Here is a 57,671-nt window from a genome sequence, read left to right on the forward strand (position 1 = left end):
AAGGTCGGCGTCCTCGCCCTCGCACCCGAAGAAGGCCTCGGCGTCCGCGACCACGAGATGCGCGCCACGCACCTCGACGCCATCAACCGATTCCGGAACATCTGAAGTCCGCAGAGGATCGCCTGAGATGACAGAGCGCCAGAAGGACAGGCCGTGGCTCATGCGGACGTACGCCGGCCACTCCACGGCCGAGGCGTCCAACGAGCTGTACCGCCGCAACCTCGCCAAGGGGCAGACCGGCCTGTCGGTCGCGTTCGACCTGCCGACGCAGACCGGCTACGACCCGGACCACGTCCTCGCCCGCGGCGAGGTGGGCCGGGTCGGGGTCCCGGTCTCCCATCTGGGCGACATGCGGCGGCTGTTCCAGGACATCCCCCTGGAACAGATGAACACCTCGATGACGATCAACGCCACCGCCATGTGGCTGCTGGCGCTCTATCAGGTGGCCGCCGAGGAGCAGGGCGCGGACATCGCGCAGCTCCAGGGCACCACCCAGAACGACATCGTCAAGGAGTACCTCTCGCGCGGGACGCACGTCTTCCCGCCCGGGCCGTCCCTCCGCCTGACGACGGACATGATCGCCTACACGGTCAGCCACATCCCCAAGTGGAACCCGATCAACATCTGCTCGTACCACCTCCAGGAGGCCGGGGCCACCCCGGTCCAGGAGATCTCGTACGCGATGTCGACCGCGATCGCCGTGCTGGACTCGGTGCGCGACTCGGGCCAGGTCCCGGAGGAGCGCTTCGGCGAGGTGGTCGCCCGCATCTCCTTCTTCGTGAACGCGGGCGTCCGCTTCATCGAGGAGATGTGCAAGATGCGCGCCTTCGGCCGCATCTGGGACCGGGTCACCCGTGAGCGCTACGGCATCGAGAACGACAAGCAGCGCCGCTTCCGGTACGGGGTCCAGGTCAACTCCCTGGGCCTGACCGAGGCGCAGCCGGAGAACAACGTCCAGCGCATCGTGCTGGAGATGCTGGCGGTCACCCTCTCCAAGGACGCCCGCGCCCGCGCCGTGCAGCTGCCCGCCTGGAACGAGGCGCTGGGCCTGCCCCGGCCCTGGGACCAGCAGTGGTCGCTGCGCATCCAGCAGGTGCTGGCGCACGAGAGCGATCTGCTGGAGTACGAGGACATCTTCGCGGGCTCGCACGTCATCGAGGCCAAGGTCGAGTCCCTGGTGGCCGAGTGCCTGGCCGAGATCGACCGGATCCAGGAGATGGGCGGCGCGATGGCGGCCGTCGAGTCCGGCTACCTGAAGTCGCAGCTGGTCTCCTCGCACGCCGAGCGCCGGGCCCGGATCGAGGCCGGCGAGGACAAGATCGTCGGCGTCAACTGCTACCAGCAGACCGAGGAGAACCCGCTCACCGCCGACCTGGACGGCGCCATCATGACGGTCGACGGGGCCGTGGAGGCCCTGACCGTCGAGCGGATCCAGCGGTGGCGGGCGGAGCGGCAGGAGTCCTCGGAGCGGCAGGGGAACGGCGACCCGTTCGTCTTCCCCACCGTGATGCAGGCCCTGGACCGGCTGAAGGAGGCCGCGGCCGGGACCGAGAACCTGATGGAGGCCACGCTGGAGTGCGCCCGGGCGGGTGTCACGACCGGTGAGTGGGCGGGCGCCCTGCGCGAGGTGTTCGGCGAGTTCCGTGCCCCGACCGGGGTCTCCTCGGCCCCGGTGGCGGTCACCGCGGAGGAGGGCACCCCGATGGCCCTGGTCCGCGCGAAGGTCGCCCGTACGGCCGACGACCTCGGCTCCGGCCGGCTCCGGCTGCTCGTCGGCAAGCCCGGCCTGGACGGGCACTCCAACGGCGCCGAGCAGATCGCCGTCCGGGCCCGCGACGCCGGCTTCGAGGTGGTCTACCAGGGCATCCGGCTGACGCCCGAGGAGATCTCCTCGGCGGCGCTGGCCGAGGACGTGCACTGCGTGGGACTGTCCATCCTGTCCGGTTCGCACAGCGCGCTCGTCCCCGACGTGCTGGAACGCCTGCGTCTGGCGGGGGCGGGCGACATCCCCGTCATCGTGGGCGGCATCATTCCCAATGCCGACGCGGTGACACTCAAGGCGGCCGGGGTGGCCGCCGTGTTCACCCCCAAGGACTTCGGCATCACGGAGATCATCGGCCGTATCGTCGACGAGATCCGCAAGGCCAACAAGCTCGATCCCATCAACAGCGCCGACAACGCTGACGTCGTTGAAAGCACGGAGGTTCCCGCATGACCACGCCCTCTTCCCCGGTCAACCGGCTCCGGCCGCGCCGCTCCTGCCTCGCGGTGCCGGGCTCCAATCCCCGGTTCCTGGAGAAGGCGCAGGGCCTGCCGGCCGACCAGGTCTTCCTGGACCTGGAGGACGCCTGCGCCCCGCTCGCCAAGGAAGGCGCCCGCCACACCATCGTGGACGCGCTGAACAACGGCGACTGGACGGGCAAGACCCGGGTCGTGCGCGTCAACGACTGGACCACCCACTGGACGTACCGCGACGTGATCACGGTCGTCGAGGGGGCCGGCCAGAACCTCGACTGCATCATGCTGCCGAAGGTCCAGGACGCCCAGCAGGTGGTGGCCCTCGACCTGCTCCTGACCCAGATCGAGAAGACCATGGGCTTCGAGGTCGGCAAGATCGGCATCGAGGCGCAGATCGAGAACGCCAAGGGCCTGGTGAACGTCGACGAGATCGCCGGCGCCTCCTCGCGGCTGGAGACCATCATCTTCGGCCCGGCCGACTTCATGGCCTCCATCAACATGAAGTCCCTGGTCGTGGGCATGCAGCCGCCCGGCTACGGCGCGGACGCCTACCACTACATCCTGATGCGGATCCTGATGGCGGCCCGTATGCACGACCTCCAGGCGATCGACGGACCCTTCCTCCAGATCAAGAACGTGGACGGCTACCGCGAGGTGGCGGGGCGCGCCGCCGCCCTCGGCTTCGACGGCAAGTGGGTGCTCCACCCCGGTCAGGTCGACGCGGCGAACGAGGTCTTCTCCCCCTCGCAGGAGGACTACGACCACGCCGAGCTGATCCTGGACGCGTACGACTGGTGCACCTCCGAGGCCGGCGGCAAGAAGGGCTCGGCGATGCTCGGCGACGAGATGATCGACGAGGCCAGCCGAAAGATGGCCCTGGTCATCTCCGGCAAGGGCCGCGCCGCGGGCATGCAGCGCACCACCAAGTTCGAACACCCCTCGATCGAGAAGACGGCGGAGGCGTAGGGCCATGCAGTTCGGACGCACGTACGAAGAGTTCGAGGTCGGGGCGGTCTACAAGCACTGGCCCGGAAAGACGGTCACCGAGTACGACGACCATCTCTTCTGTCTGCTGACCATGAATCACCACCCGCTCCACATGGACAGCAACTACGCCGAGAACACGACCGATTTCGGCAAGAACGTGGTCGTGGGCAACTACATCTACTCCCTGCTGCTGGGCATGTCGGTCCCCGACGTCTCCGGGAAGGCCATCGCCAACCTGGAGATCGAGTCCCTGCGGCACGTGGCGCCGACCTTCCACGGCGACACGATCTACGGAGAGACCACGGTCCTCGACAAGACCCCGTCGAAGTCGAAGAACGACCGCGGCATCGTCTACGTGGAGACCAAGGGCTACAAGCAGGACGGCACCCTCGTCTGCGTCTTCCGGCGCAAGGTGATGGTCCCGACCGAGACGTACATCAAGGAGCGCGGCGGCGAGCAGCCCGGCCGCCCCACGCTGAAGGAACAGGGGAAGTAGCCATGGCCCGACTCGCCCAGACCGCCGGGCTGAACGACGTTCAGCGGGAGATCCTCAAGACCGTCCGGGAGTTCGTCGACAAGGAGATCATCCCGGTCGCGACCGAGCTGGAGCACCGCGACGAGTACCCGCAGCAGATCGTCGACGGCCTCAAGGAGCTCGGCCTCTTCGGCCTGATGATCCCCGAGGAGTACGGCGGTCTGGGTGAGTCGCTGCTCACCTACGCGCTGTGCGTCGAGGAGATAGCGCGCGGCTGGATGTCCGTCTCGGGCATCATCAACACCCACTTCATCGTGGCGTACATGCTCAAGCAGCACGGCACGCAGGAGCAGAAGGACTACTTCCTCCCGCGGATGGCGCTGGGCGAGGTGCGCGGCGCGTTCTCGATGTCCGAGCCGGGGCTGGGCTCGGATGTGTCGGCGATCACGTCGAAGGCGGTGAAGGACGGTGACGAGTACGTCCTGAACGGCCAGAAGATGTGGCTGACGAACGGCGGCACGTCGACCCTGGTGGCCGTTCTGGTCCGGAGTGACGAAGGACACGCCGAGGGCACGGCGCCCCACAAGTCGATGACCACCTTCTTGATCGAGAAGGAGCCGGGCTTCGGTGAGGTCCGTCCGGGCCTGACCATCCCTGGCAAGATCGACAAGATGGGCTACAAGGGCGTCGACACGACCGAGCTCATCATGGACGGACTGCGCATTCCGGCCAATCGGGTCCTCGGGGGCCAGACCGGCCGAGGGTTTTACCAAATGATGGACGGGGTCGAGGTCGGCCGCGTCAACGTGGCGGCACGTGGCTGCGGCGTCGCTCAGCGTGCATTCGAGCTGGGTGTCTCGTATGCCCAGCAACGTCACACTTTCGGCAAGGCGATCGCGGAACACCAGGCCATCCAGTTCAAGCTGGCCGAGATGGCTACCAAGGTCGAAGCCGCCCATGCGATGATGGTCAATGCAGCACGCAAAAAGGACTCCGGGGAACGAAACGACCTCGAAGCAGGGATGGCGAAGTACCTCGCCTCCGAGTACTGCAAGGAGGTGGTGGAGGACGCGTTCCGTATCCACGGCGGATACGGCTTCTCGAAGGAGTACGAAATCGAGCGCCTCTACCGGGAGGCACCGATGCTGCTGATCGGTGAAGGTACCGCCGAGATCCAGAAAATGATCATTGGGCGACGCCTGCTCGAGGAGTACCGACTCCAGGGCTGATAGTCCCTTTTGCGGGGAATCATCCGAAGATTTCTCGCCGAAGAGTCACTACCAGTCACTGGCCGACGGCCACCGACTCGGCTTCTGGCTTGCCCAGTTGTTGCGCGCAACCGATAGCATTCCAGTAAAGCCGCCGTCCCGTCCCCCCGTTTGCGGCGCGGCAATCACCCGCTACGAAGGTCATCCATGCCCCACAGCCAAACCTCTGCACCTCGCGTCGGCCTCCTCGGTGGACGTCTCGCGCGCGGAGCATCGCCGTGGCTTCTGCCGACCGTCGCCACCGCGGCGCTCAGCCTCACCCGGGCGCGCAAGTCCGGGCGCTGGGCCGCGGTGGCCGTGCCCGCCACCGCGCTCGCCGCGGGCATGCTGTGGTTCTTCCGCGACCCCGAGCGTGAGATCACGCAGGGCCGCGTCATCTCGCCCGCCGACGGTGTGGTGCAGAGCATCATGCCGTGGAAGGACGGGCGTACCCGCGTCGCGATCTTCATGAGCCCGCTGAACGTCCACGTCAACCGCGCGCCCCTGGCGGGCACGGTGACGTCCGTGGAGCACATCCCCGGCGGGTTCGTCCCGGCGTTCAACAAGGAGAGCGAGAACAACGAGCGCGTTGTCTGGCACTTCGACACCGAGCTCGGCGACATCGAGATGGTGCAGATCGCCGGTGCCGTCGCGCGTCGCATCGTCCCGTACCTGCCGGCCGGCACCAAGGTGGAGCAGGGCGAACGCATCGGTCTGATCCGCTTCGGCTCCCGCGTCGACATCTACCTCCCCGAGGGCGTCGAGGTCGCGGTCGAGGTCGGTCAGGCCACCACCGCGGGGGTGACCCGAATTGACCGTGACTGACCCTGAGACTCCTGCCACAGGCTGGGTGCCCGAGGCCAAGGAGGAGGACGCGGACGCGGAAGACATGCCGCTCTCCCTGCGGCTGTCGATAGCGGACACCCTCACCCTCGGCAACGCCACCTGCGGATTCATGGCGGTGTACTTCACCACCACCGGGATCCTCATCCCGCACCTCACCGGCAGCGGTGAGTCGGGCATGGCCCGGCACAGCGCCGCGACGGCAGTGATACTCATGCTGCTCGCCGCGGTCTTCGACCTCTTCGACGGGATCGTGGCCCGCAAGCTGCGCAGCTCGCCGATGGGCGCCGAGCTGGACAACCTGTCCGACCTGATCAGCTTCGGGCTGGCGCCGGCCTATTTCGTGCTCGTCTACGGCATGGTCGCCGACGACGCGCACCAGAAGATGTCGGCCCTGGCCGCGATCGTGGTGCTGCTGGCCGTGGTGCTGCGCCTGGCGAGATTCAGCTGCGTGACGATGAAGGACGGCATGTTCCAGGGCATGCCGAGCCCCTTCGGCGCGCTGACGGTCGTCTCGATCGTGCTGCTGGAGCTGCCGTTCGTCCCGACGCTGCTGGCGATCATCGGGGTGGCCTGGCTGATGGTGAGCCGGGTCGAGTACCCCAAGCCGCGAGGAGTCCTCGCGGTGGCGATGCTGAGCTGGATCGTCGGGGCGATGGGGCTGCTGGCGGCCTGGGCGTTCGACGCCCCGGGCGGTCAGCTCCTGCTCCAGACCGGCTGCGCCCTGCAGATCGCCCTGGCCGCGACCATCCCGCTGTTCGCGACGACCCGTCGCGCGAACACGTTCCGCCACAACCGGCGCGAGGCCCGGGCCGCACAGACCCCGTAGCCCCGCCCGCACCTCCGAAAGGCCCCCGGATGCCTCACCAGGCACCCGGGGGCCTTTCGCGTGCCCGGGGGCTGGGGGCCGGGGGCTGGGCGGGGGGGGTGGCGTGCCCGGCGCGCCGGGGGGCTGGGAGGTCCCGGGGTGCCCGGGGGCTCGGCGGGCGTCACCGGGGTCCGGGCGGCACCCGGGAGCGGCTCGGCGAGACCCCGCGGCGGCTACGCTTGATGTCGGAAAACCGCCAGCCCCGGCGGATCCGGCCCGGGATCCTGGAGCCATGTACACCGACACCGACCGCTGCGTCAGGGCCGTGCAGTCGAAGGACGCCCGCTTCGACGGCTGGTTCTTCACGGCCGTGCTCACCACCCGGATCTACTGCCGGCCCAGCTGTCCCGCGGTGCCGCCCAAGGTCCGGAACATGACCTTCCTGCCCAGCGCGGCCGCCTGCCAGCAGGCCGGGTTCCGGGCCTGCAAGCGGTGCCGGCCCGACACCTCCCCGGGGTCCCCCGAGTGGAACGCCCGCGCCGACGCCGTCGCCCGCGCCATGCGGCTCATCCAGGACGGGGTCGTGGACCGGGAGGGCGTGCCCGGGCTGGCCTCCCGTCTCGGGTACTCCACCCGGCAGGTGGAACGGCAGCTCAACGCCGAGCTCGGGGCCGGGCCGCTGGCCCTGGCCCGGGCCCAGCGCGCGCAGACCGCCCGGCTGCTGATCGAGACCTCCGCCCTGCCGATGGGCGACGTGGCCTTCGCCGCCGGGTTCTCCTCGATCCGTACCTTCAACGACACCGTGCGCGAGGTCTTCGCCCTGTCCCCCAGTGAGCTGCGGACACGCGGCGAGAAGGCGGCCGGCCGCGACAAGCCCCGGATCCCGGGGACGATCAGCCTGCGGCTGCCGTACCGGGCCCCGCTCAACCCCGACAACCTCTTCGGCCACCTCGCCGCGACCGCCGTCCCAGGCGTCGAGGAGTGGCGGGCGGGCGCCTACCGCCGCACCCTGCGCCTTCCGTACGGCACCGGCGTCGTCGCGCTCACCCCGGGGCCCGACCACATCGGCTGCCAGCTGGCCCTGACCGACCTGCGCGACCTCACCATCGCCATCAGCCGCTGCCGCTGGATGCTCGACCTCGACGCCGACCCGGAGGCGATCGACGAGCAGCTGCGGTCCGACCCCCTGCTGGCCCCGCTGGTGGACAAGGCTCCCGGGCGCCGGGTTCCCCGTACCGTCGACGCGGCGGAGTTCGCCGTACGGGCGGTCCTCGGGCAGCAGGTGTCCACCGCGGCCGCGCGCACGCACGCCGCCCGCCTGGTCCGCGCGCACGGCGAGCCGGTCGCCGACCCCGATCCCGAGGGCGGGCTCACCCACCTGTTCCCGTCGCCGCAGGCGCTGGCCGGGCTGGACCCGGAGTCCCTGGCCCTGCCGCGCAGCCGCCGCGACACGCTGACCACCCTCGTCACCGCGCTGGCCGACGGCTCGCTGCCGCTCGGCATCGACAGCGACTGGGAGGCCGCGCGGGCTCAGCTGGGCGCGCTGCCCGGGTTCGGCCCGTGGACCACCGAGGTCATCGCGATGCGGGCGCTGGGCGACCCCGACGCGTTCCTGCCGTCGGACCTGGGGGTCCGGCGGGCCGCGCAGGGGCTGGGGCTGCCGTCCACGCCCGCGGCGCTGACCGCCCGGGCGGCCGGCTGGCGGCCCTGGCGCGCGTACGCCGTGCAGTACCTGTGGGCCACCGAGGACCACGCCATCAACCACCTGCCCGTCTGAGGAGTACGACCGCCATGAACAGCAAGCAGCACACCGTCGTCGACAGCCCCTACGGCCCGCTCACCCTCGTCGCCACCGAAGGCGTCCTCAGCGGTCTGTACATGACCGACCAGAGGCACCGGCCGGCCGAGGAGTCCTTCGGGGAACGCGTCGCGGCCACCGAGGAACCCTTCCCGGAAGTGGTCCGGCAGCTGGGCGCGTACTTCGCCGGGGAGATCAGGGAGTTCACCGTCCCGCTCCGGCTGGAGGGCACCGCGTTCCAGCGCAGCGTGTGGGAGCAGCTGGTGCGCATCCCCTACGGCGAGACCTGGTCGTACGGACAGCTCGCGGACAAGCTCGGCAAGCCGGGCGCCTCCCGGGCGGTGGGCCTGGCGAACGGGAAGAACCCGGTCGGCATCATCGTCCCGTGCCACCGCGTCATCGGAGCCTCGGGCAGCATGACGGGCTACGGCGGCGGGGTCGACCGCAAGGTCCGGCTGCTGGCCTTCGAGTCCGGCCGGCAGCTCTAAGGGGTGCCCTGCCGTTCAGGGGGTGTCCTGCCGGCCGGGCCGGGCCCGGCCCGACCGGCAGGACACCTCTAGATCACGACCAGCGGGACCAGCAGGGCGAAGCCCGCGCCCGCCTCCACCGCGTAGGCGTACAGCGAGGGGTGCTGGACGGGTGCGGCGAGCAGGACCACGCTCTGCTGCTCGGCGGCGGCCGCCACCCATTCGCCGTCGGCGCCGAGCTTGCCCTGGTACCAGCCCTCGCAGCTGCCGGGGCCGGTCACGGCGAGGAGGTCGTCCTCGCGGCGGTAGAAGGCCTGCCAGCCCTCGGCGGGGACGGACCAGCCCTCGAAATCGCTGAACTCGGCCCATCCGCCGTCGCGGATCGCGCCGTCGAACAACCAGACCGGGGTCCCCTCCGGGGTGACCTCGCCGCTGGACTGCTGGTCGGTGGTGAAGTGGACCATGGGGAGGGCGTCGGGCCCGTCGGCCGTGCTGGGCCAGGCGTACATCGTGATCATTGCTGAATTCTGTCCTGCTCGAAGTAGGCCTGCTGTAACGGTGCTACGCGTCCGCCGGGCGGCGGCCGTTCTCCAGCTCGGCGGTGCTCTCGCCCGACTCCAGGACGCGGTAGGCCTCTTGGGTGCGCCGGCCGAGGGATCCGAGGAGGTACGAGGTCAGTTCGGCGGGCCCGACCAGCTTCCAGGAGACCAGCTCCGACTCCTGGAGCCGGATCGCGGCCAACTGCTGCGCGTCCAGCACGCCGCCGTCGTAGAGGTACGCGACGAGCGGCGGACGGCCCTCGCCCACGCTCCAGTCGACGGCGAGCAGCCTGCCGAGCGGCAGGTCCAGCCCGATCTCCTCGGCGCTTTCGCGGCGGGCGGCCGTGCGCGGGGACTCGCCCGTGTCCGATTCGACGGTGCCGCCCGGGAGCGCCCAGCCCTCCCGGTAGTTCGGCTCGACGAGGAGCACCCGCCCCTCGGCGTCGCGGTAGAGCGCGGCGGCGCCGGCCAGCACCCGGGGCAGGCTCGCGATGTAGGTGGCGTAGTCATCGGTGGTGGTCACGCCGCAACCCTACCCAGCCGCCCCGGGGTCCGTGGATCACGTCCGGGGGCCACCGCCGCCGCCGTCCTCGCGGTCTCGCGCCTTGGACTCCGCGACGCGCCGCAGCCGGTGGTGGCGGGCCGGGCCCTGTTCGGTGACGGCGTCGCCGACCATGGCCTTGACGGCGTCGCGCATGCCGTGGAGGGGGTGCGCCCGGGCCGGGCCCGCGCCGGGGTCCTCGCGCAGTTCCCGTACCAGGGCCCAGCACAGCAGGAGCATGACGATCACGAAGGGCAGCGCGACCAGGATGGTGGCGGTCTGCAGGGACTTCAGGCCGCCCGCGACGAGGAGGACGGCGGCCACCGCGGCCATCAGCACGCCCCAGGTGACGACGAGCCAGGTGGGCGGGTTCAGGGAGCCCCGGCTGGTGAGCGAACCCATGACCAGGGAGGCGGAGTCCGCGCTGGTGACGAAGTAGGTCATGACCAGGGCCATGGCCACCCAGGAGGTGACGGTGGCGAGCGGGAGCGCGTCGAGCATCGCGAAGAGCGAGGCCTCGGCGCCTTCCTTGACCTCGGCGGCGAGGTCGGCGGCGCCGGTGGAGTCGAGCCGGATGGCGGTGCCGCCCATCACGCAGAACCAGACGACGGTGGCGCCGCTGGGGACCAGCAGGACGCCGACGAGGAACTCGCGGATGCTGCGGCCGTGCGAGATGCGGGCGATGAAGGTGCCGACGAACGGGGCCCAGGACAGCCACCAGGCCCAGTAGAAGATGGTCCACGCGCCGAGCCAGGCGCTGTCGGTGAAGGCGCCGGTCCGGGTGGCCATGGGCAGCGCAGCAGGTTGTGCAGGTAGCTGCCGACGCTCGCCGGGATCACGTCGAGGACGTAGACGGTCGGGCCGAGGACGAAGACGAAGAGCATCAGGGCGGCGGCCAGCACGATGTTGATGGTGCTGAGCCACTTCACGCCCTTGTGCAGTCCGGAGAAGGCGGAGAGCACGAAGGCGGCGGAGAGCGAGCCGATGATGATCAGTTGGAGCGTGGTGGAGTCCTCGGCACCGGTGGTGATATTGAGCCCCTTGGCGACCTGGAGCGCGCCGAGCCCGAGGCTGGTGGCGGTGCCGAAGACGGTCGCGAAGACGGCGAGCAGGTCGACGGCCCTGCCGGGCCAGCCGTTGGCCCGCTCCTCGCCCATCAGCGGGACGAAGGCGGAGCTGAGGCGGTTGCCGCGGCCCTTGCGGAAGGTCGCGTACGCGAGGGCGAGACCGGCGATGCCGTAGATGGCCCAGGGGGTGAGGGTCCAGTGGAAGAAGGAGTAGTCGAGGGCCGCGCGGGCCGCGTCGCCGGTGCGGGGGGCCGCCCCGGAGGCGGGCGGCGGGTTCAGGTAGTGGGTGAGCGGCTCCCCCACGCCGAAGAACATCAGGCCGATGCCCATGCCGGCGCTGAACATCATGGCGATCCACGCGAGGTTCGTGAACTCGGGCCTGGAGTCGTCGGCGCCGAGCCGGATCCGGCCGAAGCGGCTGATGGCCAGCACGACGCACATGACGAGGAAGACGTCGGCGGCGATGACGAACAGCCAGGCGAAGTTGCTCAGCACCCAGGCCAGGGCGGTGTCCGAGGCGGTGTCGAAGGAACTCTTGCCGAGTGCCGCCCAGGCGACCACGACGAGCACGGCCACCACGCCGATCGTGACCACCTGGAGGTCGGGAGCGCCGCCCTCCGGGTCGCCGGGCCCCCCACCTGGGGTATCCGGACCTGCGTGTTCCAGTGAATCCGCGCTCATGCGGCCACACTATGCAGGCGTATATCCCTCTTTATGGGCATGCCGCGCCGGGTGTGGCCCAGGCCACCCATGGGCATAGGAGGATCCTCCGGATAGGCTCATGGTGGCGCGACTGCACTGTTCGATAGCAAGGGATTAGCAAGGTGACGGACGGAGCAGTAACTGAGACCGCGCGCGTGCTCATCGCCGCGGACAAATTCAAGGGCTCGCTCACGGCCGTTCAGGTCGCGGAGCGGGTGACGGCCGGCCTTCGCAAGGCCGTCCCGGGCGTGGAGATCGAGACCCTCCCCGTCGCGGACGGCGGCGACGGTACGGTCGCGGCCGCCGTGGCGGCCGGTTTCGAACGCCGGGAGGTACGGGTCACCGGGCCCCTCGGCGACCAGGTCACGGCCGCCTTCGCGCTGCGCGACGGCACCGCGGTGGTCGAGATGGCGGAGGCCTCCGGGCTCCAGCTGCTGCCCAAGGGCGTCTTCGCCGCCCTGACGGCGACCACGTACGGCTCGGGCGAGCTGCTGAAGGCCGCGCTGGACGCGGGCGCGCGCTCGATCGTCTTCGGCGTGGGCGGCAGCGCGACCACCGACGGCGGCGCGGGCATGCTCGCGGCGCTGGGTGCGGTGTTCCTGGATGCGAACGGCGAACCGGTCGGCCCGGGTGGCGGCGCGCTGGCCTCACTGGCCTCGGCGGACCTGTCGGGCATCGACCCGCGCTTCGCGGACGTGGACTTCGTCCTGGCCAGCGACGTGGACAACCCGCTGACGGGTCCGAAGGGCGCTCCGGCGGTCTACGGCCCGCAGAAGGGGGCGTCGCCCCAGGACGTGGCGACGCTCGACGCGGCGCTGGCGCACTTCGCGGTGGTGCTGGAGAAGGCGATCGGCCCGAAGGCCGCCGAGTGCGCGGTGCTGCCGGGCGCCGGTGGTGCGGGCGGGATCGGCTACGGGGCGCTGCTGCTCGGTGCGACGTTCCGTCCCGGTATCGAGCTGATGCTCGAGGTGCTCGGTTTCGCTCCGGCCCTGGAGCGGGCCACGCTGGTCATCACCGGTGAGGGCTCGCTGGACGAGCAGACCCTGCACGGCAAGGCCCCGGCGGGCGTCGCGGCCGCGGCCCGGGCCGCCGGCAAGCCGGTGGTCGCGGTGTGCGGCCGTCTGCTGCTCGACCAGGAGGCCCTGGAGGCGGCCGGGATCCGGCGGGCGTACCCGCTCACCGACCTGGAGCCCGACCCGGCGAAGTCCATCCCGAACGCCGGTCCCCTGCTGGAGCAGGTCGCGGCCAACATCGCCGCCGACGTGCTCTGACCCCGTCCGGCCCCGCGAGGCCCGGCCCCCGAACGCGGGGTCGGGCCTCCGCCGTATCCGCTCCGGGGCACGGGGGGCAGCGGCCGGTCCGCCGGTCCGTCTCCCGAAACTACGCGGTGGCCCGGGCGCGGGACGCCGAGAGCAGCTGAGCGGTGCTCACCACGCGGGCGAAGCCGCCGCCCTGGAGGTTGACGGCCGTGGCGGTGGCCAGCTCGTCGGCGGTGAGGCTCAGGCCCCCGGGCCCGGCGAGGTCGAAGGTGTGCGTGGCGTCGAGGGGCACGAGGACGTCGTAGCCCAGGTTCCCGGCCATCCTGGCGGTGGTCTCGACGCACATGTTGGTCTGGATCCCGGCGACGACCAGCTGGCCGACGCCCTGGGCGGTGAGCCACTCGGCGAGGTCCGGGGTGCCGTAGAACGAGGAGTTCACGGTCTTGGTGACCAGCAGCGCGGCCGTGTCCCGCCGGTCCTCGACGAAGTCCTTGAACGCGTGGCCGGGGTGGTCGGGGGCCAGTACGGAACCGGGGCGCGAGGCGTGCCGCACGAGCACCACCGGGCGGCCGGTCTCCTGCCAGGCGTCCATCAGGGCGGCGAGGTTGGCCTCGGCGGCCGGGTTGTTGCGCGGGCCCCAGAAGGACGCGTCGTCGAAGCCCTTCTGGACGTCGATGACCAGCAGCGCGCTGTTCCCGGCGATCCCGATCCCGTTCGCGTTCTCCTGCGCCTTATCGTTCGCGTTCTCGTTCGCGTTCTCGTTCTCGTTCTCGTTCGTCGTCATGGCTTCATCCTGTCCACCGGGCTCCCGGCCCGACAGCGGCTCCGCCGACCCGAACCGATGGGATCCTGCCACCATGGCAGCCATGCACCGGATCGCGATCGTCGTCCAGCCCGGCATCCGCGCCTTCGACCTCGCCGTCATCACGGAGGTCTGGGGCCCCGACCGCAGCCGGGCCGGAGTCCCGCCCTTCGAGCTGCGCCGCTGCGCCCTGGACACCGGGCCGATCTCCCTGCCCGGCGGTCTGACCCTGGCCCCCGACCGCGGCCTCGACTGGCTCACCCGGGCCGACCTGGTCGTCGTACCGGCCCTCGCCGAGCCCACCGACCCGACCCCCGAGCCCGTCCTGGCGGCCCTGCGGGAGGCGCACGCGCGGGGCGTGCCCGTGGCCGCGCTCTGCGCCGGGGCGTTCGTCCTCGCCGAGGCAGGGCTGCTGGAGGGCCGCCGGGCGGTGACCCACTGGTGGCTCGCGCCGCAGCTGGCCGCCCGCCACCCCGGGGTCCTCGTCGAGGAGGCCCCGCTGTACGTCGAGGACCGCGGGATCTGGACCTCCGCCGGGGTCGCCTCGGGCATCGACCTCTGCCTGCACCTGGTCCGCGAGGCCCACGGCGCGGAGGCCGCCGCGGCCATCGCCCGGTCCATGGTGACGGGCCCGTTCCGCACGGGGGACCACGCCCAGTACCTGGACCGGCCCACCCCGGCCGCCGACCGGACCGCCGAGGCGCTGGCCGCCGTACGGGAACGGGCCCTGCGCCGGCTCCACGAGCCCCTGGACGTGGCGACACTGGCCGGCTGGGCCGGGATGTCGCCACGTTCCTTCGCCCGGCATTTCGCCGCCGCCACCGGCACCACCCCGCACAAGTGGCTCCTCGGGCACCGCCTGGACGCGGCCCGCAAACTCCTGGAGCGCACCGACCATCCGGTGGCGGAGGTGGCCCGGCGGGCCGGGTTCACCAGCGAGGTCACCTTCCGCCAGCACTTCACCGCGTACGTCGGCACGGGTCCGCGCGCATACCGCACGGCGGCGGCCGCCACCCCCAAACCGCGTGGACAGTGTTAGAAATGGCTCATGACCGGACGTTCGGGTCGACCCCGGGGATCGCCGCCGGCGGGCCAGCCATCAGGCCTGCTCGCGCGCCTCTCCCTGGCGCCGAGCAGTGTCGCCGGTCAGGTGTTCGCGCTCCAGGCCGTGATCGTGCTGGTGCTGATCACGGCGGCCGCTCTGGCCCTCGTCTTCCAGGCGCGCTACGACAGCCAGCGTGACGCCGAGAACCGCTCGCTGGCGGCCGCCGAGGCCTTCGCCCACGCCCCCGGCCTGCCGCAGGCCCTCAGGTCCTCCGATCCCACGGCCGTGCTCCAGCCCCTGGCCGAGGGCGCCCGGACGGCCTCCGGCCTCGACTTCATCGCGGTCATGACCCCGCAGGGGGTCCGCTACACCGATGCCAGACCCGAGCTGATCGGGACGAGGGCCACCGGCGACCTCCAGCGCGCCGCAGCCGGTGAGTCCTTCACCGAGACCTTCACCGGAGCCCCGAGCGACGCAGTCCGCGCCGTGGTCCCCGTCCGGGACGCGAGCGGAGCCGTCGTCGGCCTGGTGTCCACCGGCATCGAGGTCGCCAACGTCGGCGACGTCGTCGAGGGCCAGCTCCCCCTGCTGCTCGGCGCCGCCGCGGGCGCCCTGCTGCTGGGCACCGGCGGCGCCGCCCTGGTCAGCCGCCGGCTGCGGCGCCAGACCCGCGGGCTGGGCGAGGCCGAGATGGCCCGGATGAACGAGCACCACGAGGCCGTACTGCACGCCGTGCGCGAGGGCGTCCTGATCATCGACGCCGATCACCGGCTGGTGCTGGCCAACGACGAGGCGCGGCGGCTGCTGGACCTGCCGCCCGACGCCGAGCAGCAGCACGTCGACGAGCTGGGCCTGGATCCGCGGACGACGGCCCTGCTGGCCTCGGGGCGCGTGGTGACGGACGAGGTCCACCTGGCGGGGGACCGGCTGCTCGCCGTGAACGTGCGTCCGACCAAGCCGTACGGCGGCCGCCCCTCGGGCAGCGTCATGACCCTGCGGGACTCCACCGAGCTCGCCGCGCTCTCCGGCCGCGCCGAGGTGGCCCGGGAGCGACTCCAGATGCTCTACGACGCCGGGGTGCGGATCGGTACGACCCTGGACGTGACGCGCACCGCCGAGGAGCTGTCGGAGGTCGCCGTACCGCGCTTCGCGGACTTCGTCACCGTCGAGCTGCTGGAGCCGGTGCTGCACGGGGAGGAGCCTTCGGCCACCTCGGAGGTGTACACGCAGATGCGCCGGGCGGCCATGACGGGGGTGCGCACCGACCAGCCGCTCCAGCCGGTCGGGGACATCATCCGGTTCGTGGTGCCGACCGCACCGATGGCGGCGGCCCTGAGCGCCGGGCGCGCGGTGCTGGCCGCGGACCTGAGCGCCGCCTTCGGCTGGCGGGCGCAGGACGCCGACGGGACGCGGGTGGCGCTCGACTACGGACTGCACTCGCTGATCTCCGTACCGCTCCAGGCGCGCGGGGTGGTCCTCGGGATGGCCAACTTCTGGCGGGCGGACACCCCGGACCCCTTCGACGAGGAGGACCTGTCCTTCGCGGAGGAGCTCGGGGCGCGGGCGGCCGTCTCCATCGACAACGCCCGCCGCTACACCCGCGAGCACGCCACCGCCGTGACGCTCCAGCGCAGCCTGCTGCCGCGGGTGCTGCCCGATCTGAGCGCGGTGGACGTCGCCTTCCGGTACCTGCCCGCGAAGGCCGGGGTGGGCGGTGACTGGTTCGACGTGATCCCGCTGCCGGGCGCCCGGGTGGCACTGGTCGTCGGGGACGTCGTCGGGCACGGGGTGCACGCGGCGGCGACGATGGGCCGGCTGCGCACCGCCGTGCACAACTTCTCCACCCTGGACATGCCGCCCGACGAGCTGCTGGGCCATCTGGACGAGCTCATCGACCGGATCGACCGGGACGAGAACGGCCCCGCCGAGGACGCCGGCGAAGGCTCCGAGGAGACGGCCGGCGTCACCGGTGCGACCTGCCTGTACGCCGTCTACGACCCGGCGTCGGGCCGCTGCACGCTGGCGAGCGCCGGGCACCCCGGGCCGGCGCTGGTCCACCCCGACGGGCGGGTGGAGTACCCCGAGCTGCCGACCGGGCTGCCGCTGGGCGTGGGGGGCATGCCCTTCGAGACCACCGAACTGACGCTGCCGGAGGGGAGCAGGCTCGTACTGTTCACCGACGGGCTGCTGGAGGACCGCGACCGGGACTTCGACACCGGTCTGGCGGTGCTGAGCGAGACCCTGTCGCGGTCCGGGCGCAGTCCCGAGCAGGCCTGCGCGGACGTGCTGGCGGCGCTGCTGTTCCCGGCGCCGAGCGACGACATCGCCCTGCTGATCGCCGACACCCGGCGGCTGGAGGCGGAGCGGATCGCGGAGTGGGACGTACCGGCCGACCCGGCGGCCGTCTCCCGGGTGCGCAACGAGGGCTCGGCGCAGATCGCCGCCTGGGGCCTGGAGGAGATCGCCTTCACCGCGGAACTGATCCTCAGCGAGCTGATCACCAATGCCATCCGGTACGGGGCGGCGCCCATCCGGGTGCGGCTGCTGCGCGACCGGACGCTGATCTGCGAGGTCTCCGACTGCAGCAGCACCTCCCCGCACCTGCGGTACGCGGCCACCACCGACGAGGGCGGCCGCGGGCTGTTCCTCGTCGCGCAGTACGCGGAGCGCTGGGGCACCCGGTACACCGAGCGCGGCAAGGTGATCTGGGCGGAGCTCCCGCTGACCGCGAGCGCGGCGGAGCCGCTGGCCGCGCTCACGCTGGACCTGGACGAGCTGGAGGGCCTGGCCTGGTGACGGGGCCCTGCCCGGCCAGGCGCGCGTCCCGGCCAGGCGGGCGCCCCGGCTAGGCGGGCTGCCGGGTGACCACCGTGCGGGCCAGCAGGACGGCCACGTCGTCCTGCGGAGCGCTCGGCAGCAGCCGCTCCAGGATCCCGTCGCACAGCAGCTCCAGCGGCTGGGCGGCCTGCTCCAGGGCCCGTGCGAGCCGGTCCATGCCCTGGTCGAGGTCCCGGTCCCGGGCCTCGATCAGCCCGTCGGTGTAGAGCACCAGCAGGCTCCCCGGGGGCAGCGGCACCTCCTCGGTGCGGAAGTCGTGCCCGCCCGTGCCCAGCGGGGTCCCGGGCGGACCGTCGAGGAAGGTGACCGTCCCGTCCGCGGTGGCCACGGCGGGCGGCGGGTGCCCGGCGCGGGCGATCACGCAGCCGCCGGTCGCAGGGTCGTGGACGGCGTACACGCAGGTCGCCATCTCGTCCTCGCCGAGGTCGGCCACCGTCGCGTCGAGCGAGCGGAGCATCCGGGCGGGCGGGACGTCGTACCGCGCGAGGGTCCGTACGGCCGTGCGGAGCTGTCCCATGACGGCAGCGGCGTGGATCCCGTGGCCCATCACGTCCCCGATGACCAGGCCGGTCCGCCCGCGGGGCAGCTGGATGACGTCGAACCAGTCGCCGCCCACGTCGTGGTCGCTGGCGGGCAGGTAGCGGCCGGTCAGTTCGAGTCCGCCGACCTCGGGGAGGGCGCTGTTGGTGAGGCTGCGCTGGAGGGTGAGGGCCGCCTGCCGCTGGGTGGTGTACATCCGGGCGTTGTCGATGTTGAGCGCCGCTCGGGCGACGAGTTCGTCGACGAGCACGCAGTCCTGCTCGTCGAAGGGCTCGCGCCCGCGCACCCGGGTCACGGCGACGGCGCCGAGCACCTTGCCGCGCGCGACGAGCGGGACCAGCCGCGCCGAGCCCAGGGTGGCGAGGTAGGACCGCAGGGCGTCGGCGCGCGGGTCGGTGATCAGCGCCGGGACGTCGGAGGCGTAGAGGTTCATGGCCCGGCCTTCGGCGACGACCCTCTCGTAGACGGTTCCGGCGGGGATCTGGAAGGTCTGGCCCGCGGCCAGCTTCGCGGTGGGCGCGGACGGGTCGGGGAAGCTGGCGGCGAGTCTGCGCAGCATCCCGCGCGTGGCGGCGCCCGCCGGTTCGTCGGGGTCGAGCACCGCTTCCAGGAGCTGTACGTCGGCCGAGTCCGCGAGCTGCGGCACCAGGAGCTCCACGATCTCCTGGGCGGTCTGCCTGAGGTCCAGGGTGGTGCCGATGCGGGTGCCGGCCTCGGCGAGCAGGGCGAACCGGGTCCGGGCCCGCTCGGCCTCCAGCTGGGCCCGCTGGCCCTCGGTGATGTCGATGAGGGAGGCGATCAGGCCGAGCCGGCGGCCTCCGCCGTCGAGCAGCGGGGCGTACGAGCAGGACCAGGTCCGGTCGTGGTCCGGGTCGGCGGGGGTGCGGCCGGTGCGGCGGACGTCGACCACGGCGGTGCCCCGGTCGAGCACCTGCTGCATCATCGCCTCCAGGGCGGTGGCGTTGACCCCGGGGACCACCTCGGTGAGCCGCCTGCCGAGGTGCGCGGCGGGGGACACGCCGTTCATCCTGGCCAGCGCCTCGTTGACGCGGAGGAACCGCAGGTCGGGGCCGAGGGTGGCGAGGCCGATCGGGGACTGGGTGAAGAGGCTCTGGAGGGCGGCGAGGGAGTCCCGCATGTGCAGGACCTCGGAGGTCTCCACGGCGATGAGCATGGCGCCCGTACGGCCCTGCGGGTCGGGGGCGGGCACGATCCACATCTCCATCGTCACGCGATGGCCGTCCCGGTGCCGCACGGGCAGGGTCCCGACGACGGTCTCGCCGGCCTGGACGCGGCGGGTCAGGTCGTCGGCGAGCTCGCGGTTGGCGTCGGGGACGAGGACGGCGGTGCCGAAGCGGCCGAGGATGTCCTCGGGGCGGTGGCCGAGCAGGTCCTGGGCGGCCAGCGACCACTCCACGACCCGTCCGTCGGCGTCCTCCCGCCACAGGGCGATCGGCAGCAGTTCACGGAGTACGCCGGCGTAGCCGACCGCCGCCACCGGCGGATCCGGCACCTCGCTCGTCGACTGGTAAGTGTCCAACGCACCGACCTCACCCCGGGTGGGCCTGTTCCTACCGGTTCACCCTAGATGAGTGAGTCCGATGTTGCGCCTGCGGGATGCGCCGGGGGCGGTGGCGGTGGCGGTTCCGGCTTCGGGTACAGCCGGGGCAGCGCGACCGAGACCGCGGCGAGGGACACGTAGAGGGTCAGCAGCCCCCACCAGCCGCCGGGCGGATGGCCGCCGAGCTGGACGAGGGAGGCGAGGGCGCCCGCCGCCAGGGCGGCCGGGGGCACGAGCAGACGGCGGTCCGATCCGAGGGCCAGCACGATCGCGGCGGCCAGGGCGAGCGCGAGCCCGGTGGCCGGGATGCGCCAGCCGGACCCGGCCTCCAGCCGCAGCCCGCGCAGCTGCCACAGGGCGACCGGCGGCCCCGCCACGAGCAGCAGGGTGACGCCCGCGCGCAGCGCGCCGGGCAGGAACCGCAGGATCCGCCGGCCGCCGACCGCCAGGGCGGTCATCGCGAAGAGGCAGACCGGAACGTGCCCGAGCAGCGAGGACCACTGGCCGGCGGCGAGGGCGACACCGGCCCACATCAGGGCCGCCGCCGACAGCGCCCATCCGGGGGCGAGCACGGCGACCAGGGGCAGCAGGCAGGCGAGCGGCTTCAGCAGGAGCATGGGCACCTGCACCAGCCGGGCCGCGCCCCTGCCGGAGGGCTGTACGGCCGGCCAGGCGAGGAGTCCGGTCCGCAGGGCGGCGCGGCGCGGGTCGGGGGCCCGGACGAGCTGGTCGACGCCTTCCGCGCCGATGCGCCGGAACGACTCCACGGCGCTCTCGAAGGCGGCCTCGGTCAGGGGTGCCTGGGGCGGTGGGAGGTCGGGCTTGTTGCCCCGGCGGATGCCGCCCCGGTTCAGTGCGGCGATCACGGGGAGTTCCTCTTCGAGGATCTCGCGCTGGCGCAGCGCCGTGAGGACGTCCCGTACCCGGTCCCAGTCCTGTACGTCCTTGCGGTCCGGGTCGGCGAGGTCCTCGTGCCAGAGCTGGAGGAAGCGGGTGCCGTCGGGCGTGGCGGCGGCGACGAGCTGTCCGAGCGCGGTCCCCCGCGCCTCGGTTCCGAAGGCGGCGGCGAGGCGTTCGTCGGTGGCGACCACGGACACCAGGGAGGACGCCGCGTCCAGCCGGCCCCAGGTCCAGTCGCTGATCCGCCAGCGGGTGCTGAGGAAGGCGGCGAAGTTGCTGAGCTGGTTCCCGCTGAGCTTCGCCGCGACCAGCTCCTGCGGGGACAGCCCGGCCCGGCCCAGCACCTTGCGGCCGGCCCAGCTGGCGTTGGCGGCCGAAACGGTGTGGAAGCTGATGTCGGTGGCCTCGGCGAGCGGGTCCGGGCGCAGGGGGCCGAGCAGGACCTCGGCGGCCTGGAGGGCCTGCTTCATCTCGGGGCCGTCGGCGGCGGCGTGCAGTGCCTCGTAGCCGTCGACGACGGTGTCCCCGAGGCTCTCGCCGATGTACAGGCCGAGCTCACCGAGCCGGTCCCACAGTTCTCCGTACCTGCCTTCGGGCCCTTCGGGGGCCGGGTCCAGCGCGACGTAGACCACCCCGGCCAACAGGGCGGCCCAGGTCTGCCAGGCCTCGGGCGGCGCGTCGGCCGGGGGGATCACGGGCAGGGCGGCCCCGAGGCGGCTGCCCGCCATCCGGTAGGGCCCGGCGGCGGCGGTGGGGACCTCGCCCCCGGCCAGCGCTTCGCCGTAGGCGTGCAGCAGCAGCCGGTCGCGGGCGGCGACCAGGGTGGCGACGGCGAACCGGAACGCGTACAGCCGCTTGCGGCATTCCGCGACGGCCTCCGTGCGGTTCTCCGCGACGGTCTCCGCGCGGTTCAGCGCGTGCGGGTCCTGCTCGTCCGTACCGGCCTCGTAGGCCCAGACCCAGTCCATGAGCAGCCGTACCGTACGGGCCAGGGCCAGCGGTGAGCTGCGCTGGTCGGGCAGGAGGGTCCCCGAGTGCCGTCGCAGTGCCTCGAAGAGCGCGGCCGAGCCCTGCCCGCCGCTCGCGTCCAGGGGCTCCAGCGGGCCGGGGCCCGCGGGCAGCAGCAGGGCGTCGGGGCCCGTGACCTCGGCCGGGTCCTCCAGCAGCTTGATGAGCCGCTTCGCCTCGGCCGTGCCGACGGCCCGCCGGTAGGACTCCAGCCGGGCCGCGGCAGCCAGTTCGAGGGCTTCGAGGGTGTTCGGCAGTACCCCGGTGACGCCCTGTTTCTGCTGGACGGCGGCGTCGGCGGCGCGCAGCTCCAGGGCGTCGTCGCGCAGCGACTCGGACCCGGACTTCACGGCCATGGACTTGGCTGCGATCCGTACGAGGCGGGTGGCGCGCCTGCTGTCGCCGGTCTCCGGGCGCGGCGGGGAGGGCGGTACGGGCTGGAGGAACAGCAGCCAGCGGTCGACCTTGCGGGTCACCGGTGCTCCGGCGATGGCACGCACGGCCCAGGCCACGGGGATGTTGTCCAGCAGGCCGCCGTCGACCATCTCGGCGCAGCCGCCGAGGTTCTCGTCCGGGTAGCCGGTCTCGCTGCTGACCCCGCGCATGTCCACCCGGGCCGGATCGCCCAGCGGTGGCGGCTCGTTGCCGACGTAGACCTTGCCCGGTTCGAAGGCCCCGGGGAAGGAGGAGGACGTGCGCGCCGCGTAGGCCAGCCGGTCCAGGGCCGCCGCCCTGGCCGAGCCGTCGGGGAAGTCGGTGAGGGCCTTGCGGTGCCGGAAGCGGAAGTAGGCGTTGGAGCGGCCGACGAGCAGCGGCTGGCCGAGCGTCGGGCGCACCCAGTCCCGGCGGGGGCGCAGCCGGGTGGCCGTGAGGATCAGCCGGAGCGAGGGGACGGGCTTCCAGCCGGCCGGCGGGCTCTGCCCGAGCAGGGCGTCCAGCGACCGGCGCAGTTCGGCGTAGAAGACGTCGTCCCCGCACATCAGCGAATCGGGCACGTGGAAGGGCTTCGAGCGGCGCAGCAGCCCTTCGAGGTCGCCGATGCGCAGCCACATGTCGCGGACCCCGTCCTCGAAGGGCATGCCGTAGACCAGGTGGCAGGCGAGCAGGACGCCGTTGAGACCGCCCGCGCTGGTACCGGCGAGGACGTCGATGTCGACGCTCCCGTAGCCGCACGTGCGCAGCAGGTCCTGGTAGACGGCCGTCCGCGGGTCCCGGTCCGGGGCCGGCGTCCCTGCGGGCGCCTGCCCGGCCTCCCGCAGCCGGGCGGTCTCGCAGCAGGCGCCGCCCATCCAGACGGCGAGGCTCACCCCGCCCCGCAGGGCCAGGGCGAGGCGCAGTTCCGAACTGCGCGGACCCGGCCGGGCAGTGCTCATGTCTTCAGCTTGTGACCGGTTCGGTCGCGCCGCACCTCAGGCCGGGGTGCCGGGCCGCGCGTCCGCAGCCCGGCGGCGCCCGGCGGGATCCGGTCCTCGTCAGAAGTCGGCCCGGACCAGGGCGTCGGCACGGCCGACGGACTCCAGCTCCCAGGTCTGGCAGTACAGGCGGCGGATGTACTCGATGTCGGCGTCCCTGGCGCGGGCCTCACCGACCGGGTAGAGCACCGTCAGTTCGTACGACTTCTCGCGGTTGATGTCGCCCTCCTTGTCCCGCCACTGGCCGCGGCCCTCCTGAAGGGTCAGCCCGGACGGGAAGCGGGGCGTGATCACGTCGGCGACGAACTTCGTGAACTGCTCTTCGGTGATGGGCGGGTTGCCGTTGTGCCGGCCGGTGCCGAAGAAGAGCTGCGTGGACACGTACGCGCTGCCCCGCTCCCCCGGCACCAGCTCCTGGCCGGCCAGTGAGGCGGCCGCGGGCGACTGGACGGCGGTGTCGGTGGCCGGACTTCCGGCGGCGAAGAAGAGCACCGCCGCGGTGAGCACTGCGGCCGCGGCGGGCATCGATATGCGGATGTGGCGCATGGGGTCCCTGTCTGTGTCGGTCGGTCGTTCTCCGGCGTTCCGGGGCTCCGGAAGTCCGGTGATGAGGGGTTCTGGGGGTGGCTCGCCGATCAAGCCGGGTGACGGCCGGTGCGCGCCGCCGGGGCGGGCAGGCACTCCAGCAGGAAGGCCGCCGCGTCCCGCAGCGGTCCCGGGGCGTGCGCGGCGCGGCGCAGGCCGGCCGCGGTCCTGCCGAGCGTCCCGGTCGTCCGTACGGACCCAATGGCGGCGGCGCGGGGGGCGAGCTCCGCGATGAGGTCCTCCGCCTCGGCCCAGGCCCCGGCGCGGGCCAGGGCCGAGAGGAGCTCCGCGGTGAACAGGTGCCGGTAGGAGGGGCCCGGGGCCGTCGCCGCCTGGTGCAGGAGGGGGATGGCCCGATCCCATCGGCGCAGCCTGGCCAGCACCCAGCCCTGGTGGCCGAGGAGCTCGGTGTCGTCGATCCACCAGGCCCAGTGCGGGTCGTGGCGCGAGACGCCGTCCAGGAAGCGGCTGCGGGCGCGGGAGATCAGTTCCAGGGACTCGCTCCCGGCGCCCAGCACGGCGTGCGCGTGCGCCTGCCGCACCAGAACGAGGCTGCTGACCCTGGCGGGGAGCGCGCGCGGCCCGGCGACGCGCGAGGCGGTCTCCAGGGCGCCCCGGGCGTCGCCCACGTGGGTCTGGAGCATGCTGTGGTTCAGCAGCACCAGCCGTCCGGTCCAGCGGTCGCCGCAGAGCCCGGCGAGGGCGAGCGCCCTCCCGTTGGCCCGGTGCGCCTGCCGGTGGAAGCCCGCGTCGAAGAGGATCCAGCCGATCACCTCGCACAGCTCGGCGAGGGCCGCGAGCCGGTCGGCGCCCTGGCCGCGCAGGCTCGCGGGGTCGGCCGAGAGCTCCGGGAACCCGCGCAGGGCCTCGCGTACCGCGGGCAGCGCGGCGGTCGCGCCGTGCGCGGTGTCGAGGGCGACGAGGCGCTCGACGGCGGCTCCGGCCGAAGGGCTCACGGGGTCCCGGTCCGGGCCGCGGGGTACCGGCCGCCCTGGCCGAGGGCGGTGAAGGACGAGGCGACCTGGGTCAGCCATTGCACCTCGTCGCGGAAGTCCTCGTAGGGCGGACGCGCGGGAAGGCCGGCCGTATCGTCCTGTTCGGTCCTCTCCTCGGGCGGACGGCTCAGGGCGGCGCGCACCTGCAGGGCTTCGCCCAGGGGGGAGGTCGGGTCCTCCGGGAGGTCCAGGGAGCGGGCCACCCGGGTGAAGTCCTCGAAGGAGAGCGAGGTGCGGAGCATCAGCTGCCCGTCGCGTATCTCGATGACGCGCCGGTACAGGCTGTAGTGCAGGTCCCTGGGCGGGAGGAGGTCGCGCGGCCAGGAGCGCGGCGGGTTCAGCGCGATGTCCGGCAGGGCCTGGTGGAGCGCCCGCCACAGGGGCCGCAGGCGCAGGTAGGCACGGTAGCTGCGGATCCAGCCCCGTACGCGGGTGAGGTGGATCCCCCAGGACGGAATGGTCCACCCGGTGACCTGGAGCAGGGCCCCGACGCTGCCGCACGTCCACTGGACGGGGTCGAGGCCGGCGCCGTCGAAGTGCAGCCGGGTGCCGGCGATCTGGATGCTCCGGGTGACGCAGTAGACCAGGATGAGGCTCGCGCCGAGGGTCACGGTGCGCATGCCGGCCGCGAGCCACTGGCGGTTGGCGGCCTTGGTGAAGCGCAGCGACAGCCGTACGGTCTCCGCCTGCCCCACGGCGCATATCAGCAGGTAGAAGAACATGTAGAGGGCGTAGCCGCCGTCCTGGATGCTCAACAGGATCGTGGACGTGGCCGTTTCGGACTTCGTCACCGGGCCGACGACGAAGGAGGCGATCACGAGGAGGCACAGCGCGGCGCCGAAGAACAGCACGCGCCGGCGTGCCATGCGCCGGGCTTCGGCGGGCGGTGAGGACCAGTGGACGAGGACCACCTGCTGGGCGGCGGTGAGCACGACCACCGCGACCTGGGTGATCAGCGAGGTGACGTTCGGCAGGCCGAAGAATCCGGAGATGTGCAGCCGGAGCTGGTCCAGGTCGACGAGGAAGCTGATCCCGGAGCACAGGAAGTAGACGCACAGCGCCCACAGCGCGATGTCGTGCCTCCTGCGCAGCAGGTCCGGGAGCCGGTAGGCGAAGGCGGCCAGGCCGACGAAGGCGCAGACCCATGCGAGGACCGTGTAGAGCGTGTTCACTGCTGCTCCGGCTTTCCGAGGCCGAGTTCGATGCGCGCGACGATGTCGGCGGCCTCGTCCGGGACGGCCCAGGCCGGTTCGACCCAGCGCTTGGTGGCCCGGGCGAGGATGAGCGAGGCCATCGTCTCGGCCTCCTGCTCCTCCCCGTCGCTGTAACGGGAGCGCATGAGCATGCCCTGGACGGCGGCGGGGTCGACGTCCGTGAACAGGGGACCGGATTCGACGCGGTCGAGGGGGACGGACCCGCGGTGCCCGAACGCGATGTGGGCCAACTCGTGGGCGATGATGTGCTCTTTGTGGGCCGGAGAGGCCGATTTCTCGAACGCCACGACGTCGAATTCATCCAATTTCAGCCATATGCCCAGGAGATGGCGCTCCGGGAAAGTGGTCGGTATCAGATGGATGGGGCGGTTGCGCTGTGCGCTCAGGTACGCGTGGAGTTCGTCGATCCCGCAGCCGTGCTCCATGCCCCACTCCGCGAGCATCTCCTCGCAGGTGCGGCGGACCTTCTTGAGCCGACGCCTGAGCTGTCTGTCCTCCGAGGCCGGTAACGCAGAGCCAGGCACCTTCATCCTCAGTCCTCCGGCGAAACTCGGCGGCCGCCCTCGCCGGCCCTGGGTTCTTGATCCCCCGGGCAGACAACGCGGTCATGATGCCACACGGACAACTCGCCTCCGTGCGCCATGGGTTCCATCCGGCCACGGGCCGGCCGCCGGCCGGCCCACGGCTCGGTGGGCGCCCGACGGCCGGCCGGCCGGGCCCGGCCGCCGCCTACTGCCAGTCGTCCCAGGGAGCGTCCATGTCGTCCATGTCGAAGGGCGGCTCGTCGTCGTGCGGTTCGTCGTCGCGCTGCTTGCCGTCGTCCTGCCTGGCGTTGTGCTGCTTACCGGCGTGCTGCTCGCCGGCGTGCGGCGCGGCGGGGCGCGCCGTGGGGGCCGCCGGCTCGGCGGGGCCGGACTCGGCCAGGGTGTGCAGGATGCCTTCGGCGTACTTGGTCAGCTTCGCCTCGCCGATGCCGCTGATCTCACCCAGCTCCCCCGCCGTGGCCGGCAGCCGCGTCGCGATCTCGCGCAGCGTCGCGTCGTGGAAGACGACGTACGCGGGCACCCCCTGCTCGCGCGCGGTCTCGGCCCGCCAGGCCCGGAGGGCCTCGAACACCGGCAGGGCGGCCGCCGGCAGGTCGACGGGCACCCGGGCGCCCTTGCCGGACCGGGAACCGGACTCCTTGCGTGCCGCCCGGGCCGGCGCCTTCTCCTTGCGCAGCGGGACGCTGCGGCGGCCCCCGAGTACCTCACCGCTGGCATCGGTGAGCACCAGCGTCCCGTACTCGCCCTCCACGGCCAGCAGCCCCAGCGCCAGCAGCTGCCGTACGACCCCTCGCCACTCGGCGGTGCCCAGGTCCGTGCCGATGCCGAACACCGAAAGGGCGTCGTGGTCGAACTGGATGACCTTGGCGGTCTTCTTCCCCTGGAGGATGTCGATGATCTGGCCCGCGCCGAACTTCTGACGCCGTTCCCTGGCCAGCCGCCAGACCGTCGACAGCAGCTTCTGCGCCGCGATCGTCCCGTCCCAGGACTCGGCCGGCGTCAGGCACGTGTCGCAGTTCCCGCACGGGCCGCCCGGCTGGCCGAAGTACGCCAGCAGCCGCGCCCGGCGGCAGTCGACCGTCTCGCACAGCGCCAGCATCGCGTCCAGGTGGCTCGCCAGCGAGCGGCGCCGCGTGTCGTCCCCCTCGGAGCCCTCGATGAGCTTGCGCTGCTGCACGACGTCCTGGAGGCCGTACGCCATCCACGCCGTGGCCGGCTCCCCGTCGCGGCCGGCGCGGCCCGTCTCCTGGTAGTAGCCCTCGACCGACTTCGGCAGGTCCAGGTGGGCGACGAACCGGACGTCCGGCTTGTCGATGCCCATCCCGAAGGCGATCGTGGCGACGACCACGACCCCGTCTTCACGCAGGAACCGCGACTGGTTCTCGGCTCGCGTGCGGGCGTCCATGCCGGCGTGGTACGCCACGGCGTCGATGCCCTGCTCCACCAGGAAGGCCGCGGTCTTCTCCACGGACGACCGCGAGAGGCAGTAGACGACACCGGCGTCCCCGGCGTGCTCCTCCCGGAGCAGCTCCAGCAGCTGCCTGAGCGGGTTGTCCTTCGCGACGATCCGGTACTGGATGTTCGGCCGGTCGAAGCTCGCGACGAAGTGCCGGCCCTCCTCCAGCCCCAGCCGTGCCGCGATCTCGGCGTGCGTGGCCTCGGTGGCGGTAGCGGTCAGCGCGATGCGCGGCACCTTGGGCCAGCGCTCGTGCAGCATCGACAGGGCGAGGTAGTCGGGGCGGAAGTCGTGGCCCCACTGGGCGACGCAGTGTGCCTCGTCGATCGCGAAGAGCGACACCTTGCCCCGGTCGAGCAGCCGCTGCGTCCCCTCGGTGCGCAGCCGCTCGGGAGCCAGGTACAGCAGGTCCAGCTCGTCGGCGAGGAAGGCCTGCTCGACGCCGCGCCGCTCGTCGGCGCCCTGCGTCGAGTTCAGGAACCCGGCCCGCACCCCGAGGGCGGTGAGCGCGTCCACCTGGTCCTGCATGAGCGCGATCAGCGGTGAGATCACCACTCCCGTGCCCTCTCTGACCAGCGCGGGGATCTGGTAGCAGAGCGACTTGCCGCCACCGGTCGGCATCAGGACGAGCGCGTCGCCGCCTGCGACGACGTGCTCGATGATCTGCTGCTGCTCGCCGCGGAAGGAGTCGTAGCCGAAGACCCGGTGGAGCACCTGCAAGGCGTCGGGGATCTCAGTGGGCGCGTCCGAAAGGGTCATCCCAAGAGCCTAGCGACCCTCTACGACACCCGAGCACGGATCGGCCACAGCGCACACGCCGGCCACGGCGGTCACAGGGCAGCGGCGAAGGTCTCGTAGGCCTCCGCGCCGAAGAGCACGAACCTGACCTCCTCCACCGAGGTCCGGGCCGCCCGTACGGTCTCCACCGCGATCCGGGCCCCGTCGTCCATCGGCCACCCGTAGATCCCGGTGGAGATCGCCGGGAAGGCGACCGTCCGGGCTCCCAGCTCGTCGGCCACGCGCAGGGACTCGCGGTAGCAGGAGGCCAGCAGCGCGGACCGGTCCTCGTCCCGGGACCAGACGGGCCCCACCGTGTGGATGACGTGCCCGGCCGGCAGCCGGCCGGCCGTGGTGGCGACCGCCCGGCCGGTCGGGAGGCCCTTGCCGTAGTGGGAGCGCCGCAGGTCCTCGCAGGCGGCGAGGATCTCCGGACCGCCCCGGCGGTGGATGGCCCCGTCCACTCCCCCGCCGCCGAGCAGCGAGGAGTTGGCCGCGTTGACCACCGCGTCCACCTGCTCGGTGGTGATGTCGCCCTGGACCAGGGTGATGCGTACGGTCATCGGGACTCCTTCCGCAGGTGGCGCCAGACCGCCTTGGCGGCGTTGTGGCCCGACATGCCGTGGACGCCCGGGCCCGGCGGGGTGGCCGAGGAGCACAGGAACACCGCCGGGTGGGCCGTGGCGTACGGGAAGAGGCTGATCTTGGGCCGGAGCAGCAGCTGGAGTCCCGAGGCCGCCCCGCAGGCGATGTCCCCGCCGACGTAGTTGGCGTTGCGGGCGGCGAGCTGGGGCGGTCCGGCGGTGGCGCGGGCCAGCACGAGGTCGCGGAACCCCGGCGCGAAGCGCTCCAGTTGGCGCTCGACGGCCTCGGTGAGGTCGCCCTCCCATCCTGCCGGGACGTGCCCGTACACCCAGAACGTGTGCTTGCCCTCGGGCGCCCGGCCGGGGTCGACGAGGCTGGGCTGCGCGGTGATCAGGAACGGGTTGCGCGGGGCCCGGCCGCTCGAGGCGAGTTGCAGGGCGGCGTCGATGTCGCGGGTGTGCGGGCCGATCTGGACGGTGCCGGCCCGGCGGGGCTCCTCGGCGGTCCAGGGCACCGGGCCGTCCAGCGCGTAGTCGAGCTTGAAGACGGAGGCGCCGTAGCGGTAGCCGTCGTAGGCGCGGCCCAGCCGGGCGATCCGGGCCAGCGCGGTCGGGGAGGTGTCGAAGACGTACGCCCGGGCGGGCGGCAGGTCGTCGAGCCGCTTGACCTCGAAGTCCGTGTGGACGGCGCCGCCGAGGTCGCGCAGGTACGCGGCGAGCGCGTCCGAGATGGACTGGGAGCCGCCGCGCGGCATCGGCCAGCCGCCGGCGTGCGCGGCCAGCGCGAAGACCAGGCCGACCGCGCTGGTGCCGATCCCGCCCAGCGGGGCGATGACGTGCGCCACGAGCCCGGCGAGCAGGGAGCGCGCGCGGTCGTCGTGGAAGCGGCGCAGCAGCCAGGTGGAGGGGGGCAGTCCGGTCAGCCCGAAGCGGGCCAGGGTGAGCGGGTCGCGGGGCAGGGCGGTGGAGGGCAGCGACATGAAGTCCCGGGCCAGGGTGTCCCACTTGCCGAGGTACGGCTCGACCAGGCGGCGGTAGGTGCCCGCGTCCCGGGGCCCGAAGGACGCGGCGGTCTCCGCGACGGACCGGGACAGCACCGCGGCCGTGCCGTCGTCGAAGGGGTGCGCCATGGGCAGGGGGGCGTGCAGCCACTCCAGCCCGTACCGCTTCAGCGGCATCGTGGCGAACACCGGGGAGCCGGCGCCGAGGGGGTGCACGGCCGAGCACGGGTCGTGCCGGAAGCCGGGGAGGGTGAGCTCCTCGGTGCGGGCCCCGCCGCCGACGGTCCCCTCGGCTTCGAACACGGCCACGGAGAAGCCGCGCCGGGCGAGCTCGACGGCGGCCGTCAGGCCGTTGGGCCCCGCCCCCACCACGACTACGTCGAGAATCGACGACACTGACAGCTCCTTCGTCCGGCGGAGGACCGCCCACGGGATGCGGCACCACCTCCAGGATATGCGGCGCGGCAACGCGGGATCCGGGCCGCTGCGGGCCGTCTTGCCGCTCCGCCCGGGCGCGGGCGGGCCGGTCAGGCGTCGCGCAGGAGCTCGCGGATGCGCACCGCGGTGGCCTCGTCCCGGCCCACCGCGAACGGCAGCGCGTTGTCCCGGTCCACTCGGAAGGGGACCCCCTCGACCGTGCTCTGGGAGCCGCCCGCCTCGTCGACCAGCAGCAGCCCCGCCGCGTGGTCCCACGCCGAGGGCCAGGTGAAGGCCAGGGCGTCCATCTCGCCGCGCGCCACCTTCAGGTACTCCAGGCCTGCGGAACCGCACGGCCGGACGGCGACCCCGGGCACCTCCAGCCGGGCCAGGCCGCGCTTGTCCTCGTCGGAGGTGTACAGCGGGTGGGCCACGGCGACCCGCAGCACGGCGCCGGGCTCCGGCGAACCGCTGCGGATGCGCTCGCCGTTGACGTACGCACCCTGCCCGCGCACGGCGGTGGCCAGCTCGTCCAGGGCCGGGGCGAAGGTCCAGGAGGCGAGTATCTCCCCGCGCTGGGCGAGGGCCACGAGGGTGCAGAAGTTTGGGTCGCCGGCCACGAACTGCCGGGTGCCGTCGACCGGGTCCACGATCCAGACCGGCGCGTCGGCGCGCAGCGCCTCGTACACGGTGGGGTCGGCGTGCACGGCCTCCTCGCCGACCACCGCCGAGCCGGGCAGCAGCCTCGTCAGCGAGGCGGTGAGGTGCTCCTCGGCCTTGCGGTCGGCGACGGTCACCAGGTCGTGCGGGCCGGTCTTCTGATCCACCTCGTGCTCGGCGAGCTGCCGGAACCTCGGCATGATCTCGACCGCGGCCGCCTTGCGGACGGCCTCTTCGACGGCGGACAGGTCACGGGCCAGGAACTCTTCGATCATGCCTCCATCACACCATGCCCGACTGACAAACCCCACCGACAATCCGGGTCGAATGGTTGGACTGCAGGTGGACTGCGGACCTCGCGGGCGAAGGAAGTGCGGGAGGGCGGGCGCGTGGCCGACGATGGAGCGGTGACCGTCTTTCGCTGCGCGCGCTGCCTGACCGAGCTGACCACCGCCGTCCGGGAGGTCCCGGTACCGCCGGAGAGCGAGACATGGGCCCCGTACGAGGCGCCCGTGGATCCGTGTCCGCCCCGGATGGCGCCAGGGACGTACGCCCGTGACCCGGAGCCGTCGCGGTTCTCCTGGGGCCCGGTGCCCAAGGGCTTCGCGAGGACCGATGCCGCGCGGGGTCCCCGGCCGGGCGTGGTCCTGAGTCCGGGTGACGTCCGCGGGGTGCTGCCGATCGAGCGGCGCCGGATCGGCTGTTGCGGACCCATGGGCCTGGACGGGCCGAACCTCGCCTGCGCGGGGTGCGGCGCGGAGGTCGCGGTCGAGGCCGCCGACTGCTGCACGTGGCAGGAGATCGTACTGGACCCCCGCCTCACCGAGGCGGTGGACGCGGGGCCGCGACCTCAGTGGTCGGGCCGCTCCCGACGCGTGAGCGCCACGTACAGCAGCAGCGACGAGGCCAGGCCCACCGCCCAGCCGTAGTCCGCGAGCGGCTTCAGGAAGGGGATCAGGCCGTCCTCGGGGAAGGGGCCCTTGCCGGGCGCGGAGTGCGATCCCCCGATGGCCAGGACGCCGCCGACCAGGAAGGCGGCCACCGCCTTCGGGTTCCAGCCGCCCCGGTACCAGTACGGACCGCCCTCGCGGTAGAGGTCGGGCAGCGAGAGGCGGGTGCCGCGCACGATCCAGTAGTCGGCGATGAGGATGCCGGCGACCGTGCCCAGCAGGCCGCCGACCAGGCCGAGCCAGGTGAAGATGTAGAACTCGGGCGTCGAGGTCAGCTCCCACGGCATGATCAGCACGCCGACCACCCCCGTGATCAGCGCACCGGTGCGGAAGTTGATCAGGCGGGGGGCCAGGTTGGCCAGGTCGTAGGCCGGGGAGACGACGTTCGCCGCGATGTTGACCGAGATCGTCGCGACGAGCACCGTCACCAGGGCGTAGAGCAGTCCGAAGACGTTGTCGGTCTTGGAGACCAGCTCCACCGGGTCCCAGATCGCCGTGCCGTACACCGCCTCCGACCCGGAGGTGACGAACACCGACAGCAGCGCGAAGAGGGTCATCGTCGTCGGCAGTCCCAGGGTCTGCCCGAGGATCTGGGAGCGCTGGCCGGCGCCGAAGCGGGTGAAGTCCGGGATGTTGAGCGACAGTGTCGCCCAGAAGGCGATCATCCCCATGAGCGAGGGGAAGAAGACCGGCCAGAAGTCCTCGCCCCAGCCCAGCCGGGACGGCTGGTGGAGCAGTTCGCCGAAGCCGCCCGCCTTGGTCCCGATCCACACCAGCAGCGCGAGGGCGCCGACGATGACGAACGGCGCGGCCCAGTTCTCGAAGCGCCTCAGGGTCTCCATGCCCCGGTAGATGATGGCGAGTTCGAGGGCCCAGAAGAGGATGAAGCACAGCCACAGCGGCCAGGGCTGTCCGGCGATCTCCTCCGCGTCCTCCCAGCCGCCGAAGACCTTGCCGAGCAGGACGAAGATCCCGGATCCGCCGATCCAGGTCTGGATCCCGAACCAGGCGCAGGCCACGGCCGCCCGGATCAGCGCGGCCAGATTGGCTCCGCGCACCCCGAAGGAGGCCCGGGCCAGGACCGGGAAGGGGATCCCGTACTTGGGGCCAGCGTGCCCGGTGAGCAGCATCGGCACCAGTACGATCACGTTGGCGAGGGCGATCGTGAAAACGGCCTGTTTCCAGTCCATCCCCAGGGCCACCAGCCCGGAGGCGAGCAGCCACGAGGGGATGTTGTGCGCCATGCCGACCCACAGGGCCGCGAAGTTGTACGTCGTCCAGCGCCTGCCCTCGACCGGTACGGGAAGCAGGTCGGCATTGGCGAAGCGGCCGTCGGGGGGAACGTCGCCGGGGGCGAGCTCGACGCGGCCTCCGGTGTCTCCGCTCGGGTGGTCCACCATGGGCACGCGTCCCTTCGGGTCAGGGGGGTGGGCGTCAGGCTCTGAGGGCCGGGATGACGTGTTCGCCGTACGCGTCGATGGTGGCCTCCTCCACATCGTGCGTGTGCGCATCGACCCCGTCCGGGATCACGTACTTCCGCGAGGCGTCGATCACCCGGTCAGCGGTCCACTGCTGGCTGCCCGCTGTCACCATCGCCACGACACGGCGGTCCTCGATCAGAACATCCGCATGCAACTCGTTGGAAGCCGTAATGACAAGGCCACCGGTAATGAGAGTTCTGGTCATGAGCTCGTCCAGTGTCCATGCCCTCGAATGCCCTCGATGGAGAGGTAGCGGCGGAGTGGTCAGCGGTGCCGGCCAGGATCCCGGTTCGCGGCCGTGCGGCGCAGGTCGTTGTCGGCGAGGGGTTGCAGGGCGCCGCTGGTGTCCAGGCGGTAGAGCAGGACCAGCGGCGGTCCGACGAGCACGATCGCGATGACCGTGACCAGGAGCAGCCAGCGCAGTGTCGTCGGTGCTCCGGCCGCCTCGTCCACGGTCAGCGAGGTGGGGATGAGATAGGGGCGCTGGGCCAGCCCCCAGGCGATGACGACGAGGGCGACGCTCCCGACCGCGGTGATCCTCGCCCAGCCCGTGGCCGTGCGGTGGAGCAGCCCGGCGGTGGCCGCGGCGCAGACGGCGGCCGCCAGGACGAAGGCGAGGCCGACGCCGCTGGTGAGGCCGTCGTGGACGTAGCGCGCGTCGTGGTGTGTGACGACGAGGCCGACGGCGGTCAGGACGGCGATGACCCCGAGGCTGCACCAGGCCCGCAGCCGGAAGTAGTGGACGAGGTCGGGGGCGTCGAAGCGGCGGGCGTCGGCGGTGAGGAACACCGCCCCCAGGAAGGCGGTCGTGGCGACGGTGAACAGGCCGCAGAGCACGGAGGTCCCGTTGGACCACGCGTCCGCGGACGCCTTCGTCCCCGGAGCGACCCGGCCCGTGGCCAGCCCGCCGACGACCGCCCCGAGGAAGAAGGGCACCAGGAGGGAGGAAACGGCGAAGGTGGTGCCGTAGATCCTTCGGTGCGCGAGACGTGTCATGGGTTTGCGAAGGGCGAAGCCCGCACCGCGCAGGGCGAGCCCCAGGGCCGCGAGCGCCAGGGGCAGCCACATGGCGGTGAAGAGCGTCTGGAACAGGACCGGAAAGCCCGTCCACATGAACACCAGGACGAAGATGAGCCAGACGTTGTTCGTCTCCCAGACGGGCTCCATGGCGTGGTCGATCAGCCACCGGGGCCGCTGGCCCCGTACGGTGCCGCCCGCGAAGAGGTCCCAGAACCCGGCTCCGTAGTCCGTCCCGCCCGCACAGGCGTAGGCGGCAACTGCGGCCAGCAGCACCCAGGCCACGACGTCCTGGATCATCGCCCTCCTCCATCACCGCGAGCGGAGCCGTGATCGTGATCCGGTGCGGCAGCGACGGTCGCCCGGCGGGGGCCGTACGGGGCGTCGCTTTCCGGAGTGCCGGCGGCCTGGGCATCGCCCTCTTGTTCGTCCGCCGTCCGCCAGCGGGTTCGCATCTTGAGCAGGACGCCCAGGAAGGTGCCGAAGATCAGTACGTAGACCACGATGACGATGGCGAGCATCGTCCACAACGACGCGGCCCGGGTGTCCGTGACGGCTTCGGACACCCGCATGTTCTCGTACACGATCCAGGGCTGGCGCCCCACCTCGGTGGTGATCCAGCCACATTCCACCGTCACCAGGCAGGCCACCCCTGCCACGGCGGCGCACCGGAAGAACCACGGGGAACTCGGCAGGTCGCGTCGTCGCAGCCAGCACCAGCCGTACCAGAGCGCGAGCAGGAGGAGCGCGCTCCCGATCGACACCATGATGTCGAACGCCCAGTGGGCGATGGTGGCCTGGGCGGCCGTGGGGCGGTCGCTCGCGGGGACCGACGACAGACCCGTCACCCGGGTGTCCGGGCTGAAACCGGCGAGGATCGAGTCCAGTTGGGGGATCTTGAGCCCGCCGGAGACCGTTCCGTCCTCATGCAGGCGTCCGAACAGGATCTCCGGTTGGTGGGTGCCGGTCTTCCAGACCAACTCGGTGGCGGCGAACTTCACCGGCTGCTCCTGGAACACCGAGCGGGCGATGGAGTCCCCGAGCACGAACTGCACGGGGGTGAGGATCGCGGCGACGGTGAACGGAACGGTGAAGCCGAGCCGGTGGTAGTGGTCACGTCGGCCTCGCAGCCAGCCCACCGCGTACACCCCGGCCACGACGTAGCCCGCCGTGAGGACGACACCCGCCACGAAGTGCCAGTACTCGGGGCCGAAGATCGGCGTGAAGATCGCCTTGCGGACGTCGATGTCCACGGGGTTGCCGCCCACGTCGAGCGAGAAGCCGCGCGGCGTGTTCATCCAGGAGTTCGCGGCGATGATGCCGAACGCGCCCAGCAGTGCCGTCAGCGGCAGGGGCAGAGCCAGCCACAAGTGCGTCCACGGCTTCAGCCTCCGCCATCCGTAGAGGTAGATGGCGATGAGGATCGCCTCCAGGAAGAACGCCCACGCCTCGACCCCGAACCCGAGGCCGAAGACATCGCCCCACCGGCCCATGAGACCCGGCCAGAGCAGGCCGAACTCGAAGGAGAGCACGGTCCCGGTGACGATGCCGATGGCGAACTGCACGGCCATGACCGCCGACCAGCGCCGCGCGAGCAGCAGCGCGACCGGATCGCCCTTGCGCAGCCCGCGGTAGTGCATCAGCAGGGTGATGGCGGGAAGAGCCACGCCGAAGGGAACGAGGAGGATGTGGGAGGCCAGGGTGAAGGCCATGAGTTGGCGGGCCGGGAGCAGCTGCGGAGGGGTGTCCGCCATGATCGCGATCGCGCTGTTCACGTGAGCCTCAGCAGTTCGTGTCGGACGGCTGGAGGAGCGGATGCCTCAGCCACCGGTGGAGTCCTTCCCTGTCCTTGAAGACCTGAGGAACAAGGTCGTTCGGCTACGGTCACTGCTGCTGGCTTCCACTGAACCGCTCCCTGGGTGCTGACGGGGACACGCAATCCGCGCCACCACGACAGCACCACCGGATTGCCATGGCCCGGTGGCACGACTGCCACTGATCCAATGGGGGTGTTCTCCCGAACCGAACGGCTCAACTGGGGTGCGGGAGACACGGTCGGCGACCGGCTGACCGTACGGCCTCTCAGGCTCCCGGTCCGCTCGGCCTCTCGGTGGCGGCGGAGGCGGAGTCCTCGGCGTAGTAGCGCCCCAGGAGCTCCCGCTCGGCGTCCCGGTGCGGGAACATGAAGAAGATCAGCATGGCGCCCAGGGCGATCGCGGCCAGGCCGACGGTGTACGCCCGGTCGTCGCCGTGGAGGAAGGACTGGCGTGCTGCCGCGATGATCTGGTCGGTGTACTGGGGGTGCTGCTGGGCGACCTGCCCGGCGGAGGCGAACGACTTCGTCAGCTCGCTCTGGACCTGATCCGACACGTCCTTGCTCTCGCGGGAGGCGGCGATCGCCGCACTGAAGGCCGAGGCGTAGCCGGCGGTGAGGAGCAGCCCCATGATGGACTGCATGACGGCCCCGCCGAGGTCCCGTTGCAGGTCGGCGGTACCGGAGGCCATGCCGGCCCGCCGCACGGGCACCGATCCGGTCAGCGAGTGGGATGCGGGCGTCCCGGCGAGGCCGGCGCCGATCCCGGTGAGCACGTAGGCGAGGCCGATGTGCCAGTAGCGGCTGTGCTCGCCCCAGAACAGCAGCATCCAGCCGAAGGCGAGGAAGAGGAACGCGTAGCCGATCAGCAGGGTCGTGCGGGCGCCGCGCGTCTCGACCAGCTTCGCGGACCGTGGTGCCACGAGCACCATCATCACGACGAGGGGGAGGATGGCGGCGCCGGCTTCGACGGGGTCGTACCCGAGCACGTTCTGCAGGTACTGCTGGCTGATGAACGCCGATCCCATCATGGAGCCGTACACGATGATTCCCGCGCATGCGGCGACCCAGAACGTACGCCGTCCGGCGATGTGGAGGTCGTACAACGGGTTGGGGGCCCGGAGCTGACGCCGGAAGAACGCCGCTCCGGCGGCCAGGGCGATCACGACGAGCCCGACGACCAGTGCTCCCTGGTGGGGGACGGCGGCGAAATTGATCGCCAGTACCAGTCCCGCGATCAGGAGGACGGACAGGATGCCGCCGAGGTTGTCCACTGGTTCGGCCGACTCGTTGGCGTGTGCGGGGACGAACAGCAGGGCCATGACCAGCGCGACCACGGCGAGGGGCAGGGTGATGAGGAACACCGATCCCCAGTAGAAGCGTTCGAGCAGCGCGCCCGCGATCACCGGCCCGAGCATGGAGATGCCGCCGCCCAGGGCTGACCACAGCGCGATCGGCTTCGTCCGCCCGGGCCCCGCCCACAGGGCGGTGATCAGCGCCAGGGTGGTCGGGTAGGCCATGCCGGCCGAGAGCCCGCCGAGGATCCGGGCCATCACCAGGACCGTGTCGTTCGGTGCGGACGCGGCGAGCAGACAGGCGGGGACGGACAGAGCGGTGCCGAGGAGCAGCAGCAGCTTGCGCCCGTGACGGTCGCCGACCGCACCCAGGTAGAGGACCGATGCGGCCAGGCCGAGGGAGTACCCCACGGCGACCAGGTTCAGCGAGCTCTGAGAGGAGTCGAAGGCCTTCCCGATCGCGGGCAGCGCCACGTTGGCCACCGACAGGTTCAGGTTGGCCACTGCGGCAACGATGATCAGGGACGCCAACACAAGCGACGCTCGCGCCGGGGCCTCACTCGGGACGTCGATGCGGGGCGCGCCGCTCTTCGACATGGAACCTCCGGGTCGGTGTCGGGCTTGGCAAGATTCTTGCCTGATCTACCGTGCCGAACGTCGCCCCGTGGGGATGACACACCCACCGGTCTCGCTGTCGCCGACGATCACGCCGAGGACCTCGCGGCCGTCGTCTTACGGCGGGACGTCGCAGCCTGCGGGATGGCGGTCGGTGCGAAAGAAGTGTCCACACGAGAGCCGTCGGCAACCTGTTGTGGGGCCGACCCAGTGGTCGGCCCCCGGCCACTCGCGAAAGTCAGCGGAACGTCGGGATGATGTCGGAGCCGTACGCGTCGATGGTGGCTTCCCTGGCATCGTGCATGTCGTAGACCGCGAACTGGTCCACGCCCAGATCCCGCAGGGCGCGCAGCTTGGCGATGTGAGCCTCGGCCGGGCCGAGCAGGCAGAAACGGTCGACGATCTCGTCCGGGACGAAGTCGGCGGACGGGTTCCCGGCGCGGCCGTGATGGCTGTAGTCGTAGCCCTGGCGGGACTTGACGTACTCGGTGAGCTCCTCCGGGACCATCGAGGAGTGCTCGCCGTAGCGGGAGACCAGATCGGCGACGTGGTTGCCGACCATCCCGCCGAACCACCGGCACTGGTCGCGGGCGTGGGCCAGCGCCTGCGCCGAGTCGTCGGCCGTGACGTACGCCGGAGCCGCCACACAGATGGTGATCGAGTCGGGATCGCGGCCGGCCTCTGCAGCAGCCTGACGCACCGCCTTGACCATCCACTCCGTAAGGTAGAGGTCGGCCAGTTGGAGGATGAACCCGTCCGCCTTCTGCCCGGCCAAGGCCAGGGCCTTAGGACCGTACGCCGCCATCCACACGGGCAGCTTCCCGTCCCGGATCCACGGAATCCGCAGCGACTTCCCGTCGACCTCGGCCTCGCGCCCCTCCGCCAGATCGCGGATGACCTCGATGGACTCGCCCAGGCGGGCCAGGGTGTTGGGCGCGCGTCCGGCGACCCTCATGGCCGAGTCTCCGCGGCCGATCCCGCAGACGGTGCGGTTGCCGTACATGTCGTTGAGGGTGGCGAAGGTGGAGGCGGTCACCTCCCAGGTGCGGGTGCCCGGGTTCGTCACCATCGGGCCCACGTGCATCCGCTGGGTGTTGGCCAGGATCTGGCTGTAGATGACGAACGGCTCCTGCCACAGCACGGCGGAGTCGAAGGTCCAGCCGTAGCGGAAGCCATTGCGCTCCGCGCGTTTCATAAGGCTCACGACCTGGGAGGCCGGCGGGTCGGTTTGCAGGACGAGGCCGAAGTCCATGCATGGCTCCTTGCTGCTGCGTGCGGGCTTACGGCTTACAGGTACTGACAGGCGGAGCGGTGAACGAACGCCCCGTGACCGGCCCGCCCGGTGTACTCCCGGCGGTCGATGACCACTTCGCCGCGCGAGAGCACGGTGTCGACGCGTCCGGTGATCCGCCTGCCCTCGTACGCGGAGTAGTCCACGTTCATGTGGTGCGTCTCGGCGGAGATGACCTGCTCGGCGTGCGGATCGTAGAGGACGATGTCGGCGTCGGAACCCGGCGCGATCGTGCCCTTCTTCGGATAGAGGCCGAACATCCGGGCCGGGGTCGCACAGGCGATCTCGATCCAGCGACGGCGGCTGATGTGCCCGTCCAGGACGGCCTGGTGGAGGAGGTCCATGCGGTTCTCCACCCCCGGCAGACCGTTCGGGATCTTCGAGAAGTCCCCGCGGCCCAGCTCCTTCTGGCCCCGGAAGCAGAAGGGGCAGTGGTCGGTGGAGACCACCTGGAGGTCGTTGGTCCGCAGACCCCGCCACAGGGCCGCCTGGTGCTCGCGCGGACGGAGCGGGGTGGAGCAGACGTACTTGGCACCCTGGAAGTCCGGCTCGGCCAGGTTGTCCGTGGAGAGGAACAGGTACTGCGGACAGGTCTCCCCGAAGACCGGCAGCCCCTTGTCACGAGCTGCGGCCAACTCCGCGACCGCCTCCTCCGCCGAGACGTGCACGACGTAGAGGGGGGCGCCGGCGACCCGGGCGAGCTGGATGGCGCGGTGGGTGGCCTCCGCCTCCAGGAGGACCTTGCGGACCTCGCCGTGGTGGCGGGGGTCGGTCTCTCCACGGGCCAGGGCCTGTTCCACGAGCACGTCGATCGCGATGCCGTTCTCCGCGTGCATCATGATCAGCCCGCCGTTGCCCGAGGCCCGCTGCATGGCGCGCAGGATCTGCCCGTCGTCGCTGTAGAAGACCCCGGGGTAGGCCATGAACAGCTTGAAGGAGGTGACCCCCTCCCCGACGAGGAGGTCCATCTCCTTCAGGGTGCCCTCGTTGACGTCCGAGAGGATCATGTGGAAGGCGTAGTCGACGGCGCAGTTGCCGTCGGCCTTGTCGTACCAGGCGTCGAGCCCCTCGCGCAGGCTCCGGCCCATGCTCTGCACGGCGAAGTCGACGATGGTGGTGGTGCCGCCCCAGGCGGCGGCCCGGGTGCCCGTCTCGAAGGTGTCCGAGGCCGCGGTGCCGCCGAAGGGGAGCTCCATGTGGGTGTGCGCGTCGACCCCGCCGGGGATGACGTACTTCCCGCTCGCGTCGATCGTGCGGTCGACGGTCGTACGGTCGGCGGCCGACCAGGCCTCGGCCGCCGCCGAGCCGTGGGCGGCGAGCGCCGCGACCCGGCCGTCCTCGATCAGGACGTCGGCGTGCAGCTCGTCGGCGGCGGTGATCACGAGGCCGCCGCGGATCAGAGTGCGGGTGGTCATGTACGTCTCCCCCCTGGGGATCGGAGCGGGGTCAGTTGAGGCTGCGCAGGGCTCGTTCGAGGATCTCGGCGCCCTCTTCCGCCTCGGCGACGGTGAGGGAGAGCGGCGGGGCGATGCGCAGCACGCTGGTGTTGTACGCGCCGCCCTTGCCGAGGAGCAGGCCGCCTTCGCGGGCGGCCTCCAGTACGGCGGTGGCCGCGTCGGGGTCCGCTTGGTCGGTGCCCGGCCTCGTCAGCTCCAGCCCGGCCATCAGGCCCCGGCCGCGGACCTCCCGTACGGCGGGCACGTGGGCGGCGATGGCGCGCAGCCGCTCCAGCAGCAGGCCGCCGACGCGGCGGGCGTTGCCCTGGAGGTCGTGCTCCAGCAGGTAGGAGAGGTTGGCGAGGCCGGCCGCCATGGTGACCGGGGAGCCGCCGAAGGTGGAGATGGAGTTGGAGTCCAGGCAGTTCATCACCTCGGCGCGGGCCACGACCCCGCCGATCGACATGCCGTTGCCGATGCCCTTGGCGAAGGTGAGGATGTCCGGCGGCCCGTTCTCGGCGTGGGCCTGCCAGCCCCAGAAGTGGTCGCCGGTGCGGCCCCAGCCGGTCTGCACCTCGTCGCTGATCCACAGGATGCCGTGCCGGTCGAGGACCCGGCGGAACTCCCCGTAGAGGCCGTCGGGCGGTGAGGTGAACCCGCCGACTCCCTGGACGGGTTCGGCGATGAGCGCGGCGACCCCGCCGCGGGTCTGGCCGAGTACGTCTTCCAGGTCCGCGACGGCCGCGGCGGTGAACCCGGCGTCGTTCAGGTCCGCGAAGGGGCCCCGGGTGCGCACGGCGCCGTGGACGTAGTGCGTCTGGAGCGGCGAGAGGCTGGTCGGGGACCAGCCCCGGTTGCCGGTGATCGAGACGGCGGAGAAGGAGCGGCCGTGGTAGCTGTTGCGCATCGCCAGGATCTGGTTGGAGCGGCGGTACGTCGTGGCGAGCAGCAGCGCGGTGTCGTTGGCCTCGGTGCCGGAGGTGGTGAAGAAGACCCGTGCCTCGGGGATGCCGGACAGGGCGGCGACCCGCTCGGCCAGTTCGACCATCGGCCGGTTCAGGTACAGGGTGGAGGAGTGGATGATCCGCCCGGCCTGTTCGGAGACGGCCTTGGTGACCTCCGGCAGGGCGTGGGCGGTCATCGTGGTGAGGATGCCGCCGAAGAAGTCGAGGTAGCGGTTGCCGTCGGAGTCCCAGACGTGGCGGCCCTCGCCGTGGGTGAGCTCGATGGGGCGGTCGTAGTAGAGCGCGAGCCAGTCGGGCAGGACGCTGCGGTGGCGGCTGTGCAGGGGGATCGGGTTGGTCACGGCTGTACGAGCCCTCCGTAGGCGTCGGGGCGGCGGTCGCGGTAGAAGGCCCACTGGTCGCGGACCTCCTTGATCAGGTCGAAGTCGAGGTCGCGGACGAGGAGTTCCTCTTCCTTGTCGCTGGCCGCCTCTCCGACGAACTGGCCGCGCGGGTCCACGAAGTAGCTGCTCCCGTAGAAGTCGTTGTCGCCGTACTCCTCCTGGCCGATGCGGTTGATCGCGGCGATGAAGTACTCGTTGGCGACGGCCGCGGCGGGCTGTTCCAGCTGCCACAGGTAGGCGGAGAGGCCGCGGTGGGTGGCGGAGGGGTTGTAGACGAGCTGGGCTCCGGCGAGGCCCAGTTGGCGCCAGCCCTCGGGGAAGTGGCGGTCGTAGCAGATGTAGACGCCGATGCGGCCGACGGCCGTGTCGAAGACGGGCCAGCCGAGGTTTCCGGGGCGGAAGTAGTACTTCTCCCAGAAGCCTTTGACCTGCGGGATGTGGTGTTTGCGGTACTTGCCGAGGTAGCTGCCGTCGGCGTCGATGACGGCGGCGGTGTTGTAGTAGAAGCCCTCGGACTCCAGCTCGAAGACCGGTACGACGATCACCATGCCGGTCTCGCGGGCGAGGTCCTGCATCCGCCGGACGGTCGGGCCGTCGGGGACCGCCTCGGCCCAGCGGTAGTGCTCGGGCTCCTGGACCTGGCAGAAGTACGGGGCGTTGAACACCTCCTGGAAGCCGATGATCTTCGCACCCTGGGCCGCCGCCCGGCGGGCGTGCTCCTCGTGTTTGGCGATCATCGACTCGGTGTCTCCGGTCCAGGTGGCCTGGACGAGCGCGGCGCGGACGACTTGGGCCATGAGCTGCTCCTCGCGACGGGAACGCCGACTTCTACGCACGTAGACGGTGCGTAGGGAGTAGAACGTAGGCCTCGTCACAGCGTGGGGCAAGAGCGCCTTGCGCGGTTGGAGTAGTCGATCAAGTTACGTCTGTACGCGGTCGTTTCCGGTCAGGAGGCGGGCAGCTTGGGGCGCGAGTGCTACGCCGAGGCGATACCCGCCACGCGCAGGGCGTGCACCAGATCCCGGTGCCGGGTCCCGGGGAGGGCGGCTGAGGCCCGGAGCAGCCGCGGGGCGAACCACTGCGGAGCCCGCCGGGCGAGCGCGGCCGCCTCCTCGGCGGTGCGCAGCCGTACGAAGGCCCCCAGCAGGGCGTCGGCCTCCCGCTCCCGCCCGGCCGCCCCGAGGGCCAGGGCGGCCTCCGCGATCTCGGCGGCGGGCCGGGCCACCCCCTGGCGCAGCAGCGCGTCGCAGTCGGCGTCCCGCCCGGCCTCCCCCAGGGCCGCGGCCGCCGCCGCGAGCCGCTCGGGCGGCAGCGAGGCCGCCTCCCAGAGCAGGGTCGCCCAGTCGGCGGCCAGCCCGGCCCGGCTCAGCTCGGCGGCGAGCTCCGGGAGCAGCTCGGCGGGCCAGGCCGCGGCCTCGCAGAGCAGCGCGTGCGCTTCGCCGGTGCGGCCCTGCGCACGCAGGGAGGCCAGCCCGGCGGCGAAGGCCGCGGCCCGGCGGGGGTCGGCGGGCGCGGTGTGCCGCGGGGGCTGGGGTTCGGGCTGTCCCTGGGGTTCCGGGTCGGGACGGCCCGGGCCGGGCTCGGGGCGGCCGAAGCGGGCGCCGCGCGGGGCGGCGGCCGTACCGTCCGGGTGCCCCGGCGGCGGGGTGGAGACCGGGGCGTCGGCGGCCGCCGCCCCGGCGTAGCGGGCGCCGCCCCCGGAGCGCCGCCCGCCGCGCAGCCACCGCCCCTCGGCCCGGCCGACGGGGGCCGGGGAGGTGGGCGGGGGCGCCGGGTCCTGGGCCGGGGGCGGGGTATGCGGCTGGCCCGGACCCGGGAAGGAGGCCGGGGCCTGCGCCGGGGCATAGGCCTGCGCCTGCACCGGGGGCGGGGCATAGGCCTGCGCCTGCGCCGCCTCGGCCAGCGGTGCGGGTGGCGCCGTCCGCTGGCGCGGCACGCCGGGCAGGGGCTCCCCGGGGTGCTCCCCCGCCGGGTGCGTCGCGGGCTGCGGGTCCGGCCCCGGGCGCGGTGTCGGGCGGAGCCAGGCCCGTACCGCGGCCGGCTCCACCGGCAGCGCGGCCAGCCGGGCCGTGAGGTCCTCGTACCGCCCCGCGGCCCGGGCCGCGTCGTCCCGGAGCCAGGCCAGCTCCCGCGTCAGCGCGGCCGCCTCGGCCGGGTCCGCCGCCCCGCCCAGCTGTTCCGTGAGGGCCCTCAGGGCCGTCTCGGACGCGGCCCGCTGCTCCGCGGCCGCCGCCAGCAGGTTCCGCAGCTCGCCCGCGCCGCCCGGCGCCCGGTCCCAGGCAGCGGCCGCGGCGCCGCGCAGCCGGGCCGCGTACTCCACCTCCCCGGGGACGGCTCCGGCATCGCCCAGCAGTGACTCCAGCACGTCCCACGGGGGTATCGCGGCGCCGTCCAGACAGGCCCGCACCCCCTCCGGGTCCCGCCGCAGGAACTCCCCGTACCAGCCCGCCCCGGGATCCAGTCTCCGCGTCAACCCCCGCAAGTACTCCGCGAGTTGACCGATCAGCAGCGAAGTCGCCGTCTCCATGCCCGCATTGGATCCCATCCGTGTTACGGGCGGGCTACGGGAATCTCAAAGCTTGACGGCGATCCCCGTGTGCGGCCGCTTGCCCCGCCGCGCCACTGCGGCCGGCACGTCCACCACCCAGAACTGCCAGGTGTACTTGCGCGACATCAGCTTCCGCACCCGCTTCAGTCCCGCCTCGTCGAGCAGCCGCGCCTGGCCCGTCAGCGTCGGCGCCCCCTCCTCGACCCGGCCGCGCACGTCGCAGGGGGTGACGGCGACCTGCCCGTTGTTGCGGATCCGCTTGACCTTCCACGAATCGCTGCGCGTCCACACGTACAGCTCACCCCCGTCGGCGACGGCCCATACGGGCGTGGCGACGGGGGTGCCGTCCTTCCGGAAGGTGGTGAGGCTGACGTACTTGCCCCGGCCGAGCTCCTCGAGAGTCATGCCCCGAGCCTAAAGGCTGACCCGCAATCCCCGGCGGGCGCACGACGACAGCTACGGCTCGGCCCGGTCCGCGCCACCGGCGGCGGCCGGCGGGTGTCCGTGGCTCAGGGTCTCCCAGGCCACGAACAGCTCGTCGGTCCCGGCCGGCCGGGTCTTGTCGGCCAGCTGTCTCGTGTACGGGAGTTTCGCTCCGGTGCGCGTCTCGTAGTGGTGCAGGGCCACCTCCGCGTAGGGGCCGGTGGCACTGTCCGCCGTTCCCGCGCACGGCCAGGGCGGGGCGTCCTCCTCCAGCTGGTGCCGGGAGTGGAACTCCAGCGCGGACCTCAGCCGGGCGGCCTGTTCCCCGTACAGGTCGACGCCCTGGTGCCAGGCCGTCTCCGCGATGTGCGCGGACGCGGCGAGCGCGTGGCCGACCCGGGTGAGGTCGCGGCAGGTCTCCTGGGCCATGCCGTCGGCGTAGCCGCCCGGGTGGGACCAGTACGCCTTGACCTGGTCGGCGCTGTCGATGCCGGTGTACGGCGGCCCGAGCGGGTGCGGTCCGTCCTTCTCGAGGTAGAAGTAGGCGGGCAGCCGCGACCGGAACCGCTCCACGGACTCCTTGAACAGTGCCCGGTCCTCCAGGAAGACCGCGATGCCCAGGGCGGCATCGGTCGCCACCAGCTCCCCGTTGCCGCCCTGGCCCGGCGGCCGGTTCCGTACGGCCGGCAGGTAGGCGGTGCGCAGCATCCGCTTGAAGCGGTTGACCTGGGGTTCCTCCCAGTTCGGGTAGTCGGCGTGCAGGATCTCGGCGGCCCGCGCCCAGGTGGAGCCCGCCCAGGCCGCCTGGAGCGCGGCGTTGTCCCCGCCGTGCCGTTTCATCACGGCCGACCAGCCGTCCATGATCTGTACGGCCTTGCGGGCGTGCGCGGTCCTGCCGTTGACCGACCACAGCAGTGCGTGGGTGTAGGCGGCGACCGCGTCCTGGCGTTCGCCGGGGCAGGAGGGCGGCCCCGCACCGAAGGGGCAGGCCACCACTTCGGCCGGACGGGGGGTGTAGTCGAGGGAGGCGTACCGGCTCTTCAGGACCGCTCGGTACGCCGAGCTCCAGGGCTCCTTGCCCGCGGCGACCATCCGCTTCGCGTCCTGGAGCTGGGTGTGGCTGACGAGGACGCCCGGGTGGCGGAAGACCACCTCGTCGTCCTGGGCATGGTTGCGGCCGTCGGGGGCGGCGCAGGCCGCGAGCAGCAGGCCGCCCGCGAGGACGGCGCCGAGCAGTCCGAAACCGAGTCGCTTCGATGCGTTCGTGGCTGACACGCCTTCACGCTTGCCCCGCGCCCCGCGCATCCCACCGCCGATTGAGCCGTTCGGCCGCCGGGCCCGCCCGAACGGCAGGCCCGCGGGGGCGGGTGGGGGTCGGACGGCGGTCAGGCGGGAGCCGTACGGACGTCAGACGGGAGTCGGAGGGACTTCAGACCGGCGTCAGGCAGGCGTCAGACAGGCACCAGGGCGCAGCGTCGCATGACCTCGTCGAGGGACAGCCCGAGGGCGCCGGCCAGGGCCGCGACCGTGAAGAAGGCCGGGGTGGGCGCGCGGCCGGTCTCGATCTTGCGCAGCGTCTCGGCGGAGAGGCCGGCGCTCGCGGCGATCTCGACCATGCTGCGCGGGCCGCGGGCCTCGCGCAGCAGGGCGCCGAGCCGCTCGCCGCGCTCGCGCTCTTCGGGGGTGAGGGGGGTACGGACCATGCCCCCACCCTACCCCGGACCCCAATAACTATCCCGTTAAAGTTATACCGGTATAGTTATTGGCATGGTGGAACTGAAGACAGAACGAGCGATCGAAGAGATGCGGGCCCCCGGCCGGGTCGTCGGGCAGGCCCTTGCGGCGGTGCGCGAGGCCGCCGGGGTCGGGGTCAGCCTGCTGGAGCTGGACGAGGTGGCCCGCGAGGTGCTCCGGGAGGCCGGTGCGACCTCGCCCTTCCTCGGGTACCGGCCGCAGTTCGCGCCGGTGCCCTTCCCGGCCGTCCTGTGCGTCTCCGTGAACGACGCGATCGTGCACGGCGTCCCCGACCGCTACCGGCTGCGCGACGGCGACCTCGTCAGCGCCGACTTCGGGGCGAAGCTCGGCGGCTGGGTCGGGGACGCGGCGGTCAGCTTCACCGTCGGCCGGGCGCGCCCCGCCGACCTGCGGCTGGTCGAGACCGCCGAGGCGGCCCTGGCGGCCGGTATCGCCGCCGCCGTGCCGGGCAACAGGATCGGGGACATCGCCCACGCCATCGGCACGGTGTGCCGCACCGCCGGATACGGCATCCCGGACGGCTTCGGCGGGCACGGCATCGGCCGCAGCATGCACGAGGACCCGGGCGTGCCCAACGAGGGCCCGGCCGGCCGCGGCATGAAGCTGCGCCCCGGCATGGTCCTGGCGATCGAGCCGATGCTGATAGCGGGCGGTACGGACGACTACCGCTGCGACCGGGACGGATGGACCCTGCGAACCGTCGACGGCAGCCGCGCGGCGCATGCGGAGCACACGGTCGCGATCACCACGGCCGGCCCGAGGATCCTCACGACCCCGTGAGCGGCGCCCCTGGGGCGGGGCACCGCTCGGGGACGGGCCTACGGGCGGGCGTGTGGGCTGACCACCATCGCGGAGCCGCCGCCCCGGCGGCTGGTTTCGGCCGCTGCCAGCCAGCGGCCGTCCGGCAGGCGCTGGACGCCGGTGGCCGCGCCGATCTCCGGGTTCTGGCGGAAGCCGTGGCCGATCGCCTCCAGTTCGGCCCGGACGGGGCTGTTCCACAGCCCCGGCTCCAGCTCGGTGGTGGTCTGGTTGCGCTGGCTGGCCCTCGGCGCGGCGATCGCGTCGACCAGCGGCAGGCCCCGGTCCAGGTGCCCGATCAGGGTCTGGAGCACGGTGGTGATGATGGTCGCGCCGCCCGGGGATCCCGCCGCGAGCAGCGGGCGCCCGTGCTGCAGCACGATGGTCGGGGCCATGGAGGACCGCGGTCGCTTGCCGGGTCCGGGCAGGTTCGGGTCCGGGACGCCGGGGGCGGCCGGGGCGAAGGAGAAGTCGGTCAGCTCGTTGTTGAGCAGGAACCCGCGGCCCGGGACGGTGATGGCGCTGCCGCCGGTGGACTCGATGGTCAGGGTGTACGAGACGACGTTGCCCCAGCGGTCGGCGACCGTCAGGTGCGTGGTGTTCTCCCCCTCGTACGTGGTCGGGGCGGCCTGCCCGGTGGTGGCGCAGGGCACCGGCTTGCGCGGGTCGCCGGGAGCGAGCGGGCTGGTCAGTGCCTGACCGGGCTTGATGAGGCAGGCGCGCGTGTCGGCGAACCGCTGCGAGAGGAGTTCCCGGGTGGGCACGTTCTCGGCGGCCGGGTCGCCCACCCAGCGGCCGCGGTCGGCGAAGGAGATCCGCGAGGCCTCGATGAACCGGTGCAGGTACTGCGCCTCGGAGAGCGAGCCGAGGTCGGTGTGCTCCAGGATGTTCAGCGCCTCCCCGACGGTGGTGCCGCCGGAGGAGGACGGGGCCATGCTGTAGACGTCCAGGCCGTGGTAGCTCACCTGGGTCGGGGCCTGGCGTTCGGTCTCGTACGCGCGCAGGTCGCGGGTGGTCATGTCGCCGGAGCGGACGACCCGGGTGGCGGCCGGGTTCACCGGGGGCTTGCGGACGGCCCGGACGATGTCCTCGGCGATCGGGCCCCGGTAGAGCGCGCCCGTGCCCTTGCGGCCCAGTTCGGCGTACGTGGCCGCCAGGTCGGGGTTCTTGAAGGTGGAGCCGACCACCGGCAGGGCCCCGCCGGGCAGGAAGAGTTCGGCGGTGGCCGGGAAGTCCTTGAAACGGTCCTGGTTGAGTTCCGTCTGGGCCCGGAAGGTGCCGTCCACGGTGAAGCCGTCCCGGGCCAGCTTCTCGGCCGGCTTGAGGAGCTGGCCGAGGGGGCGCGAGCCCCAGGCGTCCAGCGCGCTCTTCCAGGTCGCCGGGGTGCCGGGAACGCCGACCCCGCGGCCACTGGTCTGGCCCTCGGCGAAGGGGATGGGGACGCCGTTCTCCTGGAACAGGGTGGCGGTGGCCGTGGCCGGCGCGGTCTCGCGGCCGTCGATGGTGTGCACCTTGCGGGACTTGGCGTCGTAGTAGACGAGGTACCCTCCCCCGCCGATGCCGGCGGAGTACGGCTCGGTGACCCCGAGCGCGGCCGCGGTGGCGATCGCCGCGTCCACGGCGTTGCCTCCGGCGCGCAGTACGGCGATCCCCGCGGCGGAGGCGTCGGCGTCGACGCTGGCCACGGCTCCGCCGTAGCCCACGGCGACCGGGACCTTGGCGGCGGCGGCCCCGGCCGGCGCGGACGGCGGGGCCGCCGCGCCGGTGGACACCAGCGCTCCGGCGAGGGCGACGAGCGCTAACTGACGTGCGGCGGGACGACGCATCCGTACCTCCAGTCGACGGCCTGTCAGACCCCTTGTGCCAGGCCTAGGCTGGGCACTTTAACTTCACCTCGCCCCCCGCGTCAGGACGGCCTGTCGCGGGTTAACATCCGCGCCATGAACGACGACGTGCGCAACATCGTGCTCGGGGTGATAGCCACCGCCGTCAGCGGCGGGTTCGGCTGGTTCTCCCGGACCTACCTCTGGCGGCGCGCGCTCCGCCGCAAGCAGGCGTTCTTCGGGCTGCCGTCCGGCTCCGACTGCCTGTTCGTGGTGAACCGCCAGATGGGCGGTACCGATTCCTCGCTGCACCGCAACGACGCCTTCGCCCTGCTGGAGATCTCCGCCCTGATCAAGGACTGCGGGGCGACCGTGCAGATCGTCAGCCACGACGGCGCCCGCCAGGGGTTCGGCGAGCGCGCCGAGTTCTGCGTCGGCGGCCCCTCCTCCAACGCCCGTACCGTGGCGCACCTGGCCTCCATGCTGCCCGGGGTGCGGGTCGTCATCAGCCCCGACCCGGGGCCGGAGCGCGGAGCCATCGTCGTCGGCGGCGAGTCGTACCGCTGGGAGAAGGGGCAGGTCGAGTACGTGCTGCTGGCACGGCTGACCAGCGGGCACGGTTCCCGGCCCGTTTTCCTCCTTTCGGGGCAGACCGCCATCAGCAACCAGGCCGCCGCCCGCTACCTGGCCAAGCAGCACCAGGCGCTGGCCCGCAGGTACGGCGGGGATTCCTTCTGCATCCTGCTGAAGGTGATCAACTCCGACGCCTACGGCCCGGACGTGACCGAGCTGGTGGCCGATGTCACCCGGGCGGCCCGGACACCCGTAGCGGCAGCCGCGTGATCCCGTTGATGAAGTTCGACACCAGCCGGCGCGGCGGGCCGGCCGGTTCGGGCGGGGGCATGGCCGCGCACCACTCCTCGTAGAGGGTGCGCAGCTGGAGCCGGGCGAAGTGCGCGCCGAGGCAGACGTGCGGGCCGTCGCCGAAGGAGACGTGCGGATTGTGGGTACGGGCGAGGTCGAGCCGGGCGGGGTCGGTGAAGGCGCGCTCGTCGTGGTTGGCGGAGGCGTGGAAGACCACCACCTTGTCCCCGGCCCGGATGTGCCGCCCGCCGAGTTCGGCGTCCACGGACGCCGTGCGGCGGAAGCTGAGCACCGGCGGGTGTACCCGGAGGAGTTCGTCGACGGCCCGGTGCATGGGGACCTCCCCGGCGGCCAGTTGCCGGTAGGCGTCCGGGTGGCCGGCCAGGGCCAGGAGCCCGCCGGGCGCGGAGCTGCGTACGGTGTCGTTGCCCGCGACGGTCAGCAGGAAGAAGAACATCTCCAGCTCGGCCGGGTCCAGTTCCGCCTCGGCCAGGGCGGTCATCACGTCGTCCGCGGGGTGCCGGCGCTTGTACGCGGCCAGTTCCCGGGCGTACCCGAACATCTCGCCCAGCAGTGCCGGGGAGCGGGGGTTGAGCGGTTTCCCGTCGGGGCCCTTCGGCGGCTCGGGGGCGTCCTCGGGGTCCTGGTAGCCGATGACCCGTACGGTCCAGTCCAGCAGCAGCCCCCGGTCGGCGGCCGGCACCCCCAGCAGGTCGGTCAGGTTGAGCAGGGCGTACTCGTCGGTGACGGTGGCGACCAGGTCGGCGGCGCCGTCCCGCGCCCCGTCGCGGGCGGCGCGCAGCAGCGTACGGGCCCGTTCGCGCACGCGGCCGCCGAAGGCGTCGACGCGGGCGGGGGTGAAGGCGCGGGCGACGATCCGGCGCAGCCGCCCGTGGTGCGGGGGGTCCTGGTTGAGCATGGTGCGCCGCAGGAAGGGCAGGTCCGCGGGGTCGGGGTCGCGGATCTGGGTGGCGCCGAGCCAGGAGGAGTACGTGGTGTGCTCGCGCAGGACCCGGACGACGTCGGCGTGCCGGGTGACGGCCCAGAAGCCGGGCCCGGCGGGCCAGCCGAGGATCTCCGGCTCGGCCTGCCAGGACACGGGGTGCAGGTCGCGCAGCAGCCGGTAGCGCTCGTGCGGGATGCCCTCGGCGTACAGGCGCGGGTCGAACACGTCGGGTACGTCCGCGGTGCCGGGCGTGGGGACGGGGGTCATGGGGCCACGGTGGCGGCAGAGTCCCCCGCGCGGCAAGGGGGCGGTCCCGGCCCGACGCGGCGAGGGGGCGGTCCCCGGCCGGCGGTCCGGTCCCACCCGGGCAACGGGGGCGGTCCCGTCCCCGCCCGTCAGGGCCGGTCCGCCAGCCCGCACCGGCTCGGGTCCAGCCGCCCGTCGGTGCCGCTGAGGGTGACCTCCGGGTCCCGGGTCCCGCGCACCATCGAGAGGCTGCTGCAGATGACCTGGCGCCGGGCGAGCTCGGACAGCGGCTCGACGGCGAAGGGCAGCCGGACCGTCAGGGAGGTGTCTCCGGGGCCGATCTCCACGCGGATGGGCCCGGCCTCGCCCTCGGCGGCCCCCGGCGGGGGGAGTTCGGTGCGCAGCCCGGCCGCCTGCCCGACGGGGTCCGGGCCGGACCGCAGCAGGTCGAGCACGGACTGCGCCGACGGCTGGGGGGTGCGGGGCGGGGTGACCGGGCTCAGCCGGCCGTCGGGCGCGACGAAGTACAGCACCGCCGAGTGGGGCGGGGCGGACACCGTCACGGTGCCGGGCCGGCCGATCTCGATGACTCCGGTGTCCTTGATCCCGCAACCGGTGAGCAGCAGCTGCAGGCCGATCAACGCGGCGCCGGCGGACACGGCCTGCCGTACCGGGCTCATGCGCGGGCCTCCAGGGGCATGTCCAGGGTGAAGACGGCTCCTCCCGCCGGGGCGTTGGCGGCGCGCAGGGTGCCGCCGTGCAGGCGGACGTTCTCCAGGGTGATGGCGAGGCCGAGGCCGCTGCCGGAGGAGCGGGTGCGGGCGGCGTCCGCCTTGAAGAACCGGTCGAAGATGTGCGGCAGCACCTCGGGGGCGATGCCGGGTCCGCTGTCGGCGACCTCGATCACCAGCCGCTCGCCGTCGGGGCGGGGCTCGGTGGTGGCGGTGATCCGGACCGGGGCGCCGCCGTGCCGCAGGGCGTTGCCGACGAGGTTGGCGAGGATCACGTCGAAGCGTCGCGGGTCGAGCCGGGCGCGGACCCGCCGGGGCAGGTCGGCGGCGACGCGGTCGTCGTCCCAGTGGCGGCGCTCCAGGGTCTTGCCCACGGCCTCCGCGAGGTCCACGTCGTCGAGGTTGAGTTCGGCGGCGCGGGCGTCGAAGCGGGAGATCTCCATGAGGTCCTCGACGAGTACGGCGAGCTTGCCGGTCTCGGCGCTGATCAGCCGCAGGGCCTTGGCGGTGTCGGGGTCGAGCCGGTCGGCGTCCTCGTCGAGCACCTCGGTGACGGCGAGCATCCCGGCGAGCGGTGTGCGCAGTTCGTGCGAGACGTCGGAGGCGAAGCGGCGGGCCCGGGTCTCGGCCTGCCGGAGTTCCTCGACGGACCGCTCCAGGGCCCCGGCGGTCTCGTTGAAGGTCCGGGCGAGCCCGGCGAGTTCGTCGCTGCCGCTGACCTCGATCCGGGTGTCGAGCTTGCCCCGGCCCATCTGCTGGGCGGCGGTGCGCAGTCTGCGTACGGGGCGCAGCACGCTGCGCGCGGCGAGCAGGGCCGGGACGACGGCGATGGCGAGACCGGGGACGGCGCCCTGTCTGGCGGCGTCGACCATGGCGGCGACGGTCTGTTCCTCGGTGTTCAGGGCCATCACGGCGTAGAAGACGGCGCCGGTGGGTTCGTGGGCCGAGCGGTGGAGGAACACGCTCGGCATGCCGACGACCAGCATGGGATCGTCGTTGCCGTCCCGCACCCGCTGGAAGGCGCTCGCCTGGCTGCCGCGGATCCGGTCGAGGAACTCCTCGCCCACGAGGGGGGAGACGAGGGGGCCGCCCGGGTGGTTCGAGGTGGCTCTGAGGGTGCCGTACTCGCCGTAGACGACCCAGCCGTGGGGTTTGCCGCGCCGGCCGAGCTCGGAGACCACGCGCTGCAGCTGCTGCTGGTCCAGGGGCAGCTGGATCGACTGGGCCTCGATCTGGTCCCGCAGCGTGCTGACGGCGGTGTCCTGGGTCTGCTTGAGGATCGCGGTGCGGGCCTGCTGGTAGGTGAGGGCGGCCGTGGTCGCCGCGCAGATCGCGGCGACGAGCAGGAAGGCGGCGATCAGCCGGGTGCGCAGGCCGACGGGTGCGAGGCGTCTCACGGGCCGGTCCCGCGGAGGGGGCCGAAGCGGTAGCCGAATCCCCGCACGGTCTGTATGTAGCGGGGGCTGCCTTCGGGGTCTTCGATCTTGTGGCGCAGCCTGCGGACGCAGGCGTCCACCAGCCGGGCGTCGGCGTGGTAGCTGTGACCCCACACGTACTCCAGCAGCTGCTGGCGGGAGAAGACCTGCTCGGGCGAGGCCGACAGGTGGAGGAGCAGCTTGATCTCGCTGGGGGCGAGGGGGACGCGTTCGCCGTTCTTGGCGACGGTCAGCCCCGCCCGGTCGATGGCGAGCTCTCCGTGGGACTCGATGTCGGGGCGGCTGCCCGCCGGATCGCTCAGGCGTCGCAGTACGGCCTTGACGCGGGCCTCGATGACCTCGGTGCGGGCGGGTTTGACGATGTAGTCGTCGGCTCCGGCCTCCAGGCCGACGACGATGTCGAAGTCGTCACCGCGCGCGGTCAGCATGATGATCGGGACCTGGCTGCTCTCGCGGATCCGGCGGCAGACCTGTACGCCGTTGATGCCGGGCAGCATGAGGTCGAGCAGGACCAGCTCGGGGCGGAAGCCGGCCATCAGGGCGAGGCCGGCCTCCCCGGTCTCGGCCGTCCTCACCTCGTGGCCGCGGCGGCGCAGGCCGAGGCCGACCCCTTCCCGGATGGAAGGGTCGTCCTCGATCAGCAGTACGCGTGACATCCGGTCAGTATCCAGAGTGGTGAGGGGCTTTTCCTCCCCCTATCGGCCTTTTTTCCGGCCGATGAGGGGATCCAGCAGGTCGGTGATCTCCGTCAGGCGCAGCGGCCTGGCAAGGAGGATGACGACCAGTGCGATCGCGGCGGTTCCCGCGCCGACCGCGGCGAATCTGCCGATTCCGTCACAGGCCAGGGCGGCCCCGTAGCCGGCGGCCGCCGCGGGCACGCAGGCGGCGAGCAGCCGCAGATGGGTCCGCACCGCCGTGGTGCGCGCCGCGTCGCGGGCTCCGGTACGGGTCCCGGTGCGCGGGCCGAGCCGGCGGGCGAGGGTGTACCCGGTGACCGCGGCGCCCGCCAGGTACGCGACCGAGGAGGCCGCGGCCATGCCGGTGACCGCCCAGCGCAGGGGCAGCAGCTCGTAGGCCGTGTACGACAGGCCGGCGGTCAGCGCGACGATGACCAGGTTCAGGAAGAACGGGGTCCGGGTGTCGGAGAGCGCGTAGAAGCCGCGCGAGAGCACGTACTGGGCGGAGAAGGCGATCAGACCCGGCGCGAAGGCCATGAGCATGCCCGCCATCACCTCGGCGTCGGCCGGCCCCACCTTCCCGTACTGGAAGACGCAGGCGGTCACCCAGGGGGCGAGGGAGGCGAAGACCGCGGCGGCGGGCACCACGAGGGCGGCGCTGGAGCGCAGCGCGTACGAGACGTCACGGCGGACCGCGGCGAGATCGCCGTCGGAGGCGGCCGAGCTCATCCGGGGCATCAGGGCGGTGACCAGCGAGACGGTGACGATGCCCTGCGGGACGATCCACAGCTGGTAGGCGTTGCTGTAGGCGACGTAGCCCGCGCCGCCCTCGACGCCCGCCCGGCCGGCGAGGTGTCCGGCGGTGGTGGAGAGCAGGGTCACCACCCAGTAGGCGAACTGGTTGGTGAGGACGAGCAGGACCAGCCAGCCCGCGTTGCGCAGCGGGCGGGCGAGGCCGCTGCCGCGCCAGTCGAAGCGGGGGCGCCAGCGGAAGCGGGCGGCGCGCAGCGAGGGGATCAGGGCGAGGGCCTGGACGACGATGCCCGCGGTGGTGCCGATGCCCAGCAGCCGCGTCTCGGAGGCGCTGAGGGTGCCTGCCGAGCCGTGGGAGACGTGGAGGAAGAGGCCGAAGACGGCGATGATCACGAAGTTGTTGAGGACGGGGGTCCACATCATCGCGCCGAACCGGCCGCGGGCGTTCAGCACCTGGCCGAGCAGGGTGAACAGCCCGTAGAAGAGGATCTGCGGGAGGCAGAACCGGGCCAGGGCCACGGTGGTGTCGAGCTCGGCCGCGGTGTAGTCGGCGGGGGTGTACGACGCGACGATCCACGGCGCGGCGAGCACGGCCACGCCCGTCAGCGCGACGAGCGCCGCCGTGCAGGCGGTCAGCAGCCGGTCGGTGTAGGCGGCCCCGCCGTCCGCGTGCTCCTTGGCGGCCTTGACCAGCTCGGGCACGAAGACGGCGTTGAGCGCGCCGCCGATCAGCAGCATGTACAGGATGTTCGGGACGGTGTTGGCCACCGCGTAGCTGTCGCCGCGGAACTGGGTGCCGAGCGCGGCGACGACGACCGCGGAGCGGACGAAGCCGGTGGCGCGGGACACGATCGAGCCGGCCGCCATGAGCGCGCCGCTGCGGAGTATGGAGGCCTTGGCCGGCGCGCGGGGAGCGCTCTCCTCGGCGGGTCTCGTGTCGGTGGCCGTCACCGGCGGGCTCCGTGCGCGCGGAAGGCCTCGTAGGGCGCCGTCTCGGCGGGTGCGTCCATCGGGGTCTCCCATCGGAACGATCATCTGGGTCGAGGGTGGAGGGTACCCCGCGCGCGGGCGGTGCCCGTCCGCCGCTGCCGCCCGTGCGGCAGTGGCCGCAACCCGGTGACCGGGTAGGGCCATTCGACCCTTTTCCGCACGGCAGAAGTCCCCGGGCGGCCGGGAAAGGGCCGGGAGGAAACGCGGGACGTAGGTTCCGCATAAGGAATCGCCGGCAGCTGAAGGGCCGCGGCGATTGTGACCGGACGATGACCGTTTCGCTGCGGTCCACGTCACAACCGAAATGCCGATATTTTCCGCCGAATCCGCAACCTAGAGTCGCTCCGTTCGCTCTCTATTTGCGGACGATCATTACTTCGGAGGGGTTTTCGTTGAGCCGCACACGCCGTACCGCCCTGTCGCGCCGTCACGCTTCGTTCGTACGCGGCCGTCATGCCGTGCTGGCCGGCAGCGCCTTGCTGGCCGCCGCCGCACTGACCGCCTGCGGCGGACCGGGCGCCGCAGGGACGGGCGCCGGCAAGGCGGAAGCGAAGCAGAAGGCCGCCATGGCCGTTTCGGTGAATCTCACGGGCAACGAGGTCAAGGCCGGTGAGCCGGTCACGGTGACCATCGCGGACGGCAAGCTCGCCCAGGTGAAGGTGACGGACGGCAAGGGCGGGGAACTGGCCGGCCAGATATCCGCCGACGCCAGGACCTGGAAGTCGGAGCGCAATGCCGCACCGGGCACCGAATACAAGGTCGAGGCGCAGAACACCGACAGCCAGAGCGCGAACGTGCAGTTCCGGACGAGCGCCGCGGACAAGGTGAACAAGGTCACCATCAACCCGGGCAAGGTCACCCCCGTCGTCGGCGTGGCGCAGCCCGTGTCGATCGTCTTCGACAACCCGGTGAAGAACAAGGCCGAGGTGGAGAAGCACCTGAAGGTCACCACCTCGAACAACACCGAGGGTTCCTGGGGCTGGTTCAAGGACTACTCGGGCAACGACCGGGTGGACTGGCGCCCCAAGGAGTTCTGGAAGTCCGGTACCGAGGTGAAGGTCGAGATGAACCTGAACGGCATCGATTCCGGCCCGGGCGGCGGCCTGTTCGCCAAGGACTACAAC

Annotated in this window: 46 protein-coding genes and 2 pseudogenes (1 of these 48 running past the window's edge); 15 read left to right on the forward strand and 33 right to left on the reverse strand. The window is 72.4% G+C overall.

The window, feature by feature from the left end; genetic code table 11:
- The first annotated feature begins 127 nt into the window (after positions 1-127).
- The 8 genes from ACZ4TG_RS33345 to ACZ4TG_RS33380 all read left to right on the forward strand — a co-directional run bounded on the left by ACZ4TG_RS33345 (position 128) and on the right by ACZ4TG_RS33380 (position 8,884).
- Positions 128-2,215 carry a protein meaA gene (locus ACZ4TG_RS33345; protein WP_468170383.1) on the forward strand — a complete coding sequence of 696 codons (2,088 nt, stop codon included), beginning with the start codon at positions 128-130 and terminating at the stop codon, positions 2,213-2,215.
- Positions 2,212-3,204 carry an HpcH/HpaI aldolase/citrate lyase family protein gene (locus tag ACZ4TG_RS33350; protein ID WP_215018558.1) on the forward strand — a complete coding sequence of 331 codons (993 nt, stop codon included), beginning with the start codon at positions 2,212-2,214 and terminating at the stop codon, positions 3,202-3,204. The genes ACZ4TG_RS33345 and ACZ4TG_RS33350 overlap by 4 nt, the downstream gene beginning before the upstream one ends.
- A gap of 4 nt (positions 3,205-3,208) precedes the next feature.
- Entirely contained in the window at positions 3,209-3,721 is a 513-nt protein-coding gene (locus tag ACZ4TG_RS33355; RefSeq protein ID WP_030010163.1) for a MaoC family dehydratase, read from the forward strand.
- Between the two features lie 2 nt (positions 3,722-3,723).
- Entirely contained in the window at positions 3,724-4,929 is a 1,206-nt protein-coding gene (locus ACZ4TG_RS33360; protein WP_468170386.1) for an acyl-CoA dehydrogenase family protein, read from the forward strand.
- A gap of 186 nt (positions 4,930-5,115) precedes the next feature.
- On the forward strand, positions 5,116-5,772 hold the full coding sequence (locus tag ACZ4TG_RS33365) for a phosphatidylserine decarboxylase (RefSeq protein WP_468170389.1): 657 nt from the start codon (positions 5,116-5,118) through the stop codon (positions 5,770-5,772).
- A 25-nt stretch (positions 5,773-5,797) separates the two neighbouring features.
- Positions 5,798-6,619 (forward strand): CDP-diacylglycerol--serine O-phosphatidyltransferase, encoded by an 822-nt coding sequence (gene pssA / locus ACZ4TG_RS33370; RefSeq protein WP_468170722.1) that lies wholly within the window; start codon positions 5,798-5,800, stop codon positions 6,617-6,619.
- 271 nt (positions 6,620-6,890) lie between these two features.
- Entirely contained in the window at positions 6,891-8,375 is a 1,485-nt protein-coding gene (locus tag ACZ4TG_RS33375; protein WP_468170392.1) for an AlkA N-terminal domain-containing protein, read from the forward strand.
- 14 nt (positions 8,376-8,389) lie between these two features.
- Positions 8,390-8,884: a methylated-DNA--[protein]-cysteine S-methyltransferase gene (locus ACZ4TG_RS33380; protein ID WP_468170395.1), complete on the forward strand. Its 495-nt coding sequence runs from the start codon at positions 8,390-8,392 to the stop codon at positions 8,882-8,884.
- Between the two features lie 68 nt (positions 8,885-8,952).
- Here ACZ4TG_RS33380 and ACZ4TG_RS33385 read toward each other — a convergent pair whose 3' ends face one another.
- The 3 genes and pseudogenes from ACZ4TG_RS33385 to ACZ4TG_RS33395 form a co-directional block, all read right to left on the reverse strand.
- Entirely contained in the window at positions 8,953-9,381 is a 429-nt protein-coding gene (locus tag ACZ4TG_RS33385; RefSeq protein ID WP_468170398.1) for a hypothetical protein, read from the reverse strand.
- 43 nt (positions 9,382-9,424) lie between these two features.
- A complete protein-coding gene (locus ACZ4TG_RS33390) occupies positions 9,425-9,925 on the reverse strand; it encodes an NUDIX domain-containing protein (protein WP_468170401.1) in 501 nt (166 codons plus the stop codon).
- A gap of 36 nt (positions 9,926-9,961) precedes the next feature.
- Positions 9,962-11,691, reverse strand: a pseudogene (locus ACZ4TG_RS33395) (BCCT family transporter).
- Between the two features lie 143 nt (positions 11,692-11,834).
- Between ACZ4TG_RS33395 and ACZ4TG_RS33400 the strand changes: the two are divergent.
- Complete coding sequence (locus ACZ4TG_RS33400; RefSeq protein ID WP_468170404.1) at positions 11,835-12,983, forward strand: glycerate kinase; 1,149 nt, start codon at positions 11,835-11,837, stop codon at positions 12,981-12,983.
- 109 nt (positions 12,984-13,092) lie between these two features.
- Here ACZ4TG_RS33400 and ACZ4TG_RS33405 read toward each other — a convergent pair whose 3' ends face one another.
- Complete coding sequence (locus tag ACZ4TG_RS33405) at positions 13,093-13,680, reverse strand: cysteine hydrolase family protein (protein ID WP_468170725.1); 588 nt, start codon at positions 13,678-13,680, stop codon at positions 13,093-13,095.
- 148 nt (positions 13,681-13,828) lie between these two features.
- Here ACZ4TG_RS33405 and ACZ4TG_RS33410 point away from each other — a divergent pair, with 148 nt between their 5' ends.
- The gene (locus tag ACZ4TG_RS33410) at positions 13,829-14,812 is read left to right on the forward strand and encodes a GlxA family transcriptional regulator (RefSeq protein WP_468170407.1); all 984 of its coding nucleotides are present in this window, start codon (positions 13,829-13,831) and stop codon (positions 14,810-14,812) included.
- Between the two features lie 9 nt (positions 14,813-14,821).
- Positions 14,822-17,614, forward strand: a complete 2,793-nt coding sequence (locus ACZ4TG_RS33415; RefSeq protein WP_468170410.1) for a SpoIIE family protein phosphatase — start codon at positions 14,822-14,824, stop codon at positions 17,612-17,614.
- Positions 17,615-17,663: 49 nt separating this feature from the next.
- Here the strand turns inward: ACZ4TG_RS33415 and ACZ4TG_RS33420 are convergent, their stop codons facing one another.
- The 10 genes from ACZ4TG_RS33420 to ACZ4TG_RS33465 form a co-directional block, all read right to left on the reverse strand.
- A complete protein-coding gene (locus ACZ4TG_RS33420; protein WP_468170413.1) occupies positions 17,664-19,736 on the reverse strand; it encodes a SpoIIE family protein phosphatase in 2,073 nt (690 codons plus the stop codon).
- 44 nt (positions 19,737-19,780) lie between these two features.
- Positions 19,781-23,038: a DUF3376 domain-containing protein gene (locus tag ACZ4TG_RS33425; RefSeq protein ID WP_468170416.1), complete on the reverse strand. Its 3,258-nt coding sequence runs from the start codon at positions 23,036-23,038 to the stop codon at positions 19,781-19,783.
- 99 nt (positions 23,039-23,137) lie between these two features.
- Complete coding sequence (locus tag ACZ4TG_RS33430) at positions 23,138-23,623, reverse strand: DUF3574 domain-containing protein (RefSeq protein ID WP_468170419.1); 486 nt, start codon at positions 23,621-23,623, stop codon at positions 23,138-23,140.
- An 89-nt stretch (positions 23,624-23,712) separates the two neighbouring features.
- Entirely contained in the window at positions 23,713-24,618 is a 906-nt protein-coding gene (locus tag ACZ4TG_RS33435; protein ID WP_468170422.1) for a DNA-binding protein, read from the reverse strand.
- Positions 24,615-25,829, reverse strand: a complete 1,215-nt coding sequence (locus tag ACZ4TG_RS33440) for an MAB_1171c family putative transporter (protein WP_468170425.1) — start codon at positions 25,827-25,829, stop codon at positions 24,615-24,617. Before ACZ4TG_RS33440 ends, ACZ4TG_RS33435 begins: the two co-directional genes overlap by 4 nt.
- Positions 25,826-26,395 (reverse strand): toxin, encoded by a 570-nt coding sequence (locus ACZ4TG_RS33445; RefSeq protein WP_468170427.1) that lies wholly within the window; start codon positions 26,393-26,395, stop codon positions 25,826-25,828. Before ACZ4TG_RS33445 ends, ACZ4TG_RS33440 begins: the two co-directional genes overlap by 4 nt.
- A gap of 205 nt (positions 26,396-26,600) precedes the next feature.
- Positions 26,601-28,631 carry a DNA helicase RecQ gene (gene recQ, locus ACZ4TG_RS33450; protein WP_468170430.1) on the reverse strand — a complete coding sequence of 677 codons (2,031 nt, stop codon included), beginning with the start codon at positions 28,629-28,631 and terminating at the stop codon, positions 26,601-26,603.
- A 71-nt stretch (positions 28,632-28,702) separates the two neighbouring features.
- Positions 28,703-29,212 (reverse strand): O-acetyl-ADP-ribose deacetylase, encoded by a 510-nt coding sequence (locus ACZ4TG_RS33455; RefSeq protein WP_468170433.1) that lies wholly within the window; start codon positions 29,210-29,212, stop codon positions 28,703-28,705.
- Complete coding sequence (locus tag ACZ4TG_RS33460; RefSeq protein WP_468170436.1) at positions 29,209-30,630, reverse strand: phytoene desaturase family protein; 1,422 nt, start codon at positions 30,628-30,630, stop codon at positions 29,209-29,211. The genes ACZ4TG_RS33455 and ACZ4TG_RS33460 overlap by 4 nt, the downstream gene beginning before the upstream one ends.
- 131 nt (positions 30,631-30,761) lie before the next feature.
- The gene (locus ACZ4TG_RS33465; protein ID WP_468170439.1) at positions 30,762-31,586 is read right to left on the reverse strand and encodes an inositol monophosphatase family protein; all 825 of its coding nucleotides are present in this window, start codon (positions 31,584-31,586) and stop codon (positions 30,762-30,764) included.
- 132 nt (positions 31,587-31,718) lie between these two features.
- Between ACZ4TG_RS33465 and ACZ4TG_RS33470 the strand changes: the two genes are divergently transcribed.
- Positions 31,719-32,240 (forward strand): hypothetical protein, encoded by a 522-nt coding sequence (locus ACZ4TG_RS33470; protein WP_468170442.1) that lies wholly within the window; start codon positions 31,719-31,721, stop codon positions 32,238-32,240.
- Here ACZ4TG_RS33470 and ACZ4TG_RS33475 read toward each other — a convergent pair.
- From ACZ4TG_RS33475 to ACZ4TG_RS33535, 13 genes and pseudogenes are all read right to left on the reverse strand, one after another.
- Positions 32,162-33,661: an NCS1 family nucleobase:cation symporter-1 gene (locus tag ACZ4TG_RS33475; RefSeq protein ID WP_468170445.1), complete on the reverse strand. Its 1,500-nt coding sequence runs from the start codon at positions 33,659-33,661 to the stop codon at positions 32,162-32,164. The genes ACZ4TG_RS33470 and ACZ4TG_RS33475 overlap by 79 nt on opposite strands.
- A gap of 97 nt (positions 33,662-33,758) precedes the next feature.
- Positions 33,759-33,947 (reverse strand): annotated as a pseudogene (locus ACZ4TG_RS33480) (dihydropyrimidinase); the annotation flags it as partial.
- 59 nt (positions 33,948-34,006) lie between these two features.
- Complete coding sequence (locus tag ACZ4TG_RS33485) at positions 34,007-35,059, reverse strand: cytochrome d ubiquinol oxidase subunit II (RefSeq protein WP_468170448.1); 1,053 nt, start codon at positions 35,057-35,059, stop codon at positions 34,007-34,009.
- Positions 35,056-36,513: a cytochrome ubiquinol oxidase subunit I gene (locus ACZ4TG_RS33490; RefSeq protein WP_468170728.1), complete on the reverse strand. Its 1,458-nt coding sequence runs from the start codon at positions 36,511-36,513 to the stop codon at positions 35,056-35,058. Before ACZ4TG_RS33490 ends, ACZ4TG_RS33485 begins: the two co-directional genes overlap by 4 nt.
- Positions 36,514-36,841: 328 nt before the next feature.
- Complete coding sequence (locus ACZ4TG_RS33495) at positions 36,842-38,464, reverse strand: MFS transporter (protein WP_468170451.1); 1,623 nt, start codon at positions 38,462-38,464, stop codon at positions 36,842-36,844.
- Between the two features lie 256 nt (positions 38,465-38,720).
- The gene (locus tag ACZ4TG_RS33500) at positions 38,721-39,734 is read right to left on the reverse strand and encodes a TIGR03842 family LLM class F420-dependent oxidoreductase (protein WP_468170454.1); all 1,014 of its coding nucleotides are present in this window, start codon (positions 39,732-39,734) and stop codon (positions 38,721-38,723) included.
- 35 nt (positions 39,735-39,769) lie between these two features.
- Positions 39,770-41,188 (reverse strand): dihydropyrimidinase, encoded by a 1,419-nt coding sequence (hydA, locus tag ACZ4TG_RS33505; RefSeq protein ID WP_468170457.1) that lies wholly within the window; start codon positions 41,186-41,188, stop codon positions 39,770-39,772.
- A gap of 31 nt (positions 41,189-41,219) precedes the next feature.
- Positions 41,220-42,515, reverse strand: a complete 1,296-nt coding sequence (locus ACZ4TG_RS33510; protein ID WP_468170460.1) for an aspartate aminotransferase family protein — start codon at positions 42,513-42,515, stop codon at positions 41,220-41,222.
- On the reverse strand, positions 42,512-43,354 hold the full coding sequence (locus ACZ4TG_RS33515) for a nitrilase-related carbon-nitrogen hydrolase (RefSeq protein ID WP_468170463.1): 843 nt from the start codon (positions 43,352-43,354) through the stop codon (positions 42,512-42,514). The genes ACZ4TG_RS33510 and ACZ4TG_RS33515 overlap by 4 nt, the downstream gene beginning before the upstream one ends.
- Before the next feature lie 179 nt (positions 43,355-43,533).
- Positions 43,534-45,084 carry a hypothetical protein gene (locus ACZ4TG_RS33520; protein ID WP_468170466.1) on the reverse strand — a complete coding sequence of 517 codons (1,551 nt, stop codon included), beginning with the start codon at positions 45,082-45,084 and terminating at the stop codon, positions 43,534-43,536.
- A gap of 45 nt (positions 45,085-45,129) precedes the next feature.
- Positions 45,130-45,510: a PPOX class F420-dependent oxidoreductase gene (locus ACZ4TG_RS33525; protein WP_468170469.1), complete on the reverse strand. Its 381-nt coding sequence runs from the start codon at positions 45,508-45,510 to the stop codon at positions 45,130-45,132.
- Between the two features lie 51 nt (positions 45,511-45,561).
- Complete coding sequence (locus ACZ4TG_RS33530; protein ID WP_468170472.1) at positions 45,562-46,803, reverse strand: alginate lyase family protein; 1,242 nt, start codon at positions 46,801-46,803, stop codon at positions 45,562-45,564.
- Between the two features lie 176 nt (positions 46,804-46,979).
- The gene (locus ACZ4TG_RS33535; protein ID WP_468170475.1) at positions 46,980-47,231 is read right to left on the reverse strand and encodes a helix-turn-helix domain-containing protein; all 252 of its coding nucleotides are present in this window, start codon (positions 47,229-47,231) and stop codon (positions 46,980-46,982) included.
- Between the two features lie 64 nt (positions 47,232-47,295).
- On the opposite strand from ACZ4TG_RS33535, the gene map reads away from it, so the two are divergent.
- Positions 47,296-48,063 carry a type I methionyl aminopeptidase gene (gene map, locus ACZ4TG_RS33540; RefSeq protein ID WP_468170478.1) on the forward strand — a complete coding sequence of 256 codons (768 nt, stop codon included), beginning with the start codon at positions 47,296-47,298 and terminating at the stop codon, positions 48,061-48,063.
- A gap of 38 nt (positions 48,064-48,101) precedes the next feature.
- Here the strand turns inward: map and ggt are convergent, their stop codons facing one another.
- Positions 48,102-49,907: a gamma-glutamyltransferase gene (gene ggt, locus ACZ4TG_RS33545; RefSeq protein ID WP_468170481.1), complete on the reverse strand. Its 1,806-nt coding sequence runs from the start codon at positions 49,905-49,907 to the stop codon at positions 48,102-48,104.
- Positions 49,908-50,021: 114 nt separating this feature from the next.
- On the opposite strand from ggt, the gene ACZ4TG_RS33550 reads away from it, so the two are divergent.
- Positions 50,022-50,747: a hypothetical protein gene (locus ACZ4TG_RS33550; protein WP_468170484.1), complete on the forward strand. Its 726-nt coding sequence runs from the start codon at positions 50,022-50,024 to the stop codon at positions 50,745-50,747.
- Here the strand turns inward: ACZ4TG_RS33550 and ACZ4TG_RS33555 are convergent.
- From ACZ4TG_RS33555 to murJ, 5 genes are all read right to left on the reverse strand, one after another.
- The gene (locus ACZ4TG_RS33555) at positions 50,707-51,981 is read right to left on the reverse strand and encodes a cytochrome P450 (RefSeq protein WP_468170487.1); all 1,275 of its coding nucleotides are present in this window, start codon (positions 51,979-51,981) and stop codon (positions 50,707-50,709) included. The two genes, ACZ4TG_RS33550 and ACZ4TG_RS33555, sit on opposite strands and share 41 nt — an antisense overlap.
- Before the next feature lie 128 nt (positions 51,982-52,109).
- A complete protein-coding gene (locus ACZ4TG_RS33560; protein ID WP_468170490.1) occupies positions 52,110-52,640 on the reverse strand; it encodes a hypothetical protein in 531 nt (176 codons plus the stop codon).
- Positions 52,637-54,088 carry an ATP-binding protein gene (locus ACZ4TG_RS33565; protein WP_468170493.1) on the reverse strand — a complete coding sequence of 484 codons (1,452 nt, stop codon included), beginning with the start codon at positions 54,086-54,088 and terminating at the stop codon, positions 52,637-52,639. Before ACZ4TG_RS33565 ends, ACZ4TG_RS33560 begins: the two co-directional genes overlap by 4 nt.
- Complete coding sequence (locus ACZ4TG_RS33570; RefSeq protein ID WP_468170496.1) at positions 54,085-54,783, reverse strand: response regulator; 699 nt, start codon at positions 54,781-54,783, stop codon at positions 54,085-54,087. The genes ACZ4TG_RS33565 and ACZ4TG_RS33570 overlap by 4 nt, the downstream gene beginning before the upstream one ends.
- A gap of 39 nt (positions 54,784-54,822) precedes the next feature.
- On the reverse strand, positions 54,823-56,508 hold the full coding sequence (gene murJ, locus ACZ4TG_RS33575) for a murein biosynthesis integral membrane protein MurJ (protein WP_468170499.1): 1,686 nt from the start codon (positions 56,506-56,508) through the stop codon (positions 54,823-54,825).
- A 431-nt stretch (positions 56,509-56,939) separates the two neighbouring features.
- Between murJ and ACZ4TG_RS33580 the strand changes: the two genes are divergently transcribed.
- Positions 56,940-57,671: the 5' portion of a L,D-transpeptidase gene (locus tag ACZ4TG_RS33580; protein ID WP_468170502.1), read on the forward strand. The gene runs 510 nt beyond the window's last position; the window shows 732 of its 1,242 coding nt (coding positions 1-732); its start codon is at positions 56,940-56,942; the stop codon falls past the right edge of the window.

The organism is Streptomyces sp. NPDC028314 (assembly GCF_055565795.1).

Excerpts from the sequence above, each read along its gene's own strand:
- ACZ4TG_RS33345 (WP_468170383.1), top strand. The coding sequence starts at position 128 with ATGACAGAGCGCCAGAAGGACAGGCCGTGGCTCATGCGGACGTACGCC.
- ACZ4TG_RS33350 (WP_215018558.1), top strand. The coding sequence starts at position 2,212 with ATGACCACGCCCTCTTCCCCGGTCAACCGGCTCCGGCCGCGCCGCTCC.
- ACZ4TG_RS33355 (WP_030010163.1), top strand. The coding sequence starts at position 3,209 with ATGCAGTTCGGACGCACGTACGAAGAGTTCGAGGTCGGGGCGGTCTAC.
- ACZ4TG_RS33360 (WP_468170386.1), top strand. The coding sequence starts at position 3,724 with ATGGCCCGACTCGCCCAGACCGCCGGGCTGAACGACGTTCAGCGGGAG.
- ACZ4TG_RS33365 (WP_468170389.1), top strand. The coding sequence starts at position 5,116 with ATGCCCCACAGCCAAACCTCTGCACCTCGCGTCGGCCTCCTCGGTGGA.
- ACZ4TG_RS33375 (WP_468170392.1), top strand. The coding sequence starts at position 6,891 with ATGTACACCGACACCGACCGCTGCGTCAGGGCCGTGCAGTCGAAGGAC.
- ACZ4TG_RS33380 (WP_468170395.1), top strand. The coding sequence starts at position 8,390 with ATGAACAGCAAGCAGCACACCGTCGTCGACAGCCCCTACGGCCCGCTC.
- ACZ4TG_RS33385 (WP_468170398.1), bottom strand. The coding sequence starts at position 9,381 with ATGATCACGATGTACGCCTGGCCCAGCACGGCCGACGGGCCCGACGCC.
- ACZ4TG_RS33410 (WP_468170407.1), top strand. The coding sequence starts at position 13,829 with ATGGCAGCCATGCACCGGATCGCGATCGTCGTCCAGCCCGGCATCCGC.
- ACZ4TG_RS33415 (WP_468170410.1), top strand. The coding sequence starts at position 14,822 with ATGACCGGACGTTCGGGTCGACCCCGGGGATCGCCGCCGGCGGGCCAG.
- ACZ4TG_RS33425 (WP_468170416.1), bottom strand. The coding sequence starts at position 23,038 with ATGAGCACTGCCCGGCCGGGTCCGCGCAGTTCGGAACTGCGCCTCGCC.
- ACZ4TG_RS33430 (WP_468170419.1), bottom strand. The coding sequence starts at position 23,623 with ATGCGCCACATCCGCATATCGATGCCCGCCGCGGCCGCAGTGCTCACC.
- recQ (WP_468170430.1), bottom strand. The coding sequence starts at position 28,631 with ATGACCCTTTCGGACGCGCCCACTGAGATCCCCGACGCCTTGCAGGTG.
- ACZ4TG_RS33455 (WP_468170433.1), bottom strand. The coding sequence starts at position 29,212 with ATGACCGTACGCATCACCCTGGTCCAGGGCGACATCACCACCGAGCAG.
- ACZ4TG_RS33465 (WP_468170439.1), bottom strand. The coding sequence starts at position 31,586 with ATGATCGAAGAGTTCCTGGCCCGTGACCTGTCCGCCGTCGAAGAGGCC.
- ACZ4TG_RS33475 (WP_468170445.1), bottom strand. The coding sequence starts at position 33,661 with ATGGTGGACCACCCGAGCGGAGACACCGGAGGCCGCGTCGAGCTCGCC.
- ACZ4TG_RS33485 (WP_468170448.1), bottom strand. The coding sequence starts at position 35,059 with ATGATCCAGGACGTCGTGGCCTGGGTGCTGCTGGCCGCAGTTGCCGCC.
- ACZ4TG_RS33490 (WP_468170728.1), bottom strand. The coding sequence starts at position 36,513 with ATGGCGGACACCCCTCCGCAGCTGCTCCCGGCCCGCCAACTCATGGCC.
- ACZ4TG_RS33495 (WP_468170451.1), bottom strand. The coding sequence starts at position 38,464 with ATGTCGAAGAGCGGCGCGCCCCGCATCGACGTCCCGAGTGAGGCCCCG.
- ACZ4TG_RS33500 (WP_468170454.1), bottom strand. The coding sequence starts at position 39,734 with ATGGACTTCGGCCTCGTCCTGCAAACCGACCCGCCGGCCTCCCAGGTC.
- hydA (WP_468170457.1), bottom strand. The coding sequence starts at position 41,188 with ATGACCACCCGCACTCTGATCCGCGGCGGCCTCGTGATCACCGCCGCC.
- ACZ4TG_RS33515 (WP_468170463.1), bottom strand. The coding sequence starts at position 43,354 with ATGGCCCAAGTCGTCCGCGCCGCGCTCGTCCAGGCCACCTGGACCGGA.
- ACZ4TG_RS33520 (WP_468170466.1), bottom strand. The coding sequence starts at position 45,084 with ATGGAGACGGCGACTTCGCTGCTGATCGGTCAACTCGCGGAGTACTTG.
- ACZ4TG_RS33525 (WP_468170469.1), bottom strand. The coding sequence starts at position 45,510 with ATGACTCTCGAGGAGCTCGGCCGGGGCAAGTACGTCAGCCTCACCACC.
- ACZ4TG_RS33535 (WP_468170475.1), bottom strand. The coding sequence starts at position 47,231 with ATGGTCCGTACCCCCCTCACCCCCGAAGAGCGCGAGCGCGGCGAGCGG.
- map (WP_468170478.1), top strand. The coding sequence starts at position 47,296 with ATGGTGGAACTGAAGACAGAACGAGCGATCGAAGAGATGCGGGCCCCC.
- ggt (WP_468170481.1), bottom strand. The coding sequence starts at position 49,907 with ATGCGTCGTCCCGCCGCACGTCAGTTAGCGCTCGTCGCCCTCGCCGGA.
- ACZ4TG_RS33550 (WP_468170484.1), top strand. The coding sequence starts at position 50,022 with ATGAACGACGACGTGCGCAACATCGTGCTCGGGGTGATAGCCACCGCC.
- ACZ4TG_RS33555 (WP_468170487.1), bottom strand. The coding sequence starts at position 51,981 with ATGACCCCCGTCCCCACGCCCGGCACCGCGGACGTACCCGACGTGTTC.
- ACZ4TG_RS33560 (WP_468170490.1), bottom strand. The coding sequence starts at position 52,640 with ATGAGCCCGGTACGGCAGGCCGTGTCCGCCGGCGCCGCGTTGATCGGC.
- ACZ4TG_RS33570 (WP_468170496.1), bottom strand. The coding sequence starts at position 54,783 with ATGTCACGCGTACTGCTGATCGAGGACGACCCTTCCATCCGGGAAGGG.